This is a genomic window from Allonocardiopsis opalescens (assembly GCF_003002095.1).
In the GTDB taxonomy this organism is placed as follows: domain Bacteria; phylum Actinomycetota; class Actinomycetes; order Streptosporangiales; family Streptosporangiaceae; genus Allonocardiopsis; species Allonocardiopsis opalescens.
Genome location: NZ_PVZC01000008.1, coordinates 228,020 through 284,122 on the forward strand (window position 1 = coordinate 228,020; position 56,103 = coordinate 284,122).

Here is a 56,103-nt window from a genome sequence, read left to right on the forward strand (position 1 = left end):
GGTCAGCCTGCTCTGCCGGCTGGGCGGCACGGCGCCGGTCACCACCAGCTGGCTCAGCCTCTGAGGAACGGACGCTCAGCGGGCGGGCGCTCAGGTGTCCGCCCGCTCGCGGAACACCAGCGCCGCGCCCATCGCCTCGGCCGACGGCACCGTCAGCTCGCCCGCGCCCGTCTCGGTGAAGGGCACGCCCGCCGCGGCCAGGTGGGCGCGGGCGGCCGCGATGTCGCGCACGGCCACGGCGCAGGAGACGAACGCGGGCAGCGCGGCGGGCCGCTCGCCGGGCAGCACCTCGGGTAGGCCGGTGTCGCCGACCACGACCAGCCGCGAGCGGCCCAGGGCGAAGACGCGGGCCGGTCCGGCCGGGCGGGCCGGGCGGGCCGGGCGGCCCAGGTAGCCGGCGTAGCGGCGCTCGGCCTCGGCCAGCTCCGCCGCGGGCACGCACAGCACCGCCTCGACCAGGTCCACGGCGCCGTTGGGGTGGGCGGCGGCGGATTCGGCGGCCGGCCCGCCCGGGTCCTCGGCGATGGCCAGCCGGCCTTCGGGCGTCCGCCCGCCGGCGCCGTCGATCTCCAGGTAGCCGACCGGGACCGTGCCGCCGTCCGCCGCCGGGCGGCGCAGTCGATGCACGCCCGAGTGCGGCACTCCGGCCGCCGTCAGCCGCGCCGCCGCCGCGTCGGCGTCGGCGGTGCGGAAGACCGCGATGTGCAGACCCTCGAAGCGCTCCAGCGCGGCGGCGAGCCGGGCGGAGGTCTCCTTCATCGACGCCGCGAGCCGGGGCAGCGCCTCGGGCGGCGCCTGGAGCGGCACGACGGCGGCGCCCGGTCCGGCCGCGGCGGGGTCGGGGGCGCCGTTCTCGCCGGGGGGCAGCACCGCGGCCAGCTCCACGAAGGCGTGCGCGAAGCGGATCCGGGTGTTGCCCGCGCCGACCGGCTCCGGCGGCGCGCCCTCGCGCGGCGGCAGTGCCGGGAAGGCGGCGGGCGGGACGTGGAAGCCGAGCCGGCGGTAGCGGGCGATCGCTTCGGCCATGTCGCGCACCACCAGTCCGACGTGGTGCAGGCGTCCGATGCCGCCGGGGGCCGCGGGGTTCATGGGCCGCCTCCTCATTTTGAGAGTGTTCTCTTATTTGAGAGCCTACTCCCATAATCGGCATGGGAAGATGTCCGGGTGCGAGCCGTCCACACGTCCATGAGCGTCCCGGGGGCGCGGACATGACCTCCCCCGCCGGACCGGCCGAGCCCGCCGGCCTGCGCGAGCGGAAGAAGGCGCGGACCCGGCGCGAGATCCAGCGCCACGCGCTGCGCCTGTTCCGCGACGAGGGCTACGCCGCCACCACCGTCGAGCGGATCGCGGCCGCGGCCGAGGTGGCGCCGAGCACCGTCTTCCGCTACTTCCCGACCAAGGAGGACCTGGTCGCGCTGGACGACTACCACGGGCTGGGCGAGGCGGTGGCCGCGGGCTTCGCCCGCCAACCGCCGGAACTGAGCGCGCTGGGCGCGCTGCGCGCCGCGCTGCGCGACGCCTTCGCCGCCCTGTCCCCCGCCGACCGCGCCGCCAGGAACGAGCGCGACGTGCTGATCGTCGCGGTGCCGGAGCTGTGGGCGGCCAATCTCGGCATGGTCCAGGACGGCCTGCGGGCGGTGGGCGCGCTGGTGGCCGAGCGGAGCGGCCGCACCGCCGACGACCCCGCCGTGCGGGCGCTGTGCGCGGCGGTGCTCGGGGTGGCGCTGGGCGTGCTGCTGGACGCGGCCCGCGATCCGGGCCTGGACCCGGCCGAGGAACTGGACGCGGCGCTCGGCCGCCTTGAGGAGGGCGTCGCGCTGTGACCGGCGCGGACGGCTTCAGCCCCGCGTGCGGGCCGCGTCCACCTGTGCGAGCAGCGTGTCGATGACGGCCCTGACCCGTTCGGGCTCGGGGGCGGGCAGGCCGGCGATGGCGCTCAGGTAGAGGCCGTCGCCGACGAGCCGGACGGTCTCGGCCAGCACCGGGTCGGGGATCTCGGCGTGCAGCAGTTCGGCCCACCGGGTGAAGATGCGCGCCAGGCCGCCGCCGACCTCGGCGAAGCCGCTGTCGACCGAGCGGAGCGCGGCGATCACCGACCAGTACAGCCGCGCCTCGTCGGAGGAGGGCAGCGAACTCTCCAGGAAGAAGCGGGGGATGCCGCCCTCGGACTCGGCCGCGCGGGCGTACTCGTCCTCGGCCTGCTCGGCGAGCCGGTCCACCAGCCCCTGGACCAGGGCCTCCTTGGAGCGGAAGTGGTAGAGCAGCCCGCCCTTGGAGACCTCGGCCTCGGCGGCCACCGCCTCCAGGGTGATGGCGGTGGCGCCGTGCTCCACCAGGATGCGCTGCAGGGCGTCGAGGATGCGGTCGCGCGTGGTCTGAGCGGTCACGTCTGGTACTATACCGTCTGGACGGTATAGCTGTACCGTCCAGACGGTATAGCGAGCGAGACGACCATGAACCACACCTCCTCCCCCGCACCGCCGCGCGCCGGACGCCGCGAGTGGTGCGCGCTGGGCGTCCTGATGCTGCCCGTGCTGCTGATCGCCGTGGACAGCACGGTGCTCGGCTTCGCGGTGCCGATGATCAGCTCGGCGCTGCGGCCCACCGGCACCCAGCTGCTGTGGATGGTCGACATCTACATGTTCGTGCTGGCCGGGCTGCTGGTCACCATGGGCACCCTCGGTGACCGGATCGGCCGTCGCCGCCTGCTGCTGGTCGGCGCGGCCGGCTTCGGCGCCGCGTCCGTGCTGGCGGGCTACGCCCCGACGGCCGAGGTGCTGATCGTGGCGCGCGCCCTGCTCGGCGTCTTCGGCGCCACTCTGATGCCGTCCACCCTCTCCCTGCTGCGCACGATCTTCCTGGACCGGCGCCAGCGCACCCTCGCCATCGCCATCTGGGCCACCATGTTCTCCGGCGGCGCGGCGCTCGGCCCGGTCGTCGGCGGCTGGCTGCTGGAGCACTTCTGGTGGGGCTCGGTCTTCCTGATCAACCTGCCGGTCATGGCCGCGCTGCTGGTCGGCGGGCGGCTGCTGCTGCCGGAGTACCGCGACCCGGCGCCCGGACCCTTCGACCTGCTCAGCGCGGGGATGTCGCTGGCGACCGTGCTGCCGGTGGTCTACGGGATCAAGCTCGCCGCCTCCGAGGGCCTGGGCGCGGCACCGGTCGCCTCGGTGCTGCTCGGACTGGCCGTCGGCGCCCTCTTCGTCCGCAGGCAGCTGCGCGCCCGGCACCCCATGCTGGACCTGCGCCTGTTCGCCGACCGGGAGTTCAGCACGGCGCTGTCGGCCAACCTGATGTCGGTCTTCGCGCTGACCGGCTGCATGTTCTTCATCACCCAGTACCTCCAGCTGGTGCTCGGGGTCTCGCCGATGCGGGCCGGGCTGTGGCTGCTGCCCGGCATCCTCGCCTCCATCGCGGCCGGGCTGCTGTCGGTGGCGCTGGTGCGCCGGCTGCCGGTGCGGGTGCTGGTCCCGGCCGGGATGTTCGCGGCGACGGCCGGCTTCCTGGTGATGACCCAGCTGCCCGCCACCGGCACCCCGCTGCTGCTGGTGATCGCCTTCGCGCTGGTCGGTGCCGGTGTGGGCCTGGCCGAGACCCTCACCAACGACGTCATCATGGCCTCGGCGCCCCCGGAGCGGGCCGGCGCCGCCTCGGCGATCTCCGAGACCGCCTACGAACTGGGCGGGGCGCTGGGCACCGCCGTGCTGGGCAGCCTGGTCGTCGGCGTCTACCAGAGCGCGCTGGCGCCGGCGCCCGGCCTGCCGCCGGCCGCGCTGGCCGAGGCCCGCGAGACGCTGGGCGGGGCGCACGCCGTCGCCGACGGCCTGGCGCCCGCCGCCGGGGAGGCGCTGCGGCAGGCCGCGGGCACGGCCTTCACCGGCGCGATCCACATCACGGCGCTGGTCGGCGCGGTGGTCGTCGGCTACGCCGCGCTCCAGACGCTGGTGCTGCTGCGCCGGGCCGCACGCGCCGCCGAAGCGCGCCGGGCGGAGCGGCCGCGGGCCGCCGGGGACGCCGAGCCGCGGGCGGGTGCGCCACTATAGGGGCATGGCAAGCCCCCACACCCTGAGCCCGGCGGCCGTGGCCGAGGCGCTGCGGCTCACCGACGCGCACACGGCCCTGCTCGCCGAGCTGGACGCCGTCGGGCCCCGGCCCGCGCCCCTCGCACCGCTGGGCGAGCGGCGCTCCCGCGAACTGCTGCGCGCCTACGGCGCCGGCGAACAGGACGCCGAGGAGGTCGCGGCCACCGAGCCCGACCCGGAGCGCAGCCCCGAGCTGTGGTGGCTGCTCGACCGCTGCGTGCACCGCACCGAACTGGACGTGGGCCGCTTCGACGCCCCGTACCGGGCCTGGCCGCAGCTCCCGGAGACGCTGGGGGCCGCGGGGCGCTGCTTCTACGCCCACGTCTTCACGCACGCCTCCGCCCGGGTCCGCGCCTGGCACCGCGAGCGCGGCGTGACCGAGCGGGAGTCGCTGGCGATCCTGGCCGACCTGGGCCGCCACCTCGGCGTCCACCGCACCGCCTTCGGCACGGTCGGGCTGAACGCGCAGTCGTGGCTCAGCCTGCACCTGGGCGGCATGATCTACGAGTTCGGCCGCCTGCAGTTCAACATGATGACCATCGCGCCCGGCTCCTCGCCCGGCCACTGGTACGACGGCGAGCGGCTGAGCGGGCTGGGCCCCGGCTTCCAGGCCGGCGACGCCGCCCTCGGCGTGCACATCCCGCCGACCGGGCCCCTCACCCCCGAGGCGGTCGAGGACTCCTTCGCGCGGGCCAGGGAGTTCTTCGCCACCCGCTTCCCCGAGCCCACGCGCCGGCTGGCGGTCTGCACCTCCTGGCTGCTGGACGACCAGCTCGCCCGCTACCTGGACGCCGGCTCCAACATCGTCCGCTTCCAGCGCCGCTTCGAAGCGGTGCCCGGCGGCACCGAGGACGAGTCGGACTTCTTCTGGTTCGTCTTCCGCAAGCACGAACCGCACCTGTGCCAACTCCCCCAGGACACCGCCCTGCAGCGCGCCATCGTCGCCCACCTGCGCGAGGGCGGCCGCTGGCGGGTGCGCACCGGCTGGACGCGGCTGTAGCCCGACGCGCGGTCCTCAGCGCGCAGGGCCGGTCCGCCGCTCGAACACGACCCGGTCCCGCCCGGGGCCGTCGTAGTCGGGGACCGGTGCGCTGACCGAGAAGCCGAGCGCGCTGTGGAAGGCGATGGACCGGGCGTTTCCGGGCGAGGTGACGGCCCGGACCACCGTGCGCCCCGCCGCCGCGGCCGCCGCGGTGAAGCGCTCGTACAACTCGGCGGCGATCCCGTTCCCGCGCTCGTCGGGGCGTACGGCGGCGAAGTGCACGTAGGCGGTGTCGGCCGCCGATGGGGAGTGGAAGCCGATCAGGAAGGCGGCGAGCGCGCCGTCGCGCTCGGCCACCAGACTGGTGGCGGCGAAGTGGTCCAGGAAGAGCCGGGGCAGCTTGGCGGCCACCGGCCGCCCCCACCATTCGTCGGCCACGGCGACGATGCGCTCGTGGTCGCCGGGCCGGGCGGCGCGGACGCTGATGTCGGGCGGCATGCCCGCCAGCCTACGGCCCGCCGCTGCGGCGGGCCGGGGCGGGCTCAGGCCAGCAGGTACTGGAAGGTGAGCACCCAGCCGCAGCCCGCCACCACCGCCACGCAGGCGATCACCGCCAGCAGCCGCAGCAGGGCGCGCAGGTCGTCGTGGCGCTCCGAGGGCTGCATCAAGTTGGGCGAGTCGGGCGAGTAGCGGACCTCCACCTGCTCGCCGGGCTCGAAGTCGTACCAGGGGGTGGCCCGGTTGCTGGTGGCCGTGACGCGCTCGCCGTCGTCGGTGCGGAACAGGATGACCGGCCGGTACTCCGGGAAGACCACCCCGGGGTCCTGGGAGGCGTCGTGCACGTTCACCACCACGCCCAGTGCGCGCCGCGCCCGGCGGCGGAAGCGGAGGGTGGCCAGCCGGGGCCAGACCTCCGCGGCCAGCAGGAGGCCCGACCCGAGCATCAGGATCAGGCCAAGAGCGCCTTCGAGCCGCACGTTTCCGTACCTTCCGCTCCGGCCGGCACCTTCTCGACGCGCTCACGTTAGCGCGTCGGCGGGCGGCGCACCGGGCATTTGGCCGACGTGCGGAAGCGCGCCGCCCGGCCGGTCAGGAGCGCCAGATCACCACGGCGGCGCAGTCGTCGTGCTGCCCCTTGCCGAGCTCGGCCACCAGCTGGGCCGCGCCTCTGCGGAAGCCCGCGGCCACCATGCGGTCGGCCGAGCCGAGCAGCCGGTCGATGCCGGCGTCGATGTCCTTTCCCGGCGCCTCGACCAGGCCGTCGGTGTAGAGCATGATCGCGTCGCCGTCGCGCAGCAGGCCGTAGGCGGACACCGGGTTCATCTCCGGCACCACGCCGAGCACGATCCCCTTGGCCTCGGTCATCCGCCAGGTGCCGCTGCCCGCGTCGAAGTGCGCGGCGGGCGGGTGCCCGGCGGAGCGCACGGCGTACTCGCCGGTGGCGAGGTCGATGCTGAGGTGGACGGCGGTCACGAAGCCCTCGCCGACCGCGGTGCGCATCAGGTAGTCGTTGCAGGCGCCGAGGTAGTCGGCGGCCGGGACCGCGCCGAGCAGCCCACCGAAGGCGCCCGACAGCAGCAGGGCCCGGGTGCCGGCGTCGACGCCCTTGCCCGACACGTCGACCAGGGCGACCTCGACCGTGTCGCCGTTTCTGCTGGACACCACGAAGTCGCCGCCGAAGGAGGAGCCGCCCGCCTGTTCGAGCACGGCCTCGGCGCCCCAGCCGCGCGGCAGTTCGGGGAGCCTGCCCTGGTTGCGCAGGCGGTCGCGCAGCTCGATCAGCATCTGCTCGCCGCGCAGCCCGCGCACGCCGATCCGCTCGCGCACGCCCGCGAGCAGGTTGGCCAGCACGGCGGTGACGGCGATGGTGACCAGCAGCCCGGGCCCCACCTGGGTGAAGTCGAGCTGGAAGGCGGTGAAGCCCAGCACCGCGGTGACGACGGCCAGCAGGAAGGCCAGACTCTTGCGCTTGAGCAGCAGCCCGCCGGCCAGCACCGTCAGGATGACGGCGCTCGGCGGGAAGAGCGCCGGGGAGACGTAGACCGCGCCGAGCCCGATCCCCACCGCGAGCATCACGAGCGTGATCAGGACGATGCGGTAGCGGAACAGGAACTTGCGCCTGAATCTCGATACGGCTCGTCCGGCCAGCGCGCGGACACGGTGCGGGAAGGCGGGCGTGCTGCGGGAGTTCATGATGGCCGCAGCGTAGCGGCCGGAGGTGCCCCGGCACAGCCAGCCACGGTCAGGCCCGGCGAAGACGCCCTTTTCGGCGGTGGGCGGCCGCGGCTACCTTCATTGGTGGCGGGCGGCGCTCCGCGCCCAACGGATCGACGGCCCGGCCGCGAGCGAAGGGGGCGTGCCGATGGTCCAGGCCAAGCGCAGGATCACCGCCGAGGCCGCGATGCGGGTCCGCGACGTGTCGCGGCCGCGCGCCGAGTCCCCGGACGGGACGCCGCCCCCGGCGCCCGCGCCCGGCCCGGGCGGCGGTCGGGGGCGCCGGGGGCGCGGCGGGGGTCAGCCGGGCAGCGGCGGGAGCTCGCCGGAGTCCTCGTAGGCGCTGAGCATGCCGATGCGGCGGGTGTGCCGGGCCTCGCCGGAGTACGGGGTCTCCAGGAAGGTCCGTACGAAGGCGACGGCCTGCTCGGGCTCGTGCATCCGGGCGCCGATGGCGACGACGTTGGCGTCGTTGTGCTGCCGGGCCAGCTGGGCGGTCTGCTCGCTCCAGGCCAGCGCGGCCCGGACGCCGGCCACCTTGTTGGCCGCGATTTGCTCGCCGTTGCCCGAGCCGCCGATGACGACGCCCAGGCTGCCGGGGTCGGCCGCCACGGCCGCCGCGGCGCGCAGCACGAAGGGGGGGTAGTCGTCCTCGGGGTCGAAGCGGTCGGGGCCGCAGTCGCGGGGCTCGTGGCCTGCCGAGGCGAGCCAGGCTGCGAGCTTCTCCTTGAGTTCGTATCCGGCGTGGTCGGAGCCGAGGTAAACGCGCACGGCCCTAGTGTGGCAGGTCGCCCGGGCGCCGCGCCGCCCGGCGGCCCGTGTCGGGGCGCGCCTCGTTACGTCGGCGCCCGCCTCGTCACGTCGGCGCCCGCCGCGGCGCGGGCCGCCCGCCGAGGGGGCGGGCGGCCCGGACCGGTCAGCCCCAGTGCGGCGGCCGGTCCTCGGCGTAGCGGTCGTCGTCGCCGCCGGACCGCCACTCGCCCCAGCCCGTGTCGATGTCGTCGCGGGTCTGGTCGGGCAGGATCTCGATGTCGTCGTCGAGGTCGACGACGCGCTCGTCGTCAGGGTTCATCGGTCCTCCCAGCCGGGTGCGTCAGTCGAAGACCGGCTCGCGGTCGCGGCTGCGCTTGAGTTCGTAGAAGCCGTCGGTGCCCGCCACCAGCAGCACGCCGTCGTACAGCCGGCCCGCCGCCTCGCCGCGCGGGATCGGCGTGACCACGGGCCCGAAGAACGCGACGTCGCCGATCGCGATCACGGGGGTGCCGACCTCGTATCCGACCCGGTCCATGCCGTTGCGGTGCGAGGCCCGCAGCGCCTCATCGTAGGCGGTGGACTCGGCGGCGTCAGCGAGTTCGGCGGGCAGCTCGGCCTCGGCCAGCGCCGCCAGGATCGTCTCGCGGTTCTTGGGCATCTTCTCGTGGTGGAAGCGGGTGCCCAGCGCGGTGTACAGGCGGCCGAGCACCTGCGGGCCGAAGCGCTGCTCAGCGGCGATGGCGACGCGCACCGGACCCCAGCCCTCGGCCATCAGCCGCTGGTACTGCTCGGGGAGATCGCGGCCCTCGTTGAGCACCGAGAGGCTCATCACATGCCAGCGCGGCTGCACCGGGCGCACCTCGGTGACCTCCAGCAGCCACCGGGACGCGATCCACGCCCAGGGGCAGAGCGGATCGAACCAGAAGTCGACGGGCGTTGGTTCCGACTCGGTCGCGGTCATGGCCGGCTCTCCTCAACTCGGTTGGCGTCGCGTCGTCGCGGCGCCGCCCCGCCCCGACCCCGGGGTCGGCGGGAGCCGCGCCATCCACGCTAACCGAGGCCCGCGGCTCCCCATTCCGCCGCCGCGCATGGCAGGATTCGCCAGACGGCGCCCGAGGGCTGCCACACTGGCGGGGGCCAGGGCGCCGAAGCGTCCGGCCCGGGTCCCGCGAACCCGGGGCCCGCAGCCCCGGAAGCTGCGAACCTGGACATAACGACGAACGCACACCACATGGAGGGGGTCGACGTGGCGGGAAACCTGACGCGCGAGGAGGCGCGGGAGAGGGCCCGGCTGCTGGAGGTCCGCACCTACCAGATCGAGCTGGACCTCACCCGCAGCGACCAGACCTTCGGCTCGACCACCACGATCCGCTTCGGCTGCTCCCGGCCGGGCGCGTCCTCGTTCGTGGACCTGGTGGCCCCCGCCGTGCGCGCCGTCACCCTCAACGGCGCCGCGCTGGACCCGGCCGAGGTGTTCGACGGCGAGCGGATCGCCCTGCCGGAGCTGGCGGCCGACAACGAGCTCACCGTCGTCGCCGACGCCGCCTTCATGCGCACCGGCGAGGGCCTGCACCGCTTCGTCGACCCCGTCGACGGCGGCACCTACCTGTACAGCCAGTTCGAGACGGCCGACGCGCACCGGATGTTCGCCGGCTTCGACCAGCCCGACCTCAAGGCCACCTTCGAGCTGACCGTGTTCGCGCCCACCGCGTGGGAGGTCGTCTCCAACACCGCGCCCGACGTGGTGCGCGAGCCGGTGGCCGAGCGGGGCGACGGCACCACCCGCTGGCACTTCCCGCCCACCGAGCGGATGTCCACCTACATCACCGCGCTGATCGCCGGGCCGTACCACGTCGTCCGCGACAGCCACGACGGCATCCCGCTCGGCGTGTACTGCCGCAGGTCGCTGGCCGAGCACCTCGACGCCGACGCGATCCTGGACGTCACCAAGAGGGGCTTCGACTTCTACCACCGCCTGTTCGGGCTGCGCTACCCCTTCGGCAAGTACGACCAGCTGTTCGTGCCGGAGTTCAACGCCGGGGCGATGGAGAACGCCGGAGCGGTCACCTTCCTGGAGGACTACGTCTTCCGCTCGCGGGTGACCGACGCCCGCTACGAGCGGCGCGCCGAGACCATCCTGCACGAGATGGCGCACATGTGGTTCGGCGACCTGGTGACCATGCGCTGGTGGGACGACCTGTGGCTGAACGAATCCTTCGCCACCTACGCCAGCGTGTACTGCCAGGCCAACGCCACCCGCTGGACCGGCGCGTGGACCACCTTCGCCAATGTCGAGAAGGCGTGGGCCTACCGGCAGGACCAGCTGCCCTCCACCCACCCCATCGCCGCCGACATCCCCGACATCCGCGCCGTCGAGGTGAACTTCGACGGCATCACCTACGCCAAGGGCGCCTCGGTGCTCAAGCAGCTCGTCGCGTGGGTGGGCGAGGACGCCTTCTTCGAGGGCGTCCGCGCGTACTTCGCCGAGCACGCCTACGGCAACACCACCCTCGCCGACCTGCTGCGCGCCCTGGAGCGCACCTCGGGCCGCGAGCTGGAGTCGTGGTCCAAGGAGTGGCTGGAGACGGCCGGGGTGAACACCCTGCGGCCGGAGTTCACCGTCGGCGCCGACGGCGCCTTCACCTCCTTCACCGTGCTGCAGGAGGCGCCGGCCGACCACCCGACGCTGCGCTCGCACCGCGTCGCCATCGGCCTGTACGACCGCACCGACGACGGCGTGCTGCGGCGGCACCGGGTGGAGCTGGACGTGGTGGGCGCCCGCACCGAGGTGCCGGAACTGCTCGGGCACGGGCAGCCCGACCTGGTGCTGCTCAACGACGACGACCTCACCTACGCCAAGGTGCGCCTGGACGAGCGCTCGCTGCGCACCCTGGTCGAGCAGGTCGGCGCCATCCGGGAGTCGCTGCCGCGCGCGCTCGGCTTCTCGGCCGCCTGGGACATGACCCGCGACGCCGAGCTGCCCGCCCGCGACTACGTCCGGCTGGTGCTGGCCGGCATCCGCGGCGTCACCGACGTGTCCGTCGCGCAGACCCTGCTCCGCCAGGCCACCCAGGCCACCTACCAGTACGCGTCGCCCGCCTGGCGCGACACCGGGCTGCGGCTGCTCGCCGACGGCCTGTACGACCTGCTGCACGCCGCCGAGCCCGGCGGCGACCTCCAGCTGGCCTACACCCACGCCTTCCTCGGCGTCGCGTCCTCCGCCGAGCACCTGCGCTTCATCGCCGGCCTGCTCGACGGCTCCGCGCCGCTGCCCGGTCTGGAGGTCGACACCGACCTGCGGTGGAGCCTGCTGCACGCTCTGGTCTCGGCCGGTGCCGCCGACGACGCCGCCATCGCCGCCGAACTGGAGCGCGATCCCACCGCCGCCGGCGAGCGCGCCGCCGCCACGGCGCGCGCCTCCGTGCCCACCCCGCAGGCCAAGGCCCGCGCCTGGCAGCAGATCGCCGCCGGGGACGAACTCGCCAACGCCGTCTTCCGCGCCACCGTCGGCGGCTTCGTCAACCCCGCCCAGGCCGAACTGCTGGAGCCCTATGCGGAGAAGTTCTTCGCCATCGTCGGCGACGTGTGGTCCCGCTGGACCTCCGACCAGGCGCAGACCTTCGCCATCGCCTGCTACCCCGCCCTCAGCATCGATGAGCGCACCATCCGGATGACCGACGACTACATCGCCGCCAACGACCCGCCCGCCGCCCTGCGCCGCCTCCTCCTGGAAGGCCGCGCCGGCATCCACCGCGCCCTCCACGCCCGCGCCAGGGACGCCCAGGCGGGGGCGGCGGAAGGGGTGTAGTCGAAAACCGGGCACGTTGGGCCCCGCACGGCATCCGTGCGGGGCCCGACGGTTTCCTGCGATTGGACTGTGCGCTCAGGTGAACAGTTCTTCGACGCTTTCCACGGTGGCCACCCGGTGCAACCAGGCGTCCAGCAGTTCTTCGTCCCGGCACGACTCGATGCATGCACGCATCTCGTCGGGGATCATGAACCCACGCGCATCGAGGATCGTGAGAAGCGCCCTGGCCTCTCCCTTGAGTTCTCCCTTTTTCACGTAGCCCTGGATGAACTCGCTCGTGTAATCGACGGTCATCGCATCGGATGATCAGCGGAACAGATCGTCCACGTGCTCCACCGTCGCCACCCGGTCCAACCAGATGTCCAACTGCTCTTCGTCCCGGCACGACTCGATGCGCGCACGCGCCGCATCCGACACCGCCACACCTCGCGACGTAAGCACCCTCAGGACCGATTTGGCCTCACCTTTGAGCTCACCCTTCTCCACATAGCGCCGGGTGAAGTCGCTCATGTACTCGAACTTCTCGGTCTCCAAGACGGCCTCCAGGTACTCCAGGGCGGCTCCGGAGAGCTGCGAAAGTATGTATTGAGTGTAGAGACGCGCACGGTCGCGGTCGACCGCGTCCAGTCCGTCCATGACCGCGTCGAGGACGACGCGGTCATCGTTGCCGTGGGCGAGAGCCGAGAGCAAGGCCAGGCCGGGCGCATTCCTGACCTGCTCCGGGTCGTGGACGACCGGGACGGACTCCGGGCCGACGACGAGCGGGTGCAGCACCCATTCGGGGTGTCCGACCCGGATGGGCTGGGCGCACCACCGTCCTACGGCCGCGTCGGGGCAGACCACGAGGAGCACGGTCGGGCAGCGCAGCCGGGCGTGCAATGTGGTCAGGTAGACCGGCCAGCTGCGGCGCTTGACGCTGTCGCGGCCGCGCTGCACCTCAACGATGACCGCCATGACCGGGGCGTCGTTCCGGAGTGTTATCACGGCGTCGGCACGGAATTCCACCGGATTCACTTCGGGGAGGTCCGTCGATTCCAGGCAGGTCCGGGTGTACTCCGGAATCGGCAGATCGAACACTCCTTTTAGGAGTTTCGGTGCCGTCGCGGGGTCGTCCCGGAACAGATCGATGAGCAATTCATGCTCGCGAGTGGGCATGCGAAAACGCTAGCAGCACTCCGATGCGCATTCGCCATGCCAAATCCACAAACGATCACCGATATTCAAGAATGCCCGGAATGTTGCCGGCGAACTACGCGAATGCGACGAAAATTCGGCGAGAAAACTGTTTCACGTCTGCGGCAGCGAGCCGTCGTCCGGCCACGGGAGGGTGGCGGCAGCCTCGGGGAGGCGGGGCAGGTCCTCCAGGAGGACGGGGCGGCCGTCCGTGGACGACAGCGGGACCCGCCAGTTGGGGTACTCGGTGCTGGTGCCCGGGACGTTCTGGATGCGGCGGTCGCCGACGAGGTCGTTGAGGGCGATGCCGACGAGGCGGCACGGGGTGCGGGCCAGGTAGGCGTGCAGGGCGCGGATGGTGGCGGTGAGGTCGGCGCCGGGTTCGAGCAGGCCGAGGGCGGCGAGTTCGCGGCGCCAGGCGGCGACCTGGGCCTCGGCCTCGGCGAGTTCCTCGGCGGCGGGGCGGGCGAGCAGGCCGAGGCGGGCGCGGAGTTCGACGTGGTCGGAGGTGAGGTAGTCGGCGGCGGGCGGGAGGTCGTGGGTGGCGACGGTGGCCAGGCAGTCGCGGCGCCACTCCCCCGGCGCGGCCGGGGTGCCGTCGGGTTCGCGCTCGAACCACAGCACCGAGGTGCCCAGCACGCCGCGCTCGGCCAGGTGCTCGCGCACCCACGGCTCGACGGTGCCGAGGTCCTCGCCGATGACCAGCGCCTCGTTCTGCTGCGCCACCAGGGCGAGCGTGCCGACCAGGCCCTCGTGGTCGTAGCGCACGTAGGTGCCGTCCTTGGGCGAGGCGCCCTCCGGCGTCCACCAGAGGCGGAACAGGCCCATGACGTGGTCGACCCGGATGCCGCCGGCGTGCCGCAGCGCCTGGCGCAGCTGGAGGGCCAGCGGCGCGTAGCCGGCGGCGGCCAGCCGGCCGGGGTGCCAGGGCGGCTGGCCCCAGTTCTGGCCCTGCTGGTTGAACTCGTCGGGGGGCGCGCCGACGGTGATGCCGCCCGCGATCGCGTCCTGGTACATCCACGCGTCGGCCCCGCCGGGCTGCACGCCGACGGCGAGGTCGTGCACGATCCCCACCGGCATGCCGGCGGCGCGGGCGGCGCCCTGCGCGGATTCGAGCTGCTCGTCCAGCAGCCACTGCACCCAGCGGTGGAAGTCGGCGGCCGGCCAGCGCTCCGCCGCCGTCTCCGGGCGCACGGCGGCGACGTCGCGCAGCTCGGCCGGCCAGGCGCGGTAGTCGGTGCCGTGCTGCTCGGCGATGGCGCACCAGGCGGCGTAGCCGTCGACGCAGGCGCCCTCGCGGCGCAGGTAGGCGCGGTAGCGCGCCTCGCGCTCGGGCGAGCGCGGCACCCGGTACAGCGCCTCCAGGGCGGCGCGCTTGGCCGCCCACACGGCGTCGCGGTCGATCAGCTCGGCGGTGGCCGAGGCGGCGCGCAGCGGCGCCGACAGCCGCGCGATCCGCTCGCGCTCGGCGGAGTCGAGGCCGGCGTACTCGGGCACGTCCTCGATCCGCAGGTACAGCGGGCTGACGTAGCGGCGGCTGACCGGCAGGTAGGGCGAGGGCTCGATCCGGCCGGCGGGCTCGGTGGCGTGCACCGGGTTGATCAGCACGAAGCCGGCGCCGTGCTCGCGGGCGCTCCAGTCGGCCACGGTGGCCAGGTCGCGCAGGTCGCCGAAGGACCACGAGCCGCGGGAGCGCACGGAGTACAGCTGCGCCATCAGCCCCCAGGCCCGCGCCCGGCCCAGCGCGGGCGGCGGGGAGAGCCGGTCGGGCACGACCAGCAGCGGCGCCGACTCCTCGCCCGCCGCGCCGGCACCGGCCCGCTTGGCGTGCAGCCGGTGGAAGCCGAGCGGCAGCGCGCCCAGGTCGGAGAGCTCGGCGCCGTCGGCGTCCACCACAGACAGCGCGGTGCCCTCGGGCACCGGCGGCTCCAGTGGCCGGCCCCGGCGCAGCACCACGGCGGGCGGCAGCAGCCGGCGCTCGCGTTCGGCGCGCAGCCGGGCCAGCGCCTCGGCCGGGCGCGTGGCGTCGACCCCGAGCGCGCCGAGCACGCACCGCAGGGTCTCGGGGGACACGTCGACGGGGCGGCCGCTCCAGTCGTCGTAGCTGACGGCGACGCCGTGCTCGCGGGCGAGCTCGGCCAGTTGGTGATCGGTCACCGCGCCATCATCGCCGCTCGTGCCGCCCGCTGTCCGCACGACGGGCGCGCCGGGCGGCGATTTCGTCGGTTCACGGCCAGCGCCGGGCGGACCTCACCACATCGGGGGCGTGCGGTGCGCCCAGGGCCGGGCCGCCTCCAGCTGCGCCGACAGCGAGATCAGCGTCTTCTCGTCGCCGGTGCGCCCGGCCAGCATCATCCCGATGGGCAGTCCGTCCGCGGTCCACTCGGTGGGCACGCTGACGGCCGGCTGGCCGGTGACGTTGTAGGGCGCCGGGTAGCCGGCGAACCTCTTGATCCGGTCGAACTCCTCGGCGGGGTCGCCGGTCTCGGTGAAGTGGCCGATCGGCGCGGGCGGCTGGGCGATCGTCGGGTTGAGCACCGCGTCGTAGGACTCCAGCAGCGGCAGCGCGGCGCGCACGGCGTTCTGCAGGGCGGCGGTGGCGGCGACGTACTCGGCCGCCGACAGCCGCCGGCCGCGCTCCAGCAGCCAGCGGGTGAGCGGTTCGAGCCGGTCCACCTGGTCGTCGGTGACCGGGTACAGGCTCGGCATCGTCGCCCAGACCTTCTCGAACTGCGGGATCAGGTCGGCCGGGAAGGGGCTGTCGATGTCGGTGACCTCGTGGCCGAGCTCCACCAGCAGCTTGGAGGTCTCCTCGTAGGCGGCCATCACGTCGGGGTGGACCTCGGAGCCGGGCACGGTGGTGGTGGCGAAGCGGGCGATGCGCAGCCGGCCGGGCTCGCGCTCGGCGTAGCCGAGGAAGGTCTCCCCCGGGGGTGGCGGCGGCGCGGTGTAGAGGTCGCCGGGCCGCTGGACCAGCATGGCGTCCAGCAGCCAGGCGGCGTCGCGCACCGTGCGGGCCAGCGGCCCCGCGGTGCCCAGGCCGATCAGGTCGGGGGCGACCGGCGCCTTGCTGATGCGCCCCCGGGTGGGCTTGATGCCGAACAGGCCGCAGGCCGAGCACGGGATGCGCACGGAGCCGCCGCCGTCGCTGCCCTGGGCGATCGGGGCGAGCCCGGCGGCCACGGCGGCGGCCGCGCCGCCGCTGGAGCCGCCGGCCGAGCGGCCGAGGTCCCAGGGCGTGCGGGCGGGCGGGGCGACGCCGTTCTCGGTGTGGCAGCTCAGCCCGAACTCGGGGGTGTTGGTCTTGCCGAGCACCACGATGCCGGCGGCGCGCAGCCGGGCCACCACGGCGTCGTCGACGGGTGCGACGAAGTCGGTGAAGACCTTGCTGCCCCAGGTGAGCCGGACGCCGGCCAGCATGTCGAGGTCCTTGATCGGCACGGGCAGGCCGAGCAGCGGCGGGAGCGCGGCCGGATCGGCGGCCGCGCGCAGCCGGCGCTCGGCCTCGGCGGCCTGCTCGCGGGCCAGGTCGGGGGTGACGGTGACGAAGGCGCCCAGCCGCGCGTCCAGCCGGTCGATGCGCTCCAGGTAGTGCTCGGTGACGTCGACGGGCGACAGCTCGCCGGCGCGCATCGCGGCGCTGAGTTCGATCGCGGTGAGGTCGTGGATCTGCGGCACGAGGGCACGCTACGGCATCGGGCGCGGGGCAGGGAGGGCGGCTTGGCCGACTCCGGCCGCACGAAATACCCCGCGACCCGTTCTCGTCGCATTGACGAAAGCGGATGATCGCGGTGGAATACTTGCGGTGAGTGACGAGGGGGGTAGTGAGGGGGTCCGGCGAGATCACCGGTTCTCCGGAGATCTTCGCCCGAACCGGTGAACGCCGCCGGAGACGGCGGTCGCGGTTCCACAGCAACGTGTGTGTCTCTAGAGAATGGCTAGAATGCTAGCTGTTCCCCGGATTCGTCCGACGCACACGCTACAGGTCATGCCTCGGCGGGGTACAAAAGTGTGGTCCCGCCCCTACTAGGCATCCCTCACACCGGTGGCTACGCTGCGCAATGTGGAACCCGCACCTGGCCGCAGCACCGGTACCTTCGAGCCGTCGGACGACGCGTCCGCCGGAGCGCGCAGCGCTTCCAGCGGATCCGTCCTCATCGACCGCACCGACAAGAGACGCAGCACCCCCACCTACGGCGACCTGCTGAAGGATCCCCAGAAGCGCCTGTGGGCGATCCGGATCGGCATCGCGCTGGCGGCCGGGCTCGTCGGCACCCTCGTGTTCGACTGGCGGCTCGGCCTGTCCCTCGCCCTCATCGCCGGCGTCGCGCACACCGTGTACGTGTCCCAGCAGGAGTCCTCGGTCGACGCCTGGCGCAAGGGCAAGGCCAAGGTCACCGTCGCGCACCGCCGCACCGAGCGGGCGCTGCGCAGACTGGAGCGCGACGGCTACCGCGTGCTGCACGCCCGGACCATCCCCGGGATGTCCGCGAGCGTGGACCACCTGGTCATCGGCCGCAACGGCGTGTTCGTCATCGACTCCGAGGGCTGGGACGAGCGCCTGCCCGTCACCACCAAGCCCGAGAAGCTCTACCACGGCCCCTTCCACAAGATGGACCGCCTCGACGAGGCGAACCGGGAGGCCGTGCGCGCCGGCGAACTGCTGTCCGAAGCGCTCAAGCGCGAGGTCCGCACGCATCCGGGGCTCGCCCTGTACGGCCCCACGCTGCGCTGGGACATCCTGGTCATCCGCGGCGTCGCCGTCTTCACCGGCCGCAAGGTCCGCAAGTTCGTCCGCCGCGGCACCGACGACCTCAGCGACACCGACATCGAGAAGATCACCGAGGCCGCCGAGCGCGTCCTGCCCCCCCGCTACGGCTGACTCCCCCCGGCCACCCACCCCACCGCCGAGCACGGCGGTGGGGTCCTCTTTTGGCGGACGGCCCCGCGGCGACCTAAGCTGGAGTGATTCCCGCGCCCCGGCGTCCACCGCACCACCGTGCCGACGCCGCTCCGCCGGCCGCCGATCCGGCGCCGCGGCGGCGAAAGGCGGGTTCGCCCGCGGACGATCCCGTGAGCAGGGAACACGTTCGATTCTGAGGATTCTCAAGGCTCGATGGGAGCAGACCCATGCCACCGCTTCGGTCGCGTACGGTCACACATGGCAGGAACATGGCCGGCGCCCGCGCGCTGCTGCGCGCCACCGGCGTCGAGCGGGCCGACTTCGGCAAGCCGATCGTCGCGATCGCCAACAGCTTCACCCAGTTCGTCCCCGGCCACGTACACCTCCGCGAGGTGGCCGACGTTGTCGCCGGCGCCGTGCGCGAGGCCGGCGGGATCCCGCGCGAGTTCAACACCATCGCCGTGGACGACGGCATCGCGATGGGCCATGGCGGCATGCTCTACTCCCTGCCCAGCCGGGAGCTGATCGCCGACGCGGTCGAGTACATGGTGAACGCGCACTGCGCCGACGCGCTGGTCTGCGTCTCCAACTGCGACAAGATCACCCCGGGCATGCTGATCGCCGCGATGCGGCTGGACATCCCCACCGTGTTCGTCTCCGGCGGCGTGATGGAGGCCGGGAAGGTCACCGTCGTCGACGGCGAGGCGCGCACCGTGCGCAAGGTCGACCTGATCAGCTCGATGGTGGCCGCCGCCGACCCCAACGTCTCCGAGGCCGCGCTGGGCGAGATGGAGGAGAACGCCTGCCCCACCTGCGGCTCGTGCTCGGGCATGTTCACCGCGAACTCGATGAACTGCCTCACCGAGGCGATCGGCCTGGCGCTGCCCGGCAACGGCACCACCCTGGCCACCCACACCGCCCGCCGGCAGCTCTACGTCGACGCCGGGCGCAAGGTCGTGGAGATCACCAAGCGGTACTACGAGGACGACGACGCGTCCGTGCTGCCGCGCGCCATCGCCAACCGCGACGCCTTCGAGAACGCCATGGCGCTGGACGTGGCGATGGGCGGCTCCACCAACACCGTGCTGCACCTGCTGGCCGCCGCCAACGAGGCGGGCGTCGACTTCGGGCTCAAGGAGATCGACGAGGTCTCGCGCCGGGTGCCGTGCCTGTGCAAGGTGGCGCCGAACACCGAGAAGTACCACGTCGAGGACGTCCACCGCGCCGGGGGCATCCCGGCGATCCTCGGGGAGTTGGGGCGGGCCGGGCTGCTGAACACCTCGCTGCCCACCATCCACGGCCTGACCGTGGCGGAGTTCATCGCCCGCTGGGACATCCGCTCCCCCGAGGTGCTGCCCGAGGCGGTCGAGCTGTTCCACGCCGCGCCGGGCGGGGTGCGCAGCACCCGCGCCTACTCGCAGAGCGTGCGCTGGGAGAGCCTGGACACCGACCGCGCCGCGGGCTGCATCCGCGACGTGGAGCACGCCTACACCGCCGACGGCGGCCTGGCCGTGCTCTCCGGCAACCTCGCCCCCGACGGCGCGATCGTGAAGACCGCGGGCGTCGAGGAGGAGCTGTGGACCTTCGAGGGTCCGGCCAAGGTCTTCGAGAGCCAGGAGGACGCCGTCGACGGCATCCTGGGCGGCGAGGTCGTGCCGGGCGACGTGGTGGTGATCCGCTACGAGGGCCCCAAGGGCGGACCCGGCATGCAGGAGATGCTGTACCCGACCAGCTTCCTGAAGGGCAAGGGGCTGGGCAAGGCGTGCGCGCTGATCACCGACGGCCGCTTCTCGGGCGGCACCTCGGGCCTGTCGATCGGGCACATCTCGCCCGAGGCGGCGGCCGGCGGCGACATCGCGCTGGTCCGGCCGGGCGACCGGGTCCGGATCGACATCCCCAGGCGCGAGCTGACCCTGCTGGTCACCGAGGACGAACTGGCCGCCCGCCGCACCGAGCTGCGCGAGGGCGGCGGCTACCGCCCCAAGGACCGCCAGCGCCCGGTCAGCGCCGCGCTCCAGGCGTACGCGGCGATGGCCACCTCGGCCTCCACCGGCGCGGCCAGGGACATCACCCAGCTGGCACGGTGACGGCGCCGGTCGCGGCCCCGCGGTGACGCCGCGGGGCCGGGACCGGTTGGCACCGCAGCCTGTTGCGGACAGCCGGTCCGGTTCGGCTGGGCACGCGGCGGCGGCTCCGCCAGACTGCGGGCATGGAGTCCGCCCCGGTCCCGCGTCGGCGCCGTTTCGGCCGTTGGGCACGCTGGGCGGTGGTGGCCGCGGCCGCGGTGCTGGTGTCGGCCGCCGGGGCGCGCGTCGCCCTGGCCCCGCCGCCGATACCCCCGGTTTCGCACGCGGCGGTGCGGGGCCTGGAGCCGATCGCCTCCGCGGGCTTCACCGTCGTGCACGCCGGCGCGCCGGCGTCCCGCCCCTCTCACGGATACTCCGTGTACGGCGGGCGGTCGGGCCCGGAGCACGGCCGGCTGCTGCTGGTGTGGCGGGCGGCGGGCTCCGGGAGGGCGTCGGAGGGCGCCTCGGGCCGGACGGGGCGCTACACCTGGGTCGAGACACCGGAGGAGTACCGCGAGGCCGCGCCGTCGGTGCACTACCGGCTCGTCGGCCACGGCCTGCCGGTGGAATCGCTGCTGTGGGCGTCGGACCTGCTGAACACCGGCGACGCTCCGGCCCCGCCCGGACTGCTGGACGCGGGCGCCTCGCTGGGCCTGTGGCCCCTGGGACACGTCGACGCCCCCGAGGGACTGCCCTTCGCACCGCGCTTCCACCTGAGCCTGGTCCGGAGGGTCCCGCACGCACTGCCGGCACAGGAGTCGACCGTCGACGTCTACACCGCCCCGGACGACGACGCCCTGTTCGCCGCGGCGAGCGCCTATGTCGGCGCCATGGCGGGACGGCAGGACGGGACCGAGGCCGACGAGCCGGTGCGCACCCGCCTGTGGCGCCAGGACGGCCAGATCGCCTACGCCGAAGGCCGCGGCCTCACCCCGGCGGAACTGGACACGGTGCTCGCGGGCCTGGACGCCCCCGGCGACGCGCCGTCCGCGCTCCTGGGCACGCTCCCCGTCTCGGCGGACCCCGCGAGCTCCGCGGCGCTCGTGAGCGATGACGTGCTGCTCACGGAGGGCCGGGACGGGCCGGTGGCCTGGAGCGTGCGCGCCCGCTCGGCGGCGGGGGTGTGGGAGCTGACCGCGGTGGTCCAGGGCGGCTCGGGTACGGCGATGGGCGACCTGTCCGGCGGGGACCTGGACGAGCCGTTCACCGCCGTGGCCGCCACGGCGGAGGAGGGCGCACTGGTGGTGGCCCGGGTGCCGGACATGGCCTTCGAGGTGGAGTTGACCGGCACGGGCGGCTGGCGGACGCTGCTGGAGCAGATCCCCGGCACCGGTGGCGGGGAACTCGGCAGCTGGCGTTCGGCCTGGGTGCCCGCCGGGGTGGAGCCCCGGGAACTGCTGGCGCGCGCGGTCGACGGCGAGGTGCTGATGCGCGCCGCCTACGGCGGCTGACCAGGGCGCTCAGCCGCAGCAGCCGCCGCCGCAGCACCCGCCGCCGGAGGCGGGTGCCGGCGGCGCGGCGGCGCCCGAACCGGTGACGGCGACCGTCGACAGCAGCTTGACGGTGTCGGCGTGGCCCTGCGGGCAGTCGGCCGGGGCCGAGGACTCGCTCATCGGGCGGGACAGCTCGAAGGTGTCGCCGCAGGCGCGGCAGCGGTACTCGTAACGGGGCATGCAGGCAGGATAGACGCCCCGCGCGGCGCGCGGCGGCTCACCCGGGCGAGGGCTCCCGGTCTGGGGCGGGCGCGCCCAGCAGCAGCCGCAGGTAGTCGCGCAGCCCGTCGGTGTCGTCGGGCCGGGTGCGCAGCCCGATGTACCCGTCCGGCCTGATCAGGTACAGGGCGGGGCGGCGGGCGCCGTAGGCGTCGTGCAGCTCGCCCGAGGGGTCGAGCAGCACGGCGGTCTCCTCGGCCGGCTCCGCCGGCGCCCGCTCCCCCGCGATGACCAGGTATCCGCGGACCCGCCCGGCCGTGGCGCGCTCGGTGCGGGCGGCGAGCGCGGCCAGCGAGCGCAGCTCGCCGGGGCGCGGCGCGCGCCCGGCGAACAGCAGCAGCCGGGACGCGGTGCCGCGCAGCGCGTCGTAGAGGTCGGCGGGCTCTCCGCCGGCCGCCGGCCGGCAGCGGCCCCGGGGCGCCCGGTCGCCGGGGCGCGGCCCGGGGCCGCGCCGGGTGCCGAGCGACAGGGCGGCGCCCCGGTAGTTCATGGCCAGCTCCGAGGTCTCGGTGGCCAGCCGCCGCTGGACGGCGTCCAGGCTCAGCAGCGGCACCACCACCCGGTCGCGCAGCGCCCTCAGCAGCGGGTTCCCGGTCACGAGCATGCCGGTGGCGCCCTGGTTGCCGCGCCTGACGTACTCGGCGATGGGGCGACGCTCCTCTTCGTAGGTGTCCAGCAGCCGGTCGGGCGCGCCGTCCAGGACCAGCGCGAGCTTCCAGGCCAGGTTGGCGGCGTCCTGGACGCCGATGTTCATGCCCTGGCCGCCGAAGGGGCTGTGGATGTGCGCGGCGTCGCCGGCCAGGAAGACCCGGCCGGCGCGGTAGCGGGCGGCCACCCGGTAGTTCACCGTGAAGGTGGTCATCCAGCCGGGGTCGCTCACGGTGGTCCGGGTGTCGCCGGTGTAGTGGGCCAGCTGGCGCTGGAACTCGGGCACGGTGGCCTGCGGCGCGGCGCTGCCCGGCTCGGGGCGGGCGGTGACGAACAGCCGCCACCTGCCGTCGGGCAGCGGGAAGGCGGCGAGCATGCCGTCGCGGGTTAGCCAGCCGTGGGTGGTCTCCCTGGTGCGGTCCCAGTCGAGCCGCACGTCGGCCAGCAGGAAGGACTCGGGTGCGGTGGCGCCCTCGAAGGGGATGGCGGCCGCCTTGCGCACGGTGCTGCGCGCGCCGTCGCAGCCGACGACCCAGCGCGCCCGGATCCGCGCGGCGGTGCCCCCGCCGCCGGCCCCGGGGCGGGCGAACTCGGCGAGCACGCCGCCGTCCGGTCCCGCCTCGCCGCCCTCGGTACGGAGTTCGCGCAGCTCCAGGCCGCGTTCGACGGCGCCGCCGAGTTCGGCGAGCCGGTCGGCCAGGATCGCCTCGGTGCGCGACTGCGGCAGCACCAGCAGGTAGCGGTAGGGGCTGTCGGACACGTGGCGCAGGCTCATGTGCAGCACGGGCCGGTCGCGGTCGTAGACGGTCAGCCCGCCGGCGCGGGTGCCGGCGGCGAGCATGCGCCCGGTCACGCCGATGTCCTCGAAGACCTCCAGGGAGCGGGCCTGCACGCCCAGGGCGCGGGAGGTGGTGGCGGGGCCGGGGGCGCGGTCGGCGATCCGGCAGCGCACGCCGTGCCTGCGCAGCTCGCAGGCGAGCGCCAGGCCGACGGGTCCGGCGCCGACGACCAGGACGTCGGTGTCTAGAGGGGCGGGTGCCTCAGGCATGGTGGGCCTCCTCCCGCTGCGCGGCCACGGCCGCCAGCCAGGCGCGCAGCGTCTCGGTGTCGGTCAGCCGGACGGAGCCGGGCGCCATGCCGAGCACCCGCTCGACCGCCTCGGAGTAGGCGGCCGTGGTGGCGGCCATCCGGGCGAGTTCGCGCTCGTCGGCGGCGGGGCCGGTGCCGGCCGGGCCGTCGAGCAGGGACCGGGCGAGGGTGTCGGCGTGGGACAGGGAGAGCCCGAGCGCCACTTCGCCCATGTGGGCGGGGTGGGTGGTCGCCATGGTGCCCTCGCGGACGCCCTGCTCGATCACCTCGGCGAGCATCGGGCCGAAGCGGCGCAGTGCGTCGGCCCGCACCTTCTGCCGCAGCAGCGCGTTGCCGTCGGAGTACCAGACGCGCATCACGCCGACGAAGAAGGCCTGTTCGTCGTTCCTGCGGCCGGCCAGGGTGTCCAGGAAGCGGCGCAGCCGCTCGGGGGCGGAGGCGGCGGTGTCGGCGAGGACGGGGGCCAGGTCGGCGGCCAGCCGGTCGTGCATCCGGCCGACCAGCGCTTCGAGCAGGGCGGGCTTGGATCCGAAGTAGTGGTAGAGCGCGCCCTTGGAGCTGCGCAGCTCGTCGAGCACGTCCTGGATGGTCATCGCCTGGTAGCCCTTGGTCCGGACCAGCCGCTGGGCCGCGTCGAGGATCTCGTCGCGGCGGAGTGCGTGCTCGTCGGGTCGGACGGTGCGCGCCATCGCGCCTCCATTAATAGACCGCACGTCGGTTTATTTGCGATATAGGTCTATGCGATGGCGGGCCAGGCGTCAAGCGCGCCGGGCCGACGGCGGGCGCGGCGGCGGTCGGAGCGCGGGCGGGGCCCCGCGCTAGGCAACGGCGAGGTGAACGGGTACTCTCCAAATGCACATCCCAACTGCACGACAGGGGAGCGCCGCAGCGCTGAGAGTGCGGGGAGACCCGCAGACCCTCGAACCTGATCTGGGTAATGCCAGCGCAGGGAGTCGGTACACCAGCCTCGGCGCGTTCGTACGAACGCGCCGTTTCCGTTGCCGGGCCGCTGGTCTGCATACTGTCGACACTCTCAGCCCGACGGTCCCCGCGTGCGCGACGCGAGGAGGGCTCCGATGACGGACCCGCACCCCACCGCCGCCCGGCACCCGGGGCACCGCTGGCGCACCGTCGACATCGTGGTCACCGCCGTGCTCGGCGTCGCCGTCGGCGTCGTCTTCTGGGCCTGGGGGCTGGCCTGGAACATCGTCCAGCCGGCCTTCCTGGCCTTCCCGCCCGGCCAGGGCCTCATGTACGGCGTCTGGCTGCTGCCCGGCGTGCTCGGCGGGCTGGTCGTGCGCAAGCGCGGCGCCGCGGTCTTCACCTCGCTGGTCGCCTCGGCCGTGTCGGCCTGGCTCGGCACCAGCTGGGGCGTGACCGTCATCCTCTACGGCCTGCTCCAGGGCCTGGCACCCGAACTGGTCTTCGCGGCCGGGCGCTACCTGCGCTGGGGCCGCGGCACGGCGCTGCTGGCCGGGGCCGCGGCCGGGCTGGTGGCGGCGGTGCTCGACATCGTCATGTACTACCCCACCTGGCCGGTCGCCTGGATGGCCGTTTACGCCGCCGTGCTGGCGGTCAGCGCCGCCGCCATCGCCGGGATGGGCGGCTGGCTGCTGGTGCGCGCCCTGGGGCGGGCCGGCGCGCTCACCCCGTTCCTGTCGGCGCGCGGCTGACGTGCCGCGCACCCCAACCCTCCCGCGTCCCACCGTCGAGCGGAGCAACCGATGACCGGCAGCGTCTCCTCCCCCTCCCCCGAGGGCGCGTCCGCGCCCGGACCCGCGCCGCGGCTGCGCTGGCGCACCGTGGACATCGTGGTCGCCGCGACCGTGGCGGCGGCCTTCGGAGTGGTGTTCTGGCTCTGGAACGTGACCTTCGCCGCGGTGTCGGGGCTGTTCCTCGTCTTCCCGCCCAGCCAGGGGCTGATGATGGGCGTCTGGCTGATCCCGGCCGTGCTCGGCCCGCTCATCGTGCGCCGGCCCGGCGCCGCGGTCTTCACCGAACTCGTGGCGGCCGCGGTGTCGGTGCTGTTCGGCTCGGCGAGCGGCCTGGCCATCCTGCTGCTCGGCCTGCTGCAGGGCGCGGGCGCCGAGGCCGTCTTCGCCGCCACCCGCTACCGCTCCTGGCGGCCGCTCACCGCGGTGTGCGCGGGCGTGGCCGCCGGGATCACGACCACCACCTACGGCCTCGTGATGAACTACCCGACCTGGCCGATCGCCTGGATGCTCGGCTACTACGCCGTGATCGGCCTCAGCGCCGCCCTCATCGCCGGCCTCGGCAGCTGGTACCTGGTACGCGGCCTCGCCCAGGCCGGCGCCCTGGCCTCGTTCCCATCCGCCCGCACCCACCTGGACCGCCGATGACCGGCTCCACCCCCCGGCCCGGCCACCCCCCATCCCCCTCCCGCCCAGGGGGGCGACCCCACATCCAGTATCCCGCGCCCGGACGGCCCGCCGCGAGGTGCGGCGGCGGGCTGTGGACGAACGGGCCCACGACCGCCCGGCTGTGGACGGCCGGGTTGACGACCGCCCCGTCCACGCTCCCGGCCGCACCGTGCGCGCCCCCGACCGGCCTGAGCGCGCCCGCGGCCGCCCGCCCGGCGGGAGCCGCCGGGCCGGCCACGGCGCCGGCCGCGTCCCCGAGGGATGCGGCGTGACCGCCACGGCGCGCGGCGGCGCGCGGATCGAGTTGTCGGGGTGGGGCTGGCGGCACTCCGGGCGGGCGGAGTGGGCGCTGCGCGGCGTGGACCTGGTGGTCGAGCCGGGCGAGCGGGTGCTGCTGCTCGGCGCGTCCGGCGCCGGCAAGAGCACACTGCTGCACGCGCTGGCCGGCCTCACCGGGCCCGACGCCGCGCTCACCGGTGACGAGGAGGGGCGGCTGCGCGTCGACGGCGAGCCCGCGGCGGCGCGGCGCGGCCGGACCGGGCTGGTCGGCCAGGACCCCGAGACGCAGCTGGTGATGGCGCGGGCCGGCGACGACGTCGCCTTCGGGCTGGAGAACCTGGCGGTGCCCCCCGGCGAGATCTGGCCCCGGGTCGACGCCGCACTCGCCGAGGTCGGCTTCGGCTACGGGCGGCTGCGCTCCACCGCGGCGCTGTCCGGCGGCGAGAAGCAGCGCCTGGTCATCGCGGGCACGCTCGCGCTGCGCCCCCGGCTGCTGCTGCTGGACGAGCCCACCGCCAACCTCGATCCGCCCGGCGCCGCGCTCGTGCGCGAGCTGGTCGCCGAGCTGGCGCGGAGCACCGAGGCCACCCTGGTGCTGGTCGAGCACCGCGTCGCCGACGTGGTCGGGCTGGTCGACCGCGTCGTGGTGCTGGAGCCCGGCGGCGGCGTGCTGGCCGACGGCTCCCCCGGCGCGGTCTTCTCCGCCCACGGCGCCGGCCTCGCCGCACGCGGCGTGTGGGTGCCGGGACGCGAGCCGGCCGCGCCGCCGTCGCCGCCGCGCGCCCCGGGCGGCCCGCTGGTGGCGGCGAGCGGCTGCTGGAAGCGCGGCGCCCCCGATCCCGGCGCGCTGGCCGGCCCGCCCGCCGACGTGCTGCGCGGGGCGGACGCCGTACTGGCCGAGGGCACCGCAACCGCGCTGACCGGCCCCAACGGCGCCGGGAAGTCCACCCTGCTGACCCTGCTCGCCGGCCTGGACCGGCCGACCCGGGGCGAGGTCGCCGCCCGCGGCCGCCTCGCCGAGGCGGCGGGCAAGGCCGGGCGGCGGCCGCTGGCCCGCTGGCCGGCCCGGCTGCTGGCCGCGCACGTCGGCACGGTCTTCCAGCACGCCGAGGACCAGTTCGTCACCAGTACCGTCCGCGACGAACTGCGCTTCGGCCCGCTGCGCGCCGGGCTGGGCGCCGCCGAGACCGAGCGGCGGGTGGACGAGCTGCTGCAGCGGCTGCGGCTCACCGGGGTGGCCGGCGTGCACCCCTTCACCCTGTCGGGCGGTGAGAAGCGGCGGCTGTCGGTGGCCACCGCGCTCAGCTCCGGCGAGCGCTCCCCCGACGTGCTCGTGCTGGACGAGCCCACCTTCGGCCAGGACACCCGCACCTGGGCCGAGCTGGTCGAACTGCTGGCCGGGCTGCGCGCCCAGGGGCGGGCCGTCGCGATGGCCACCCACGACGAGCTGCTGCTGGCCCACTTCGCCGACGTCGAGATCCGGATGGACGGCGGCCGGGTCGTCCGCACCGCCGAACGCACACCGACCGCCACGGAGCCGCCGCGATGAGCACCGCCGCCCCCTCGCGCCCGGCCGGAGCCGGGCCCGCACCCGAAGGCCCGCGCCGCCCCTGGCTGTCGCGGGCCAATCCGGCCGCCAAGCTGATCGCCGCCTTCGTCGCCGCGATCGGGCTGATCGTGGCGATCGACCCGGTCACCAGCGGCGTCGTGCTGGCCGTGGCGCTGGCGCTGGTGCCCTTCGCCCGGCTCGGCCGGCGGGTGCTGCTGCGGCTGGGCGTGCCGCTGCTGCTGATGAGCCTTTCCATCGGCCTGGTCAACGCGGTGGTCGGCGAGGACGGGCCGGTCGCCGCGCTCGGCGTGGCGGTGCGGCTGCTGGCCATCGCGGTGCCCGGGGTGCTGGCCGCCGCCACCACCGACCCCACCGAGATGGCCGACGCGCTCGTGCAGCGCCTGCGGGTGCCCGAGCGGCCCGCGATGGGCGCCCTCGCCGCGCTGCGGCTGCTGCCGCTGCTGGCCGGGCAGTGGCGCACGCTCAGCCTGGCCCGGCGGGCGCGCGGCCTGGACGCGGGCGCGAACCCGGTGCGGGCGGGCGCGCTCTTCGCCGGGAAGACCTTCGCGCTGCTGGTGCGGGCGGTGCGCACCGGCACCCTGCTGGCCACCGCGATGGACGCGCGCGCCTTCGGCACCGGTCCGCGCAGCCACGCCCGCGTCAGCGTCTGGCGGGCCTCCGACACGGCCCTGGTCGCCGGCTCCGTCGCCGTGGTCGCGGCCGGGCACGCCCTGTCCATCGCGCTGGGCACCTGGCAGGTGCTCTTCGGCTGAGCCGGGCGCGGCCCCCGGCGGCGGGTCAGCGGATGCCGCCGGCCGCCTGGAAGGTGCGCCGGTAAACCTGCGGCGACACGCCCACGGTGCGGGCGAAGTGCTCGCGCAGGCTGGCGGCGGTGGCGAAGCCGCAGCGGCGCGAGACCTCCTCGACCGGGTGGTCGGTCGCCTCCAGCAGTTCGCGGGCGCGCCGCAGCCGCTGCTCGGTCAGCCACTGCTGCGGGCTGAGGCCGGTGGCCTCGCGGAAGCGCCGCAGCAGGGTGCGGCTGCTCACGGCGGCGCGGACGGCGAAGTCCGCGACGCTCAGCGGCTGGTCGAGCCGGGCCAGTGCCCACTCCAGCACCGGCAGCAGCCGCTGGTCGCCGCCCGTGGGCACTGGCCGGTCGACGTACTGGGCCTGGCCGCCCTCGCGGTGCGGGGGCAGCACCAGCCGCCGCGCGATGGTGGCCGCCGCCCGGCTGCCCAGATCGCGCCGGACGATGTGCAGGCACAGGTCCAGCGCCGAGCCGGAGCCCGCGGCGGTGAGCACCCGGCCCTCGTCGACGTAGAGCACGGCCGGGTCCACCTCCACCGCCGGGTGGCGGCGGGCCAGCTCGTCGGCGTACATCCAGTGCGTGGTGGCGCGCCGCCCGTCGAGCAGCCCGGCGGCGGCGAGTACGAAGGCGCCGGTGCAGATCGACGCCACCCGCGCGCCGCGCCGGTGGGCGTCGCGCACCGCCGCGAGCAGCCACGGCGGCGGCTCGGCGGCGAGGTCGGGCACGGCCGGGACGATCAGGGTGCCGGCGTCGGCGAGCCCGTCCAGGCCGTGGGTGGCGCGCACCGCGAAGCCGAGGTCGCCGCCGACCAGCCCGGGCACCTCGGCGCACACCCGCAGCTCGTACCAGGGTTCGCCCAGGTAGGCGCTGCGGTCCTGACCGAAGACCTCACACGGGATCAGCAGCTCGAAGGTCTGCACGCCGGGGAAGACGGGGATCGCGACGACGGGTCGTGAGCTCATGTCCGAAATCTAGCGCTTGTTGGCGTATCCGCCACTGTCGGCTGCCGTACCGCACCGGCAGACTCGGCTGCCATGGCCCGAATCTCCGCTGCTCAAGGCACCGCCCTGTACGTCGGCGCCGTGCTCGGCTCCGGTGTGATCACCCTGCCCAGCCTCGCCGCGCAGGTCGCCGGACCGGCCTCGCTGCTGGCCTGGGCGGGGCTCGCGCTGGCCTCGGTGCCGATCGCGGCCGCCTTCGCCGCGCTGGGCGCCCGCTTCCCCGACTCCGGCGGCCTGTCCACCTACGCGCGCCGCGCCTTCGGGCCGCGGGCCGCAGCGGTGGCGGGCTGGCTGTTCTACGCCGCGATGCCGCTCGGCATCCCGCCGCTCGCCCTGATGGGCGCCGGGTACGTGACGAGCGCGGCCGGCGGCGCGGGCGCCGGGGCGACCCTACTGGTGGCGGCCGCGATCCTGGCACCGCCGCTGGCGGCCAACGCGGTGGGCCTGCGCCTGTCCGGCCGGATGCAGCTCGCCGTGACGCTGGTGCTGGCGCTGCTGCTGGTCGCCGCGGTGGTGCTCTCGCTGCCGCACGCCGACCCCGGCAACCTCACCCCCTTCGCCCCGCACGGCCTGCTCGCCGTCGGTTCGGCGGCCGGGCTGCTGCTGTGGGCCTTCCACGGCTGGGAGGCGGTGCCGCAGCTGTCGGCCGAGTTCGCCGATCCGCGGCGCGACATCCCGCGCGCCACCGCCGCCGCGCTGGTGGTCATCTGCGGGCTCTACCTGGCGGTGGCCACCACCTGCGTACTGGTGCTGGGACCGGCCGCGGCCGGCACCCAGGCGCCGCTGGCCCTGCTGCTGGCGCGCGGACTGGACTCCTCGGCGGTGCACATCGCGGCCGCGGTGATCGCCGTTGTGATCATCATCGGCACCGTCAACACCTACCTGGCCAGCGCGGCCAAGCTGGGCGCGGCACTGGGCCGCGACGGCGCGCTGCCGGCCTGGTTCGCACGCGGCGCCGCGCCCGGCGCCGTGCCGCGCCGCAGCCTCGCGGTGGTCGCGGCGCTCAGCTCGCTGGGGCTGGCGGTCGCGGTGCCGGCCGGGGCCGGACTGGACGTGATGATCAGGACGACCATCCCGCTGGTGATGACGGTGGCCGGGATCGGCCTGGCCGCGGGGGTGCGGCTGCTTCCGGCGCGCACGCCCGGCTGGTGGTGCGCGCTGGCCGCCACCGGCTCGGTGGGCCTGCTGCTGGCGATGTCGGGCTGGTACCTGCTGACACCGCCGGCCGTGGCGGCGGCCGCGCTCGGCTACCTGCGGCTGCGCGAGCGGTGGGCGGCCCGCCGGCCCGGCGCTCAGCCGTCGTCGCGCTTGACCGTGTCCGGGGAGAACGCGGGCAGGCAGACCGCGATGTACTCGGCGCCCTCCTCACCCGGCGAGCTGTAGCGGACCCACTCCCCCGCGCGGGTGTGCACGGCCTGCCCGGCGCGCACCTCCATCCGGCCGGTGTCGTGGTGCACGACCAGCGCGCCGCGCAGCACCACGGTGTACTCGTCGAACTCAGGCCGCTGCCCGGGCTCCTGCCAGCCCGAAGGGCTGCGCATATGGGCGATGCTGACGGCGGCATCGTGGGTGTTGACCCGGCCGACGTACTCGTCGATGACCTTGGGGGGCTCGCCCGCCGCCGTGATCCGGCTGGCTTGCGCGATCAGTTTCGGCATGCCGAACAGTGTGGCACTCCGCCGCCCGTGCGCGCGATCGCGGACGGGGCGGCTCAGGCGGCGCGCTCCAGGTACTGCTCCCACTGGGGGTCGCGCTGGGGGTCGACGTTGATCAGCCGCCAGTGCAGGCCGCGCGGTGCGGTGGGGGTGGCGCGCAGCCGCCAGCCCAGCTCCTCGAGGAGCTTGTCGGCCTTGCGGTGGTTGCACGGCCGGCAGGACGCGACGCAGTTCTCCCAGGTGTGGGCGCCGCCGCGGCTGCGCGGGACGACGTGGTCGATGGTCTCGGCGTACTGGCCGCAGTAGGCGCAGCGGTAGTGGTCGCGGCGCATCAGCGCGACGCGGGTGAGCGGGATGCGGCGGTGGTAGGGCACCCGGATGTAGCGGCGCAGCCGGATCACCGAGGGCACCGAGATCCGGACGGAGGCCGAGCGCAGCGCGGCGCCCGCGGTGTCGCCGTGGACGACCTCGGCCTTCTCCCTGAGTACCAGGAGCACCGCTCGGCGCAGCGGAAGAGTGGTGAGGGGTTCATAACTGGCGTTGAGCAGCAGGACCTGGCGCGAGACGCGCCGCTTCCCGGGCTCCACCAGCCGGCCCGTCACCGGTTTCCATGGTGAATCGTCTCCCACATGGACCTCCCGTGGGTCTCCCCAGCCGTCCACTGACAAGTGTGCTGTGTCGACCGGCGCGCCGCCACTGTATTGCGGTGCACATTCCGTGAAAGCTCGGCGGCAGCGGCGGCCCCCGCGCGACACGCCGTCCGCTTGCGGCCGGTCCCCGGTCCGGGCCCGCCGGCCGGATCCGGCGGGGCGACCCGGGTGCGGCGCCCGGCGCGTCCCGCTGCCTAGGATCGGCTGATATGAGCGACGCCCCCCGCCCCCGAGCCCGCCGCGACGACCTCGTCGAGCAGATCCACGGCCGGGCGGTCCCCGACCCCTACCGCTGGCTGGAGGACCCCGACTCCGCCGAGACCAAGGAGTGGCTGACCGCCCAGGACGCCCTGTTCGCGGCCGAGCTGTCCGGCGCCGCCGCCGAGCGGGAGCACTTCGCGGCCCGGATCCGCGAACTGCTGGGCGCCGGCTCCGTGGGCGCCCCGGTGTGGCGCGGTGAGCGCCGCTTCTTCACCCGGCGCACCGCCGAGCAGGAGCACGGGGTGCTGTACACCGTCGACCCGGACACCGGCGCCGAGCGGGTGCTGCTGGACCCGGTCGCGCTCGACCCCGAGGGCACCACCACGATCGACGCCTGGCAGCCCGACCGCGAGGGCCGGCTGCTCGCCTACCAGCTCTCCGAGGGCGGCGACGAGGAGTCGCTGCTGCGGGTGATGGACGTCGCCACCGGCGCGCTCGTCGAGGGCCCGATCGACCGCTGCCGCTACTCCCCGGTCAGCTGGCTGCCGGGCGGCGAGGCCTACTACTACGTGCGCCGCCTCGCCCCCGAGCTGGTGCCCGACGGCGAGGAGCAGTACCACCGCCGCGTCTACCTGCACCGGGTCGGCACCCCGCCCGAGGACGACGTGCTGATCTTCGGCGAGGGCCGCGACAAGACCGAGTACTTCGGCCCCTCGGTCAGCCGCGACGGCCGCTGGCTGACCGTCTGGGCCAGCAAGGGCACCTCGCCGCGCAACGACGTCTGGCTGGCCGACCTGCACGCCTCCTCGCCCGAGCGGCCGCGGCTGGTGCCCGTCCAGGAGGGGGTGGACGCCGACACCCACCTGCACGTCGGGCGGGACGGCCGGCTGTACGTGTTCACCGACCGCGAGGCCCCGCGCGGCCGCCTGTGCGTCGCCGATCCCGAGCGGCCCGCCGCCGAGCACTGGCGCGAGCTGCTCCCCGAGGACCCCGAGGCGGTGCTCACCGACTTCGCCATCCTGGACGGCCCCGAGCTCGGCGAGCGCCCGGTGCTGCTGGCCGCGTGGCGCCGCCACGCCATCAGCGAGATCACCGTGCACGACCTGGCCGACGGGCGGCGCACCGGCACGGTCGCGCTGCCCGGGCTCGGCTCGATCGGCGGCATCCAGGAGCGCCCCGAGGGCGGCCACGACGCCTGGTTCGGCTACACCGACCACACCACCCCGCTGGGAGTGTGGCACTACGACGCGCGCACCGGCGAGACCTCGCCGTACGCGGCCGCCCCGGGGCGGGTGGAGGTGCCCGAGGTGCGCACCCGGCTGGTCGACTACCCCTCGGCCGACGGCACCACGGTGCGGATGCTGGTGATCTCCCCGGCCGGCGCCGACCCCGGGCCCAGGCCCGCCATCCTGTACGGCTACGGCGGCTTCTCCGTCTCGCTCACCCCCGGCTACTCCGCCACGATCCTCGCCTGGGTCGCGGCCGGCGGCGTCTACGCCGTCGCGAACCTGCGCGGCGGGCTGGAGGAGGGCGAGGAGTGGCACCGCGCCGGCATGCTCGACCGCAAGCAGAACGTCTTCGACGACTTCCACGCCGCCGCCGAGCGCCTGATCGCCGACGGCACCACCACCGCCGACCGGCTGGCCGCCTTCGGCGGCAGCAACGGCGGCCTGCTGGTGGGCGCCGCCATCACCCAGCGGCCCGAGCTGTTCCAGGCCGCCGTCTGCTCGGCGCCGCTGCTGGACATGGTCCGCTACGAGCGCTTCGGCCTGGGCGCCACCTGGAACGTGGAGTACGGCAGCGCCGAGGACCCCGAGCAGTTCGGCTGGCTGATCGGCTACTCCCCCTACCACCGGGTCCGCGAGGGCGTCGACTACCCGGCCACCCTGTTCACCGTCTTCGACCGCGACACCCGGGTGGATCCGCTGCACGCCCGCAAGATGTGCGCCGCGCTGCAGCACGCCACCTCGGGCTCCCGGCCGATCCTGCTGCGGCGCGAGGCCGAGGTGGGGCACAGCGCCCGCTCGGTGAGCCGCACCGTGGGCCTCAACGCCGACCAGCTGGCCTTCCTCGCCGCCCGGACCGGGCTCAGGACGGATCCGCGCTAGCGGCGGCGGTGCCGACGGGGGGCGGCGGCACCGTCTCCAGCCCCCAGGCGGCGCGGAAGGCGCTCACCGTCAGCCAGGCCAGCCGGGCGTTGACGGCGAAGAGCTGGCGCACCGAGGCGAGGGTGTCGAAGGAGGCGTCCGGGCGGGCCTCGCCGGCGGTGCCGGACGCGGTCCGGCCCAGCTCCAGCCGCTGCTCGGTGAGGCCGTCGCCGAAGACCTCCAGCAGGGTGGCGCAGTAGTACAGGTAGCCCAGCGCCTCCAGCCGCAGCCGTTCCAGCACGGCGTGCTCCTCGGCGCGGGCGTCGTCGCCCGGGCGCGCCGGCCCCTCCGGCGGAGCGGCCGCGGCCGCCAGCAGCGTCCGGTGGTCGGGGCGGGCGTGCGCGTCCAGGTGGCGCATGAGCTCGCTGGCGAAGGGCTCGACCGTGGCGTTGCGGGCGATGACGGTGCGCATCGCGCCCACCTTGGCGCGCAGGTCGCGGCCGACCAGCTCCCGGCAGACCCCGCCCAGGCTCCGCTCGGTGGACACGACCACGGAGCGCGCCACCCGGACCAGCTCCCTGGGCAAGCCGCCGGCCATGCAGTGGCACAGGCAGACGAAGGGCTCGCCCAGGCCGATGACGCGGCCGCGCAGCAGCTCGCGGGCCTCGGCCAGGCCCAGGTACTCCACTGGGAAGACCGCGTCGAAGGCGCTGTCGAAGGCGTCCCTGACCGGCAGGCCGCGCCGCTCGAAGGCGGCCAGCGCGTCCTCGGAGACCGAGACCAAAAACAGGCAGCCGGGGACGTCGATGCTGAACAGCGCCTTGATCTCGTTGACGAACTCCTGCGCCTGCTCGGGGACGAGGATCTTGTCCAGTTCGTCCAGCACGATCGCGACCGGGGTCTCGGCGACGCTGGGGACCCCGCCCAGCACCCGCACCGCGGCCTCCAGGGTCTCGCGCAGGTCGTACACCACCTCGGGGTAGGTCATCACCTGGCGGGCGTACTCCACCGAACCGGTGCGGCCCAGTTCGGTGCCGAAGGGCAGGGCGAGCTTGCCCGACCAGCCCGAGGTGTAGCGCTGCTGGAAGCGGATGGCCTCCTGCTTCTCCTCGGCGAGCCGGCGCAGCCCGGCGAGGTCGCGGACGTCGCGGGCGCGCACGGCGCCGGGTGCCGGCGGGCGCCGCCGCGTCAGGACGGCCAGTGCGACCAGCGCCGCCAGGAGCAGCCCGAGCTGCCATCCGGCCGTTCCGAGCAGCGCGCCGAGATTGCTGGGCGGCGCGGCTACCAAGGCGGCGGACAGCCAGGCGGTGGCGGCCAGCGCGACCGCGCCCAGCAGTGTCGCCGTCAGCGTCCTCGACAGCCGGACCGCCGCCCCGGCGGGGCCGCCGCCCCGCTCGGGATGGCGGTCGGCGAAGTCGAGGACGGCGCGGCAGACGCCGGCGTACAGGTGCAGGGCGAACTCACGGGCGTCGTAGCGGACCGGGACGCTCTCGAACAGCGCCAGATGCTCCTTGCCCGCGTCGAGCAGCGATCCCTCGCGGTAGGCCTCCAGCAGGGTGGACTTGCCCGCTCCGCGCGGCCCCGCCACCCCGACGGCGCCGCCGCCGATCTGCCCGAGCAGCCGGCGGAACTCCGCGAACACCGAGGTGGTGACCAGGTACTCCTTGGCACGCATCTGCCGCAGGCCCGGCGCGTTCAGTTCGCCCAGCTCGACGGAGAACGGCGGGTCGAGCAGTTCGTTCAGGCGGCGGAGCAGCAGGGGCCGGACCGCCTTCTCTCTGACCGCGCGCCGCCACTCCGCCAGGGCGGTGCGCGCCTGCCGGTCCAGGCGCCGCCGCTCGGCCTGCCAGGCCTCTCCCCGGCCGGCGTGGGCCGATTCCGGATTCCGCCTCGTCGACTGCGAGGTCCACCACATGATCACGGCAGGTATCACACCGGCCGCCATGGCGAGCGCCGCCCCCGCGGCGATCGGGACGGCCGTCGCGTCGGCCAGCGGCTGCTCGGGGACGGGCTGCGTACCGGTCTGGCCGGTCAGCCCGAAGTACACGCTGATACCGCACAGCGTGCCCAGTCCGATCTGGGCGACGGCGATGGCGGCGATGCCCAGGCGCTCGTTCTCGGGCCCCCCTACGGCGTCCAGCATGGTCTCGGCCCCGGTGGTGACGAAGCCGACCGCGATGACAAGGGCGAGGCCGCCCCCGACGATCCAGACCAGCACGTCCGGCGCGACCGGCAGGTAGGGGGCGAGTCCGGGCGGCCAGCCGGTCAGGTTCCGCCCCAGGTCATCGGCGAGGCGCCACAGCGCCAGCAGGTAGCCGCAGGCGAGTGCGATGCCGAGCACCACGGTGACACCGCCGCGGGCGAACTCGCCGCTCCGCCGGCCGCTCATGAGCCGCCCGAGCGTCCTGAACAGCAGGTAGGCCAGCACGACGACCAGCAGTCCCGCGATGCCCAGCACGAGCAGGGTGTCGGACCACTCCCCCGTCGCGTCCAGCCAGATCCAGGATCGCCACATCAGTACGGGGACCGCCGGCCCCAGCCACAGCGCGAGTCCCAGGCCGGCGAAGCCGACGGCGGCCAGAACCTCGCCGATCAGACTGACCGGTTCGGGTCGTGCCTGGCCCGTTTCGTCCCGCACCTGCTCGTGCGCCGCCAGTTCCGCGCGGGCGGCGCGGATCGCGGTGATCTCCGGATTGGTCAGCCGCAGCAGGCCGTCGACGTCGTCCACCGCGGTGCGGGTGAGCAGCGCGGGGTCGATCCGGTCGCGACGCAACGCGTCGCGGATGGAGCCCTCGGCCGCCTCCTGTCTGATCAGTTCGGGCAGCTCCGCGGTGAGTTCGGCGACGAGCAGGTCGGACGCGTCCTCCCCGTCCGGGGGGTCGTCGGCCGTGTCGCCCTCGGTGGCACGGCGGAGTGTGTCGGGGACGGGCACGTCGCCGTCCGCCGGACCGTCGATCGCGCCGTCGCCTGAGGAGAAGCCGGTCGCGTCGCCGTCCGGCGCGAGTCGGGCCATGGAAGCTCCCTGCCGGTGGGGGATCTCCATCGTCGCCGTCGCGCCCGTGCAGGGGAAGGCTTCGCGCCGTTCTGAGTGCGCGGGCGGGCCGCCCCGGGGGAGTGCGGCCCGCCCGCGCTATTCGGCCGCCCGTGCCGGCGGCCTGGGGGATGGTCCAGGGGGCCGTGGGCGCAGGCGCTTCTCGCCCTCGACCACGGTCAGTTCGCCCACTCGGCGCCGCGCCGTCTCGCGCCAGCCCGATGCCAGGTAGAGGCGGAGCGCGGCGGACTGGACGAGGGTGGTGTCGCCGCGCAAAGTGCGGTAGCCGAGTTCGGCGGCGCGCCGCTCGACCGCGCGGAGCATCCGCCGCCCCAGGCCGCGCCGCTGCCAGGCGGGGTGCACCCGCAGCCGCACCACCTCGGCGGTGTCGGCGTCGACGCGGCGCAGCCCGACCATCGCGACGATCCGGCCCTGGCACTCGCCCACCAGGAACTCGCCGTCGGCGCGCAGGTAGACGGCGTCGACCCCGCCGCCGACCAGGTCGTGGTCGTAGTACACCCCGTCGCCGGGGCGCAGCCCGACGGCGCGCAGCGCGGTGCGGTGCAGGTCGAGCACTGCGGCGGCGTCACCGGGTCGGTAGCGGCGGATGGTCATCGTCTGGGGGTCGTCCACGGCCCTACCGCGCGGGCAGCATCATCGCGTCGGTGAACGCGCGCACCGAGGGGTGGTCGGGGTGCTCGGCCAGCGCGGTGGCGCCGAGCTGGCGGGCGCGGCTGAGCACGATGTCGGTGCGGTGCTCGGCGGGCAGCGCGGTGACCGCCTGCCGGCCCATCCGCAGCGACTCCTCGACCTCCCCCTCGGCCAGCCGCAGCAGCGCCTGGTCGAAGCGGATGAGGGTCCGGTCGAGCAGTTCGGTGACCGGGTACCGGCTGAGCGCGTCGTCGAGCAGCCGCTCGGCGTCGGCCACCACGCCGAGCCCGGCCAGCGCGCCGCCGTGGTGGAAGACCAGCTGCCGTTCGGTGTAGCCGAACACGGTGTCGGAGGTCGCGCCGCCCGCCAGGGAGTCGAAGCTCTCCCGGGAGGCGGCGGTGAGCCGCTTGGCCTGCTCCACGGCGTGGGAGTCGGCGGCCAGGCCGGCCGTCATGGCCAGCCCGCGCGCCTCGATCATCGGCGCGAGCACGGTCGCCGCGCACGGCGCGCGCCCGGCCAGGTCGCGGCTGCGCCGCGCCAGCTGCATGGCCTCGCGCGGGTCGCCGTAGTAGAACGGCACCAGCGCCTCGCGGGCCACCACCCAGGCTCGCAGCGCCCGGTCGCCGGTCTCGTCGGCGGCGGTGCGGGCGGTGCGGAAGTAGGCGCGCGCCATCCGCTGGTCGCCGAGGTCGATGAGCAGGATGCCGGCGATCCCGGCCAGCTGCGCGGCGAGCCGGCACAGCCGCTCCTGGAGTTCGACCGGCTGGCGCTGCTCGCTGGTGCGGCGCACCTCGCTGAAGTCCAGCAGCACGTCGCACAGCAGCCGCAGCGGTGGGGTGCTCATGTACTGGCGGCCGTAGCCGAAGGTCGCCTCCTCCCAGGCGTCGAGCATTCCGGCCGAGACGGTGGCGTGCACCAGGGTGCGGTCCATCTGGCGGCGGACGCCGTCGATGGCGGCCAGCAGCTGGCCGTCCATGGCCACATTGGCTCCGACCAGCAGTCTCATCATGGTCTGTCGCAACACGTTGTCGTCCTCCTCCCCGCAGCGGACACCGCGGAGATCCGGCGGCGTCGCCGGAGGTGAGATGGAGTCCGGCGGGGGTTCCCCGGTCCAGTCGGACGCCGGAGTGTCGCCGCCGGGGAACGGCGCGGCCCGCGGGTCCAAGTGGCTCTGCCCGCAGACGCAGGGGCCGGCGTAGCCCAGGTCGTCGGGGTCGGCCCGGTACGCCAGCGACAGGTAGTGCAGGTACTCCGCGCCGGGACGCTTCGCACCGCTCTCGTAGGCCGACAGCTGGGTCTCGCCCAGTTTCGGCCGCGCCCGCCCGGCCACCTCGAAGAGGGCCCGGACCTGCTCGACCACGTCGGCCAGCGCGATACCGCGCGCTAATCGGTGCGCCTTAATGCGGGTGGTCTGGAAAGCCGGTCCGCATTCGTCGTGAATCCGGGCGGCGATCGCGTTGATTGTCAGGCCGGATGCCAGTCCTCGCGCACGGATCCTGCGTGCGACTTCCGCCTCCCTGGCAACTCCGGCGTCTCTGCCACCACATGGCGACTCCTCTTCGGACATCTCGCCCACCTCCCCCCTAACGGACAACATGTGGAGAATCGGAAAAACACCGCTTCTCCCCGCGATCCGTCGTTACCATGGCCCGTAGGCCGAACCTCACCGGTCCGCGTCCGGCGGGCATCGCACGCCTCGGACCTCCGGGACCCTCCCCTACCGACCAGCCGCGGCTCCCGTAGACCGCGGCGGTCACCCCACCCACTGTCGACGCAGCGTAATGCGCCAATAGCAAGGTGCCAACCGAAATGAAAAAATAAAAGGGATTCAGCCGAAAAAGGGGTCGCTCGGCACCGAGTGGGTGAAGAATCCTTATCCTCGGGTGCGGGATTCACCTCCCGGTAAGGGGCGCGCCTTATCCTGCGGGGCACGCTTCCCCGCACACCCGACTTGACCGCCCATCGCCCGACTTGCCATTCTTCGGTCCATCGCCGCCTGGTCGGCGATGGGGAGGGTGACACGGGTGCCGCCGCTCGCGGCGCGCGTTCATCGAACAGCAGGATCGGCCCGAATCCAGCCGCCGGGCCGGTCCGATGCCGTCGGCCGGTCGCCGGGAGGAGAGACCGGAGCGTCCTTCGCGGGCTCGGTGCGGACGAAGCCCGCGGATTCCGTTCCGGTGGGAGCGGCGCACCGGCCGGCGGCCTGCCCTGGGTCGGGTGGATCACACCGCCCGGTCCCCCCTCGGCCCGCGCGGGCTCGGTAGCGTGGCCAGCGCCGCCGATGAGATGGGGACGGGCCGTGACCGAGACCACCCGCACGCGCGAGCGCACCGCAGGGCCGTCCGGGGCCGCCGGGCGCAGGCACGTGTACGAGTTCCAGGTGCGCTTCGCCGACCTGGATCCGTTCAACCACGTCAACAACGTGCGCTTCCTGACCCATCTGGAGGACGCGCGGATCGCGCTGCTGCACTGGGACCGGCTGGCCGCGGGCCAGGAGCGCTTCGGTCCGCTGGTGGTCGCCCGGCACGAGGTCGACTACAAGCGGCCGCTGACGCTGCGGCCCGAGCCGGTGCGGATCGAGACCTGGGTCGGCGAGCTGCGCCGCACCTCGTTCACGCTCCGCTACGAGGTGCGCGACGACGCCGCCCTGTATCTGGAGGCGCGCTCCGTCATGGTCGGCTACGACCCCGAGGGCCTGCGCCCGCGCCGCCTCAGCGCGGCCGAGCACGCCTACCTGAGCGGCTACCTGGCCGGCTGAGCGCCGCCGGCCGCACGCTCCGGCGAGGGTGCCACGGGCACCCGTCCGCTCACATTCCGGACATCTAGTATCGATACATGGACGATCGTGCGCGGCGCCGCTGGTTGATGCTGCTGGTCGGGATGCTCGGCCAGATCACCAGCGTGGTGTTCCTGTTCGGCACCCCCTTCGTGCTCCCGCAGCTGCGCGCGGACTACGGCCTGACACTGACGCAGGCCGGCGCGGTGGTCGGCGCCCCCGGCCTCGGCGCGCTCGCCACGATGATCCTGTGGGGCGCGGTGGCCGACCGCTACGGCGAGCGGTGGACCATCACGGTGAGCCTGGTGCTGTCGGGGATCGCGCTGGGGCTGCTGCCGTTCGCGCCCGGGCCGGTCGGCGTGGCCGTCCTGCTGGCGCTGGCGGCCGCCTGCGGCGGCTCGGTGAACGCCACCAGCGGCCGGATCGTGCTCGGCTGGTTCGACGCGCGGCGCCGCGGGCTGGCGATGGGGCTGCGCCAGATGTCGCAGCCGCTCGGGCTGGCGGTGGCCGCGGCCGTGCTGCCGCAACTGGCCGACCGGTACGGCTTCACGGCCGCCATGCTGCTGCCCGCCGGGCTGTGCGTGCTGGTGGCGGTGCTGGTCGCCGTGGTCGTGGTGGACCCGCCGCGGCAGGCCGGCACCGGCTCGGCGGCGGAGGGCGGCTCACCGTACCGCCGCGCCGCCATCTGGCGGGTGCACGGCGCCAGCGCGCTGCTCGTCGTCCCGCAGTTCACCGTGTCGGTCTTCGCCCTCACCTACCTGGTCGAGGGGCGCGGCTGGGCGGCCACCACCGCCGGGCTGCTGCTGTCGGCCGCCCAGCTGCCCGGGGCGCTGACCCGGCTGGCCGCCGGGGCCTGGTCGGACCGGGTCGGGGCGCGGCTCGGTCCGATGCGGGTGCTGGCCGGGCTGATCGCCGCCGTCTCGCTGGCACTGGGCGCGGCGGCCGCGACCGGCTCTGAGGCGGTCGTGGCGGTGCTGGTGGTCAGCGCGATCGTCACGGTCAGCCCGAACGGGCTCGCCTTCACCGCCGTGGCCGAACTGGCCGGCCTGCGCTGGGCGGGGCGTGCGCTGGCCGCCCAGAACACCGTGCAGAGCATGGTCTCCATGGTCGTCCCGGCCGCGGTCGGCGCGCTGATCACCGCCTACGGCTTCCCGATCGCCTTCGCCATGCCCGCGCTCTTCGCCCTGGCGGCCTGCGCCGTCATCCCGGTGGCCATCGAGCGCCGGGCCGCCGGGGGCGGCGAGGCGGCGGACCGCGGCGAGCCGGCCCGCAAGGCCGGGCGCGGCGGCGATCCGGCCTGAAATCTCACCGCCGCCAGGTTTAGCCGCGTGCGAGCCTGGCAACAAACTTGAGCGCAAGCGCATCACATCATGTCCATTCAGGAGGTGAACTGCGGTGTTGATGCGTACCGATCCGTTCCGCGAGTTCGACCGGCTCACCCAGAACCTGCTGGGGCAGGCGGCCCGGCCCGTCACGATGCCGATCGACGCCTTCCGGGACGATCACGAGTTCGTGGTCAGCTTCGACCTGCCCGGCGTGGACGCGGACTCCATCGACCTGGAGGTCGAGCGCAACGTCCTCACCGTCCGCGCGTCCAGGCCGCCGCTGCAGAACGCCGAGGGCCGCGAGATCGTCCTCAACGAGCGCCCGGCCGGCGCCTTCTCGCGGCAGCTCTTCCTCGGCGACACCCTGGACGCCGACAGGATCGACGCCGCCTACGCCGACGGCGTGCTGACCCTGCGCATCCCCATCGCCGAACAGGCCAAGCCGCGCAAGATCAGCATCCACGCCACCGACCGGCAGCAGGCGATCTCCCGCTGACCCCGGCCGCACCAGGGGACGCCCGATCCGCCGCCGTCCCGCCGGATGACCGTCCCGCGCCACCACGGCACACCGCACCCCAAGGGCCCGTCCACCGCGGCGGGCCCTTCCCGTGGCCCCCGGACGAGAGCGGCGGCCACGTCCGTCCCCGTCCGAGCGGCTGCCTCCACCCGGAGCAGCCGACATGCGCCTCATGCGGTGGTCGCATGAGAGGTGATCGCACAAAACGGGAGGCGTCACCTTCCTCTCTCCCAGACTCCCGCGGCACCACAGGACGGACGAAGGCACCAAGGGCAACAAGCGTGCACCCCTCCGAGGCGTTCCCCCGCCCCGACCCCCTCGCGCCGCCAGGCCCCACCCCATCCCCCTCCCGCCCAGGGGGGCGGCCCCTACACTCATTTTTTCGTGACCGGGCCGCCTCCCGGGAGGGTTACCGGTGGGTTCTGGATAACCTCGCCTGAGGCCGGCGCACTGTGGACGACCGATGGAGCTTGCCTTGACTGGAGTAGCCGAAGGGCCGGGACGGGCCGCCCCGCGGCAGGTGGGTGCGGAGGCCGGGACGGACGCCGCGCCCGCACCCGCCGCGTCCGGCGGCCGCGCGGAGCGGGCGTGGTGGCGCGACGCGGTCGCCTACCAGATCTATCCGCGCAGCTTCGCCGACTCCGACGGTGACGGGGTGGGCGACCTCACCGGGATCCGGCGGCGGCTCGGCCACGTCGCCGGGCTGGGCGTGGACGCGATCTGGCTGACCCCGTTCTACCGCTCGCCGATGGCCGACCACGGCTACGACGTGGCCGACTACCGCGACGTCGACCCGGTGTTCGGCACCCTGGCGGACGTGGACGGGCTGATCGCCGACGCGCACCGGCTCGGGCTGCGGGTCATCGTCGACATCGTGCCGAACCACACCTCCAGCGAGCATCCGTGGTTCCGCGCCGCGCTGGCCGCCGGACCGCAATCCCCGGAGCGGGAGCGCTACCTGTTCCGGCGCGGACGCGGCGACGGCTCACCGCCGAACAACTGGCAGTCGCGCTTCGGCGGGCCGGCATGGACGCGGGTCGAGGACGACTGGTGGTACCTGCACCTGTTCGCACCCGAGCAGCCCGACCTCAACTGGCGGCACCCCGAAGTGGCCGAGGAGTTCCGCTCCGTGCTGCGCTTCTGGCTGGACCGGGGCGTGGACGGCTTCCGCATCGACGTCGCCCACGGGCTGTTCAAGTCCGAGGACCTGCGCGACGTGGGTCCGGGCGAGGGGCACCACATGTCCAACGGCCCCATCTGGAGCCGCCCCGAGGTGCACGCGGTCTACCGGGACTGGCGCCGGCTGCTGGACGGCTACTCCGGTGAGCGGATGGCCGTGGGCGAGGTCTGGGTGGACGATCCCGTCGACCTGGCCCGCTACATCCGCCCCGACGAACTGCACCAGGCGTTCAACTTCGCCTGGCTGACCGCCCCCTGGTCGGCGGAGTCCTTCCACCGGGTCATCACCGAGTCGCTGGCCGCGACGGCGCCCGTGGGCGCCACCACCACCTGGGTGCTGTCCAACCACGACGTGGTGCGGCACGTCACCCGCTACGGCGGCGGCGAGACGGGTGTGCGCCGCGCCCGCGCCGCCCTGCTGGCCATGCTGGCGCTGCCCGGTGCCGTCTACCTCTACCAGGGCGAGGAGCTGGGCCTGCCCGAAGTGCTCGACCTGCCCGACGAGGTGCTGCAGGACCCCAAGTGGGAGCGGAGCGGCCGCACCCAGCGCGGCCGGGACGGCTGCCGGGTGCCGATCCCGTGGACCGGCGAGCGGCCGCCCTTCGGCTTCACCCGAGCGGAGGCGACGCCGTGGCTGCCGCCGCCCGCGGACTGGAGCGGCCTGACCGTGGCGGCCCAGGACGCCGACCCCGCGTCGACGCTCAACCTGTACCGGCGCGCGCTGCGGATCCGCAAGGCCGAGCCGTCCCTCGGCGACGGGAGTCTGAGCTGGGTGGACCTGGGCCCCGGCGTACTGGCCTTCGCCCGCGAGCCCGGCCTGCTCGCGGTGCTCAACTGCGGGACCGAACCGGTGGCGCTGCCGCCGCACCGCGAGGTGGTGCTGTCGAGCGCGGAGCCGGACGCCGCGGCGCCGGGGAGGCTGCCGCCCGACACCGCGGTGTGGCTGCGGCGCTGAGCCTCAGACCCTCGGTGAGTTGACCATGCTGTGCGCCGCGTAGACCAGGTACTCCCAGAGCGTCTGCTCCAGCTCGGGGGCGAGGTCGAGTTCGTCCACGGCGGCCCGCATGTGCGCCAGCCAGGCGTCGCGGGCCTCGGTGGTGACCTCGAAGGGCGAGTGGCGCATGCGCAGCCGGGGGTGGCCGCGCTGGTCGCTGTAGGTGCGGGGGCCGCCCCAGTACTGGACCAGGAACATCCGCAGCCGCTCCTCAGCCCCCTCGAAGTCGTCGTCGGGGTACATCGGCCGCAGCAGCGGGTCGCCGGCCACGCCCTGGTAGAAGCGGTGCACCAGCCGCCGGAAGGTCTCCTCGCCCCCCACCGCCTGGTAGAAGGTGACCGTCGTCTCGCCGGTGCCGTCGCCGTCCTGTGTGCTCATATCGATCCCAAGCTACTCAATGGGCGCCGGCCGCCGTACCCCGCCCAGAGGTACGGCGGCCGGCGGCCGCGAGCCGGACCGACCCGGGTCAGTCGCGGGTCAGCTTCCGGTAGGTGACGCTGTGCGGGCGGGCGGCCTCCGGCCCGAGACGCTCGATCTTGTTCTTCTCGTAGGCCTCGAAGTTCCCTTCGAACCAGAACCAGTTCGACTCGCCCTCCCAGGCCAGGATGTGGGTGGCGATGCGGTCCAGGAACCAGCGGTCGTGGGAGGTGATCACGGCGCAGCCGGGGAACTCCAGTAGCGCGTTCTCCAGGGACGACAGGGTCTCGACGTCGAGGTCGTTGGTGGGCTCGTCCAGCAGCAGCAGGTTGCCGCCCTGCTTCAGGGTGAGCGCGAGGTTCACCCGGTTTCGCTCGCCGCCCGACAGCACGCCCGCGGGCTTCTGCTGGTCGGAACCCTTGAAGCCGAAGGCGGCCGCGTAGGCGCGGCTGGGGATCTCGACATCGCCGACCCGGATGAAGCTCTCGCCGTCGGAGATGGCCTCCCAGACGTTCTTGTTGGCGGCGATCTTCTCGCGGGACTGGTCGACGTAGGAGATCTGGACGGTCTCGCCGATGTTGATCGAGCCCGAGCTGGGCTTCTCCTCACCGACGATCATCTTGAACAGGGTGGTCTTGCCGACGCCGTTCGGGCCGATCACGCCGACCAGGCCGTTGCGCGGCAGCGAGAAGCTGAGGTCGTGCATCAGCACGCGGTCGCCGAAGCCCTTGTTCAGCTTGGAGACCTCGACCACGGTGTTGCCCAGCCGCGGGCCGGGCGGGATCTGGATCTCCTCGAAGTCGAGCTTGCGGGTCTTGGCCGCCTCGGCGGCCATCTCCTCGTAGCGCTCCAGCCGGGCCTTGCTCTTGGTCTGCCGGGCCTTGGGGTTGGAGCGCACCCACTCCAGCTCGTCCTCGAGGCGCTTCTTGCGCTTGGCGTCCTTCTGCCCCTCGACCCGCAGCCGGGTGGCCTTCGTCTGCAGGTAGGTGGAGTAGTTGCCCTCGTAGGGGTAGAGCTTGCCGCGGTCGATCTCGACGATCCAGTTGGCGACGTTGTCCAGGAAGTAGCGGTCGTGGGTGATCGCGATGATGGTGCCCGGATACTTGTCGAGGTGCTGCTCCAGCCACTGCACGCTCTCGGCGTCGAGGTGGTTGGTGGGCTCGTCCAGCAGCAGCAGGTCGGGCTGCTCCAGCAGCAGCTTGCACAGCGCCACGCGGCGCCGCTCGCCGCCGGACAGCACGGTGACGTCGGCGTCGGGCGGCGGGCAGCGCAGGGCGTCCATGGCCTGGGCCAGCTGGCTGTCGAGATCCCAGGCGTTGCGGTGGTCGAGCTGCTCCTGGAGCTTGCCCATCTCCTCGAGCAGCTCGTCGGAGTAGTCGGTCGCCATCTTCTCGGCGATCTCGTTGAAGCGGTCGAGCAGGGCCTTGGTCTCGGCCACGCCCTCCTGGACGTTGCCCAGGACGTCCTTGTCCGGGTTGAGCTGCGGCTCCTGGGCGAGCAGGCCGACGGTGAACCCGGGCATCAGCCGGGCCTCGCCGTTGGAGGGGCGGTCGATGCCCGCCATCACCTTCAGCATGGTGGACTTGCCGGCGCCGTTCGGCCCGACGACGCCGATCTTGGCTCCGGGAAGGAACGACCCCGAGACGTCGTCAAGGATGACCTTGTCCCCGACAGCCTTACGGACATTGCGCATCGTGTAGATGTACTCCGGCATGGCTCCAGCCTAGGGTGTCCAGGCCCCCGCTCCGGCCAGCCCGGCCGAGACGGGGCGGGCGGGGCAGGCGGTCAGCTGGCGGGCGGGGACTCGCCGTAGTCGCGGGCGAGGTCGGCGGGGGATATCGCCGGCCAGCCCGACGGCGGCATGTCGGCCATCACCACGGCCATCAGCAGCCGGGCCATGGAGTAGCCGGGGTCGGCCGACAGCGCCCGCTCCAGGGCGACGGAGGCGAGGACGGTGTCGCCCGACTGCCAGGCGCAGAAGGCCAGCAGCGCGGCCGGGGCGGCCCGGTAGGGCTCGGTGACGTGGCGCAGGACGTGGACCCACAGCACGGCGTCGGCGTCGGCGGTGCCCGGGGTGGTGCGCACCCAGGCGTCGTCGCGCACCCGCAGGCAGCACAGCGCGACGCCCAGCCACGCGGTTTCGTCGGGGTTCAGCGGCGGGCCGCCGCGGCGGTGGCGGTCGAGCGCCGAGCGGACCAGCGGCAGGCCCTCCGCGGCGATGCCGCGGCGCAGCGCGGTGGGACCTGCCGAGCCGCGATCGAGCCGCAGCAGCCGCTGCTCGGCGCGGTCGGTGGCCGCGCCCATGGCCGCGCCGGCCTCGCCGCCGACCGGTTCGAGGGAGCGGGCGAGGTCGTCCCGCGACGGCCACGGCGCCAGGCCCGCGACCACCGCCTGGGCGGACACCGGCGAGCTGTCGGCGTCGAACGGCACGCCGCCGGCCGGGCAGCAGCGGGCGTTGGCGGTTATGCGCGCAACGACCGTGTTCGGGTTTGATGGTGTCGCTGATCGGGCCTGTGTGGATAGTGGTGTGGAGTGGTCGGCATGTACCGGCCTTTGTCTCGAATCCAATCCGCTGCTGGTGTGCCGGGAGTCACAGGTCTTGATTGGGTGTCTTGTTCTGGGCTGCACGGTGGGCGTCACGTCGGGCTTGGCGGGCGCCGCGCAGGGCCTGCCGTTGGGCAGGCTGTACGTAGATCTCGAAGACGGCGTCGCGGATCAGTTCGGCGACGTCTGCAACCTCGTCCGGGGCGAACTCCACGGCGTCGTGCAGGCTCCAGTTGCCGAGAAACCGAGCCTCGTGAAACTGGTCGACGACGTCGTCGGGGACGCCTTTGGACTTCAGGGCGTCGATCTTTTTCTCGAGGGAGCCGTTGCCGGCGCCGCGCTCGCGGCAGATCTCCTCAAGGGCAGCCCGGTACATCGCGGCTGCCGCCCGCAGCGCGCCAGCGTACTCGGCCACAGCTCCCTCGGTGAACAAGCCGCGGATCGTCGCTGGCACTTCCGCAGCGAGTTCGCGCGGGCTGCGCTGGGGCCATGCCAGCAGATTCCGTCTGGCGTCCTTCTTCACCTCTTCCAGCACAACGGCGGTCCGGGTACACGCTGGACAGCGCCAGACCTGGAGGTAAACGCCTTCCCCGTGTCCTTCGAAAGGGTCAACGGGCGAGAATCGCGGCCAGACCTGCTGCGGTGATCCTTGGTGATCGAACTGAACGGTGAGGTTGCAGTCGGAGTGCGGGCAGCGGCCTACGCCGTACTTGTTCGGCAGCCCGTCGACGGGGATGGGGGTGGTCATAGGTTTGGGATACCTCACTGGGCGGACAAACTGTGCGATCGGACAATAGTACAGGTGGAGAAATCCGGTCGTATAGCCTCGGGACTGGGCGTAACGTCTCCTTGTATGGATGATCAGGAGCAGCGCGACCTCCAGCAATTGATGCCGTTACTGGATCGGGCGGAGCAGTGGCGAGCGATGACGGGCGAGAACCGGGGGGAGTGGCGAGTGCAGGAGCGCAGCTCTCTGGCCGGGGACGACGCCAAGTCCGACCCGTACCAGGTCTCCCACGCCGCCTGGCACGCGCTCACCGTCGCCGTCGACCACCTTTCCTGCCTGCGGTCGTCGCTGAGCCAGCAGATGAGCAGGGAGAACACCGAGCTCTCCATTACCGTCCACATCTACGCGCCTTCCACCCTGCTGCGCGGGGCGTTCGAGAACGCCGCCCGCGCGGTGTGGCTTCTGGGCCCCGGCAGCCGAGCAGAGAGGATTCGGCGTCGGCTGGCGATGCAGGCCGGCGAGGTCCGCAACTCCGCACGGCTGTGGGCGCTGATGGGCCGCCAGCCTCCACGCTCCAAGGAAGATCGCATCAAACAACTCGCCGAGTTGCTCGCAGCCGCCGATGCGCGGCTGAGTGCCGAGGAGGCAGGCAAGGCAGTCAGAAAGGTGCCGGACTACGCAGAGATCGTCCGAGACGCTGGGGCTCGCACCTCGGTGGGCGCCGACCTGGCCGAGGTGATCTGGAAGGGGTGCAGCGCCCTCGCGCATGGAGACATGTACGGCACGCTCAGCATGCTTGCTCTGGAGACCATCGAGCGTCGCCAGAACACCGTCCTCACTCAGGTCACCGCGTCCATCAGCGGTCTGTACTCCACGACCATGGCCACCACCACCCTGATCGAGCGCGGCTTCGAGCTCTATAAGCAGCGCGGCACCCGCTATCTCTGAACGATGATTCCGCGTTGACCACCATTGGCCCGTGGGGCTCATTCCTCCGTTTTCGTGCCGTTCCTGCGTGCTGAGGCGTCCGTCTTGTGCGAGGGCCGAGGGGGAAGGGCGCCGACGTTGCCGCGGGTGGCCAGCGCGCGGCGTAGCTGGGTGATCTCGTCGTGTTGGGCGGCCAGCCGTGATATCGCGCTGGTGCGCAACTCCATCAGTTCGGCGAGTCGCTGTTCGCAGGCGTGTAGGCGATCTCGGAGCCGTGTGTTCTCGTCTTTGAGCCGGCGGATCTGGGCGGAGCGCGGGTCGGGTAGGTCGCCGTCCTCATGCATCTGGTTCAGTCGGCGGGTGAATTCGTCCTTGAGGTGTCCGTAGCTGCGGTAGAGGGCAGCACGGGAGACGTCGGCTTCGCGGGCCAGGGTGGTGATGTCACAGGCGCCGCCGGGTGGGATGTGGCCGCGCAGAAGCCGATCCATGGCGGCGCGTATGGCCTCCTCGGTTCGCCGTCGCTTCGCCGGGCTGATCGTCACTGGGGTTCCCGGGTTGTGGCGTGGTCGATGGCGGCGATGACCTGGCGGGCGCGGTCGTGTTCGGCAGTCAGGCGCTGTTTCTCGCCGACGGGAATGCGCGGGTTGCCGAGGAAGGTCTCGGTGGTCTTGGCCGCCCCGGCCCAGATTTCGCGGTGTTCGGCGTTGAAGGTGGCCTGGGGACAGCGGGCCGCGTCGCAGAGCCCGGCCAGTGGCTGGTCTGCGGTGGGGGTGCCGGCGAGTTTGAGGCAGAGCGCCTTGGCCGGGTCGGTGAACCAGCAGTAGTTCGCCGGCTGGATGTGCAGGGCCGCGGCCCGCTTCTTCAGCAGCAGCTCGACGTGGCGGTCGGTGGCCACCACCGTGGCGGGTGTGGCGTCGAGTTTGGCCAGTTCGTCGTCGACGTGCTCGAACGCCGCGATCAGCCCCCGCGCGCCGGGGCCGACCGGGAACCGGCCATCCCGGTAGGCCCGGTAGGCAGCCTTGGTGAGTTCGAGTTTGTGGGTGTGTTCCTCGCGTTTCATCTCGGCATGCAGACGGCCCTGCGCTCCGCCGGGTCGGGCGGCGTATCCCTCCGTTGTGGACACGCTGACCTGCTTGAGGTGGACTTTCGCGGCCCAGAGCCCGTGCGGGCGGTGCGCCATCTCCAAAGACAGTGAGCGGCGCGTCATCCGAGCGGTGATGTCGCCGTCCGGAATGGGCTCCAGTCCCAGCCGGGCTCCGTTCGGGCTGTTGACCCACCGCCGGAACGCGCGGAACCGCTCGGTCAAGTTGAAGCGGCCGAACACTGACTCCCTCGGCCGCGGGGCGGCCAGGTAGGTCTTCGCCCCTGCGAGGCGGATGGCCAGCTCGACGGCCCGGTAGGCGGGCTCGATGACCACCCACTCGTCTGAGACCCCACCCCACTGCTGTCCCTTGATCAGGGTGCTGGCCAGCCGGAAGCGCATCAACCCCGCCGTGACCTCCTCCGGCGGCAGTAGGGACTCCCCGTTCAGTTCCATCAGCTCACCGGACCGCATCCCGGTGATCGTGGACGTCACGAACAGCGCGGCGTTGAACACGATCAGCGTGAGGTCATCGACCTGAGCAGTCGTCAGCGGTCTGCTCCAGGGAACCCGGTCGCCGCTGTCCGCCCGACAGACGAGGGCGGCGTCGCGGGCCCACTGCGGGCTCACCCCGACTTGCGCGGCCGCCGACTCGGTCACCTCCCGGAACCGGCGGAGTTCGGGAGCGTGGAACCGGCGAGTGCGCAGATCGCGGGCGAGTTCTGCGAAGGTGACCCGCAGCAGAGGATCATCCGAGTTCCATCCGGCTGCCATTCGCTCCCGGACGTGGTGTTCGTCCAGTTCAGGCAGCGGCTCACCCCGGGCGATGTAGTCGGCCAGTAGTTCGGTGTACTCGTCGTGTCGCGGCCGGCGGTCGGAAATCGGGATACTTCGGCGGGCAGCGAGGTGTTCGGCCAGCGCCGCGGCGTGAGGTCCGACGGTTTCGACGAGGTAGAGCCCAGCGCGCAGCGCCGGACCCAGCACGGCGTCGGTGATCGGCGGCGTCGTGTTCTCACCGCCCCGTTTGAATCCAGCGACCTGCGAAGCGGTCGTACCGGACCAGGGCATGAATCCGGTTGGGTAGCGGTCGGCAGTGAACATCTCGGTGTAGCGGGCGAGATCCTTGACCACCACGATGTCGCAGAGCAGGCTCGTGGACCTCAATCCGTCGGCCCGCCGCTGATGCAGCCACCGGTCGCAATGCTGCTGCGTCAACTCCCCGAGGTGACCGACCCCCTCCTCGGCCAGCCAGCGCAGCCACGCGACAGCTTTGATGCGCCGCTGGGCGCAGGTGCTCAAGGACAGCTGGTCGCGAAGAGCCCAGGGCAACTGGGCGATCACTGCGTGGCGAGGGGCGCGCAACGCGACCAGGAACTCGCGGACCAAAAGTTGCCAGTGCGGTTGCGTGATCTCGCTGAAATCCCAGACGAGATAGAGGGGATGGAACTGGATCGGCGTGTCGCGAACCCCGCGCAGGTCCCATCGGTGGTCGTCGAACCGAGGGCGGGGGCCAGCGGGCTCCATGTCGAGATCCAGCAGTTCGTGCACGTACTGGCCCGAGAACGGCGACTGGGCGAGCGTCTCGTGGTGGATGGGGTGGGTGGTCATTGGGTGGTTTCCTCGGGGCGCAGGGGCAGTTCGTCGTCACGGTCGCCGACCTCTGTCGCTGCGGCCGCGAGCACGGCGGGAGCGAACTTCGGCAGGATGTCGCTGTCCAGCCGGTGGGCGTAGGGGCCGAACACCGCCGAGAACTGCGGCATGGTCATCTGCCGGAACTGGCGGGCGAAGAACGCCTTCAAGCGCAGCAGGTTCGGCGCGTGCCGTGGAGCGAACACCGCCAGCGGACACAGCAAGCACACCCACGGCCTGGCCGGACACGGCCGGCCTTTCGGGCCGTGCAACCCGGCCAGTTGGTCGGCGCATGCCGCGGTGAACACATCCCGCCGCCCACCCGCCAACTCCTGGATCACCTCGTCGGTGAGCGCCAGGTGCTGGATCTGGTCGGGAAACTGCCGGGCTGCGTCGGCCGCGTTCTCGGTGGACAGCACCATCGGGGTATGGGCCTTGCGCACCAGGTCGGCTTGGGCCTCTTCGATCACCGTGGCCAGCGCGTCGATCTGCGCCCGACTGGTCGGCGCCAGGTAGTGATCGCCTTCCACCTTCGCACTGTGGTTCGGATCGATCGTGGCCCGCCCGGTCCAGGCGCTCTTGTCCCGCCGCTGCTCGAACGTCGTGCGGAAGCGATGCCGATGCAGGGAGAACGGCCGCCCGTCGTCACCGGTCAACGCCTGCGCCCGAACCCAGGAGTGCATGGCCGATCTATTGAGGCTCGGGACCGCCACTCGCTCGCTCCCTTGAGTGAAGTGAACGAGCCAGAGAGCTGAACGAACCGGTGCGGCAGCGAACGGACGCACCAGGGCCGAGTAGTCCAGCCAGTGGCGCAGCACCCGAACCGCCTCGGCGGGCAGGTTCAGGCCTTCCCGCCGAGTCCGGCCCTTGACGTATTCCAGCAGCACCCTTGCGTCCCCGGCCCAGTCGACGTCCTCCAGCCTAAGATCTTGGAGACCGTCGGGGACGATACCGCTGGTCATTCCCAACAGCACCCGAAACGCCACCACGACTCGCATCGTCGGGAACAACCGCCGGGCAGCCTGGTGGGGCGAGCCCTCGCGCACCGACTTGCGCGAAACACTGAGATGGGCCGCGATCTCGGTGTAGTTCATCGGACCATGCCGGCGTAGTAACCACAGCCGGTTCGCCATCGGCCGCCAGCCCCCGACCCGCGGGTCCTGACCGGTCTCTGCCGCTGCGAGTGCAGCCCGCTGATCGGCCATGGCCTCGGCGATGATCTCCTCACAGCAACAGCGCAGGCGGTCCCACTCGGTCGGGCTGTAGGGCCGCAACGGCCGCGGCGTGGGCCTGCGACGCAACGGCGGCCCGCTCAAGTAGTGGCTCACCTCTGGCCGAAGCAGGCCGGGCCGGTGCGCATCGAGACTGCGCAGCACCTGTCGGCTCACTTGTTCGACTTGGGGACGGTGCGCCAGCCAGAATTCGATCAACCGTGCCTTGGTCAGCTCCCCGGCGCTGCCGGTGAACCCGGCTTCGTCCAAGGTCCGGCTCAGCTGACCAATTGCCATCCGGTACTTCACCGCAGTCTGCCGGGCGTCGACCCTGCCGTGCGGGTGGGTCATCGCCGCCAGGCCACCCGCGAGATCCCGTACTAGCCTCGGACAAGGCAGGTGGTGCAGGTCGAGGGTGTAGCGAGTGCCGTTGCTAAACACGAACGCCACCGCCAGCGGCTCCTCGATCACACGGGCGCTCACCAAGCCCCCACCGGCTCGCCGGAGAACTCGGCCAGCACCTCAGCCGCTAGCCCCGCCCGCCGGCCCACGTCCTGATAGACCTCCCGGAACACCCGGTCGAGGTCAATCCGGGACAGGTAAACCTGCGTGGTGAGCACCGAAGAGTGCCCCAAAAGATCCCGCAGCACCTGGATCGGATCGGCCCTGGTCAAATACAACGCCAGCGCCGCGTTGCCGTCGGTGTCGGCGACCAGCTTCGCAGCCTTGGCGTAGTAGCCGGCGACTAGGCCCTCCAAGGTCGCGAGCGCCATCGTGTGCCGCAGCCGGTGCGGGTGGACGTGCGGAAACCGCGGCTCGAACCGTTCACGGATCCGCTCCGAGGCCCGGCGGAACACCGTGGCCCAGTCCACGAACGGCGACCCGTCCCGCCGCACCGCCACCAGCAAAGACCCGCCTCGCTCATCGACCAAGCGCAGCCGCTCCGCCGGGCTCAGCCGCGACCAGGCCTGCCGCCGTCCGTTGATCAGCCCGCCGCGCCAGTCCGCCTGCGTCACGATCAACGGCTCACCCACGCCTGGGTCCGGCCGCCACGGCGAACCAACGGTGGCCAGCGGCCGCTCCAGTTCCAGGTAGCGGTGCATCGCGGCGAGCGCCTCGTAGGAGACCCAGGTGGTGCGCTGCTTACCGCCCTTGGTGATCGTCCCCGCTACTGGCAGCAAGATCGGCAGCACGGTGGGCTCCGAAGGCAGGGGCGGCACCTCCGGCGCCAGCAGATAGGTGAACTCCTGCTTGCGTAGCCCGCTGGCCAGCACGAACCGTGCCATCGCCGCGTTCCGGCCAGGATCGTGACCACGGAACTCCGGATCGGGCGCCCCGTCGGGCAGCAGGCCCTCCAGCGCCCGCACGAACAGCTCGGCGAAGTCCGACTCCAGATACTTGACCGTGGTGTGCGGCTTCGGCCCCTTCAGCATGGCCAGGTTGCGCCGCACCGTCCTAACCTCGCCCTGCATGAACCGCTTGGCCCAGGCGTAGCTGAACGGCACCGCCTCGGCGTGGCCCTCCTCCACCGCCCACTCATAAAACCGGGCCAGCGCTGTCACGTGCAGGTTCCACGACGACTCGGCCAACCGCACCGCCAACGGACCACCCAAGCGGTACTCCGCATACACGCTCAACACCGCACGCAGCCGCTGCCGGGAATCCAACGCCGCCACGCCCCGCTCACCGAGGAACGTCAGCCAGTCCCGCAGCGCCCGCGCGTACGCCTGCCACGTGTTCGGCGACGGCGCCCCGCTGACCGGCAACTCCCGCAGCCACCGATTCACCACAACGGTCGCCCGCGGACCCGCGTCGTCCTCGAACCGAAGGTCGTCCTCGATCAGCACCGGAACACCCGACCGGATCAGCGGCTCGCGCCCGACGTCCCAACCCTGCCACCCAATGGACGAGAAGAAGATCAAATACACCCGGCGAAAGCTAGACGCCCGACACAATCAACCGCAACACATAGATCAAGGCCCACAGACTCGGCCTGACGCTGTCCGAGACACACCGAAAGTGCTCACCTAACCTCGCAGACATAGGACCAGTAGCGGCCGTTCTCGACGCGCAGCGCCTCCCGCAGCCGCACGCCTTCCAGGGTGAGGGTCTGGTTCACCAGGCGGACGGCGGGGTCGGCCCGCTCGGCGGGGCCGTAGCCGACGACCACCGCCTGGTCGCAGCCGTCGACCCGGAAGGGCGCGACGAAGCGCTCGGCCAGCTCGTAGCGGCCGAGGGCGTCGTCGGGCGCGGGGAGGTCGGCGCGGCCGGCGAAGCGGCTGCGCGACCGCGCACCGGCCAGGCCCAGGACGACGACGCTGTGCTCGGGCCGGAACCCGAGAACGTAGGGCACGGCCGCCAGGACGTCCGTGGGCTTGGAGAGGTGGAGGAGGGTGGCCGCGCGCTCGGCGGCAGGGCTGGTGCTCATGCCCGCAAGCCTGGCCGCCCGCCTTCCGGCCCGCCAGGCCGATCCGCCCGCCTGTGGACAACTCCCGGCCCACCGCCCCCGTTATCCACAGATCCCGCCGCCCGCCGCTTCTCCACCCCGTTCACCTGGGAGGATGGAAATCGGGGGGTTCCCCGATCCGACGGCCCCGCCGTTGACGGACGGGCGGGTCGCGTACGAGCGCGGGCACGGACGCGCGAGGCACGGACGGGCGATCCGCCGGACGGGTGGTGTCCGCACGGTGGTGTCCGCACGGGCGAGGAACGTACGGGCGAGGCGCGGACCGGCGATCCTCCGGACGGGCGGAGTGCCGCGGCCTGGACGCCGGTACCTGGGCGCCGATGGGCGGATGTGTCGATGGTGTACCGCCCGGGTGGCCGCCGCGCGGCGGCCACCCGGGCGGGCGGTCAGTCGAGGCTGTCGAGGCGGAGCGGGTGGGCGCGCTCGGTGTCGGGCAGCGGCTCGCCCCTGGGCGGGATCTGCTCGGCGCGGTCGGGGTCGATCCGGCGCAGCGAGCCGTCGGCCGCGGACTGGGTGACGGCCAGCATGGCGGCGTAGGCGGAGCGGATCTGCGCCTGCTCGTGCTCGGCGCCCATGTCGCTCAGCT

Annotated in this window: 50 protein-coding genes and 1 riboswitch (2 of these 51 only partly in view); of the genes, 19 read left to right on the top strand and 31 right to left on the bottom strand. The window is 73.5% G+C overall.

Annotation, left to right across the window (positions count from 1 at the left end):
• Nucleotides 1-64 carry the 3' end of a hypothetical protein gene (locus tag CLV72_RS24780; RefSeq protein WP_106250914.1) on the top strand. 365 nt of this gene lie to the left of the window's left edge, so only the last 64 of its 429 coding nucleotides appear in the window; its start codon lies beyond the left edge, outside the window; it ends in the stop codon at nucleotides 62-64.
• 26 nt (nucleotides 65-90) lie between these two features.
• Here CLV72_RS24780 and CLV72_RS24785 read toward each other — a convergent pair whose 3' ends face one another.
• Nucleotides 91-1,089 (bottom strand): VOC family protein, encoded by a 999-nt coding sequence (locus tag CLV72_RS24785; RefSeq protein ID WP_106250916.1) that lies wholly within the window; start codon nucleotides 1,087-1,089, stop codon nucleotides 91-93.
• Between the two features lie 119 nt (nucleotides 1,090-1,208).
• Here CLV72_RS24785 and CLV72_RS24790 point away from each other — a divergent pair, with 119 nt between their 5' ends.
• Complete coding sequence (locus tag CLV72_RS24790; protein WP_106250918.1) at nucleotides 1,209-1,823, top strand: TetR/AcrR family transcriptional regulator; 615 nt, start codon at nucleotides 1,209-1,211, stop codon at nucleotides 1,821-1,823.
• A 15-nt stretch (nucleotides 1,824-1,838) separates the two neighbouring features.
• On the opposite strand, the gene CLV72_RS24795 is transcribed toward CLV72_RS24790, so the two are convergent.
• Nucleotides 1,839-2,387, bottom strand: a complete 549-nt coding sequence (locus CLV72_RS24795) for a TetR/AcrR family transcriptional regulator (protein ID WP_106250921.1) — start codon at nucleotides 2,385-2,387, stop codon at nucleotides 1,839-1,841.
• Nucleotides 2,388-2,453: 66 nt separating this feature from the next.
• On the opposite strand from CLV72_RS24795, the gene CLV72_RS24800 reads away from it, so the two are divergent.
• Entirely contained in the window at nucleotides 2,454-4,043 is a 1,590-nt protein-coding gene (locus CLV72_RS24800) for an MFS transporter (RefSeq protein ID WP_106250923.1), read from the top strand.
• 4 nt (nucleotides 4,044-4,047) lie between these two features.
• The gene (locus CLV72_RS24805; RefSeq protein WP_146159551.1) at nucleotides 4,048-5,082 is read left to right on the top strand and encodes an acyltransferase domain-containing protein; all 1,035 of its coding nucleotides are present in this window, start codon (nucleotides 4,048-4,050) and stop codon (nucleotides 5,080-5,082) included.
• Between the two features lie 15 nt (nucleotides 5,083-5,097).
• Here the strand turns inward: CLV72_RS24805 and CLV72_RS24810 are convergent, their stop codons facing one another.
• The 6 genes from CLV72_RS24810 to CLV72_RS24835 form a co-directional block, all read right to left on the bottom strand.
• A complete protein-coding gene (locus CLV72_RS24810) occupies nucleotides 5,098-5,562 on the bottom strand; it encodes a GNAT family N-acetyltransferase (RefSeq protein WP_106250928.1) in 465 nt (154 codons plus the stop codon).
• Nucleotides 5,563-5,606: 44 nt separating this feature from the next.
• Complete coding sequence (locus CLV72_RS24815) at nucleotides 5,607-6,041, bottom strand: DUF3592 domain-containing protein (RefSeq protein ID WP_106250931.1); 435 nt, start codon at nucleotides 6,039-6,041, stop codon at nucleotides 5,607-5,609.
• A gap of 112 nt (nucleotides 6,042-6,153) precedes the next feature.
• A complete protein-coding gene (locus tag CLV72_RS24820) occupies nucleotides 6,154-7,257 on the bottom strand; it encodes a PP2C family protein-serine/threonine phosphatase (protein WP_106250933.1) in 1,104 nt (367 codons plus the stop codon).
• Nucleotides 7,258-7,578: 321 nt separating this feature from the next.
• Nucleotides 7,579-8,049 (bottom strand): ribose-5-phosphate isomerase, encoded by a 471-nt coding sequence (locus CLV72_RS24830; protein ID WP_106250938.1) that lies wholly within the window; start codon nucleotides 8,047-8,049, stop codon nucleotides 7,579-7,581.
• A 145-nt stretch (nucleotides 8,050-8,194) separates the two neighbouring features.
• Nucleotides 8,195-8,350, bottom strand: coding sequence for a hypothetical protein (locus CLV72_RS32390; protein ID WP_170141100.1), 156 nt, complete (start codon nucleotides 8,348-8,350; stop codon nucleotides 8,195-8,197).
• Nucleotides 8,351-8,371: 21 nt separating this feature from the next.
• Nucleotides 8,372-8,992 (bottom strand): DsbA family protein, encoded by a 621-nt coding sequence (locus CLV72_RS24835; RefSeq protein ID WP_106250941.1) that lies wholly within the window; start codon nucleotides 8,990-8,992, stop codon nucleotides 8,372-8,374.
• 285 nt (nucleotides 8,993-9,277) lie between these two features.
• Here CLV72_RS24835 and pepN point away from each other — a divergent pair, with 285 nt between their 5' ends.
• Nucleotides 9,278-11,839 (top strand): aminopeptidase N, encoded by a 2,562-nt coding sequence (pepN, locus tag CLV72_RS24840; protein ID WP_106251348.1) that lies wholly within the window; start codon nucleotides 9,278-9,280, stop codon nucleotides 11,837-11,839.
• 75 nt (nucleotides 11,840-11,914) lie between these two features.
• Here pepN and CLV72_RS24845 read toward each other — a convergent pair whose 3' ends face one another.
• The 4 genes from CLV72_RS24845 to CLV72_RS24860 all read right to left on the bottom strand — a co-directional run bounded on the left by CLV72_RS24845 (nucleotide 11,915) and on the right by CLV72_RS24860 (nucleotide 16,690).
• On the bottom strand, nucleotides 11,915-12,133 hold the full coding sequence (locus CLV72_RS24845) for a hypothetical protein (protein WP_106250943.1): 219 nt from the start codon (nucleotides 12,131-12,133) through the stop codon (nucleotides 11,915-11,917).
• A gap of 12 nt (nucleotides 12,134-12,145) precedes the next feature.
• Nucleotides 12,146-12,994, bottom strand: coding sequence for a hypothetical protein (locus CLV72_RS24850; RefSeq protein WP_106250946.1), 849 nt, complete (start codon nucleotides 12,992-12,994; stop codon nucleotides 12,146-12,148).
• 132 nt (nucleotides 12,995-13,126) lie between these two features.
• Nucleotides 13,127-15,169 carry a 4-alpha-glucanotransferase gene (malQ, locus tag CLV72_RS24855; protein WP_106250948.1) on the bottom strand — a complete coding sequence of 681 codons (2,043 nt, stop codon included), beginning with the start codon at nucleotides 15,167-15,169 and terminating at the stop codon, nucleotides 13,127-13,129.
• A 93-nt stretch (nucleotides 15,170-15,262) separates the two neighbouring features.
• Nucleotides 15,263-16,690, bottom strand: a complete 1,428-nt coding sequence (locus tag CLV72_RS24860; RefSeq protein WP_106250950.1) for an amidase — start codon at nucleotides 16,688-16,690, stop codon at nucleotides 15,263-15,265.
• Nucleotides 16,691-17,075: 385 nt separating this feature from the next.
• Here CLV72_RS24860 and CLV72_RS24865 point away from each other — a divergent pair, with 385 nt between their 5' ends.
• The 3 genes from CLV72_RS24865 (at nucleotide 17,076) to CLV72_RS24875 (ending at nucleotide 21,432) form a co-directional block, all read left to right on the top strand.
• Nucleotides 17,076-17,894: a nuclease-related domain-containing protein gene (locus CLV72_RS24865; RefSeq protein WP_245930421.1), complete on the top strand. Its 819-nt coding sequence runs from the start codon at nucleotides 17,076-17,078 to the stop codon at nucleotides 17,892-17,894.
• Nucleotides 17,895-18,142: 248 nt separating this feature from the next.
• Complete coding sequence (gene ilvD, locus CLV72_RS24870) at nucleotides 18,143-20,002, top strand: dihydroxy-acid dehydratase (protein WP_106250952.1); 1,860 nt, start codon at nucleotides 18,143-18,145, stop codon at nucleotides 20,000-20,002.
• Between the two features lie 122 nt (nucleotides 20,003-20,124).
• Complete coding sequence (locus CLV72_RS24875; protein ID WP_146159552.1) at nucleotides 20,125-21,432, top strand: hypothetical protein; 1,308 nt, start codon at nucleotides 20,125-20,127, stop codon at nucleotides 21,430-21,432.
• Between the two features lie 9 nt (nucleotides 21,433-21,441).
• Here the strand turns inward: CLV72_RS24875 and CLV72_RS24880 are convergent, their stop codons facing one another.
• The 3 genes from CLV72_RS24880 to CLV72_RS24890 are packed head-to-tail and all read right to left on the bottom strand — an operon-like array spanning nucleotide 21,442 to nucleotide 24,119.
• Nucleotides 21,442-21,654 carry an FmdB family zinc ribbon protein gene (locus CLV72_RS24880; RefSeq protein WP_106250957.1) on the bottom strand — a complete coding sequence of 71 codons (213 nt, stop codon included), beginning with the start codon at nucleotides 21,652-21,654 and terminating at the stop codon, nucleotides 21,442-21,444.
• Nucleotides 21,655-21,691: 37 nt separating this feature from the next.
• The gene (locus CLV72_RS24885) at nucleotides 21,692-23,389 is read right to left on the bottom strand and encodes an FAD-dependent monooxygenase (protein ID WP_106250959.1); all 1,698 of its coding nucleotides are present in this window, start codon (nucleotides 23,387-23,389) and stop codon (nucleotides 21,692-21,694) included.
• Nucleotides 23,382-24,119 (bottom strand): TetR/AcrR family transcriptional regulator, encoded by a 738-nt coding sequence (locus CLV72_RS24890; protein ID WP_106250963.1) that lies wholly within the window; start codon nucleotides 24,117-24,119, stop codon nucleotides 23,382-23,384. Before CLV72_RS24890 ends, CLV72_RS24885 begins: the two co-directional genes overlap by 8 nt.
• 175 nt (nucleotides 24,120-24,294) lie before the next feature.
• Nucleotides 24,295-24,399: riboswitch (TPP riboswitch) on the top strand.
• Nucleotides 24,400-24,506: 107 nt separating this feature from the next.
• On the opposite strand from CLV72_RS24890, the gene CLV72_RS24895 reads away from it, so the two are divergent.
• The 4 genes from CLV72_RS24895 (at nucleotide 24,507) to CLV72_RS24910 (ending at nucleotide 28,412) form a co-directional block, all read left to right on the top strand.
• Nucleotides 24,507-25,103, top strand: a complete 597-nt coding sequence (locus tag CLV72_RS24895) for an ECF transporter S component (protein WP_106250966.1) — start codon at nucleotides 24,507-24,509, stop codon at nucleotides 25,101-25,103.
• Between the two features lie 51 nt (nucleotides 25,104-25,154).
• Nucleotides 25,155-25,790, top strand: a complete 636-nt coding sequence (locus CLV72_RS24900; protein WP_106250969.1) for an ECF transporter S component — start codon at nucleotides 25,155-25,157, stop codon at nucleotides 25,788-25,790.
• Nucleotides 25,791-26,079: 289 nt separating this feature from the next.
• Complete coding sequence (locus CLV72_RS24905; RefSeq protein WP_245930422.1) at nucleotides 26,080-27,639, top strand: ABC transporter ATP-binding protein; 1,560 nt, start codon at nucleotides 26,080-26,082, stop codon at nucleotides 27,637-27,639.
• Nucleotides 27,636-28,412 carry an energy-coupling factor transporter transmembrane component T family protein gene (locus CLV72_RS24910; protein WP_106250971.1) on the top strand — a complete coding sequence of 259 codons (777 nt, stop codon included), beginning with the start codon at nucleotides 27,636-27,638 and terminating at the stop codon, nucleotides 28,410-28,412. Before CLV72_RS24905 ends, CLV72_RS24910 begins: the two co-directional genes overlap by 4 nt.
• 25 nt (nucleotides 28,413-28,437) lie before the next feature.
• On the opposite strand, the gene CLV72_RS24915 is transcribed toward CLV72_RS24910, so the two are convergent.
• The gene (locus CLV72_RS24915) at nucleotides 28,438-29,409 is read right to left on the bottom strand and encodes a GlxA family transcriptional regulator (protein ID WP_106250974.1); all 972 of its coding nucleotides are present in this window, start codon (nucleotides 29,407-29,409) and stop codon (nucleotides 28,438-28,440) included.
• Nucleotides 29,410-29,481: 72 nt separating this feature from the next.
• Between CLV72_RS24915 and CLV72_RS24920 the strand changes: the two genes are divergently transcribed.
• A complete protein-coding gene (locus CLV72_RS24920; RefSeq protein WP_106250976.1) occupies nucleotides 29,482-30,831 on the top strand; it encodes an APC family permease in 1,350 nt (449 codons plus the stop codon).
• Here the strand turns inward: CLV72_RS24920 and CLV72_RS24925 are convergent.
• Both CLV72_RS24925 and CLV72_RS24930 read right to left on the bottom strand, forming a co-directional pair.
• Nucleotides 30,741-31,106, bottom strand: a complete 366-nt coding sequence (locus CLV72_RS24925; protein ID WP_106250978.1) for a cupin domain-containing protein — start codon at nucleotides 31,104-31,106, stop codon at nucleotides 30,741-30,743. The two genes, CLV72_RS24920 and CLV72_RS24925, sit on opposite strands and share 91 nt — an antisense overlap.
• A 53-nt stretch (nucleotides 31,107-31,159) precedes the next feature.
• On the bottom strand, nucleotides 31,160-31,705 hold the full coding sequence (locus CLV72_RS24930; protein WP_245930423.1) for an HNH endonuclease: 546 nt from the start codon (nucleotides 31,703-31,705) through the stop codon (nucleotides 31,160-31,162).
• Between the two features lie 257 nt (nucleotides 31,706-31,962).
• Between CLV72_RS24930 and CLV72_RS24935 the strand changes: the two genes are divergently transcribed.
• Entirely contained in the window at nucleotides 31,963-34,062 is a 2,100-nt protein-coding gene (locus tag CLV72_RS24935; protein WP_106250980.1) for a prolyl oligopeptidase family serine peptidase, read from the top strand.
• Here the strand turns inward: CLV72_RS24935 and CLV72_RS24940 are convergent.
• The 3 genes from CLV72_RS24940 to CLV72_RS24950 form a co-directional block, all read right to left on the bottom strand.
• Entirely contained in the window at nucleotides 34,043-37,054 is a 3,012-nt protein-coding gene (locus CLV72_RS24940) for a transcriptional regulator (protein WP_106250982.1), read from the bottom strand. The two genes, CLV72_RS24935 and CLV72_RS24940, sit on opposite strands and share 20 nt — an antisense overlap.
• Before the next feature lie 117 nt (nucleotides 37,055-37,171).
• Nucleotides 37,172-37,705, bottom strand: a complete 534-nt coding sequence (locus CLV72_RS24945; RefSeq protein WP_245930424.1) for a GNAT family N-acetyltransferase — start codon at nucleotides 37,703-37,705, stop codon at nucleotides 37,172-37,174.
• A 4-nt stretch (nucleotides 37,706-37,709) separates the two neighbouring features.
• Complete coding sequence (locus CLV72_RS24950; RefSeq protein WP_106250984.1) at nucleotides 37,710-39,290, bottom strand: NsdA family TPR-like regulatory protein; 1,581 nt, start codon at nucleotides 39,288-39,290, stop codon at nucleotides 37,710-37,712.
• 714 nt (nucleotides 39,291-40,004) lie between these two features.
• On the opposite strand from CLV72_RS24950, the gene CLV72_RS24955 reads away from it, so the two are divergent.
• From CLV72_RS24955 to CLV72_RS24970, 4 genes are all read left to right on the top strand, one after another.
• On the top strand, nucleotides 40,005-40,481 hold the full coding sequence (locus CLV72_RS24955) for an acyl-CoA thioesterase (RefSeq protein ID WP_106250988.1): 477 nt from the start codon (nucleotides 40,005-40,007) through the stop codon (nucleotides 40,479-40,481).
• A 77-nt stretch (nucleotides 40,482-40,558) separates the two neighbouring features.
• Nucleotides 40,559-41,800: an MFS transporter gene (locus CLV72_RS24960; RefSeq protein ID WP_106250990.1), complete on the top strand. Its 1,242-nt coding sequence runs from the start codon at nucleotides 40,559-40,561 to the stop codon at nucleotides 41,798-41,800.
• 100 nt (nucleotides 41,801-41,900) lie between these two features.
• On the top strand, nucleotides 41,901-42,320 hold the full coding sequence (locus CLV72_RS24965) for an Hsp20/alpha crystallin family protein (protein ID WP_281262436.1): 420 nt from the start codon (nucleotides 41,901-41,903) through the stop codon (nucleotides 42,318-42,320).
• Nucleotides 42,321-42,861: 541 nt separating this feature from the next.
• On the top strand, nucleotides 42,862-44,475 hold the full coding sequence (locus tag CLV72_RS24970) for a glycoside hydrolase family 13 protein (RefSeq protein WP_425428123.1): 1,614 nt from the start codon (nucleotides 42,862-42,864) through the stop codon (nucleotides 44,473-44,475).
• Between the two features lie 3 nt (nucleotides 44,476-44,478).
• On the opposite strand, the gene CLV72_RS24975 is transcribed toward CLV72_RS24970, so the two are convergent.
• From CLV72_RS24975 to CLV72_RS24990, 4 genes are all read right to left on the bottom strand, one after another.
• Nucleotides 44,479-44,892 (bottom strand): globin, encoded by a 414-nt coding sequence (locus CLV72_RS24975; protein WP_106250998.1) that lies wholly within the window; start codon nucleotides 44,890-44,892, stop codon nucleotides 44,479-44,481.
• Nucleotides 44,893-44,980: 88 nt separating this feature from the next.
• A complete protein-coding gene (ettA, locus tag CLV72_RS24980) occupies nucleotides 44,981-46,645 on the bottom strand; it encodes an energy-dependent translational throttle protein EttA (protein WP_106251001.1) in 1,665 nt (554 codons plus the stop codon).
• 71 nt (nucleotides 46,646-46,716) lie between these two features.
• Nucleotides 46,717-47,571 (bottom strand): DUF4192 domain-containing protein, encoded by an 855-nt coding sequence (locus CLV72_RS24985; protein WP_342755690.1) that lies wholly within the window; start codon nucleotides 47,569-47,571, stop codon nucleotides 46,717-46,719.
• Nucleotides 47,522-48,223 (bottom strand): DUF4145 domain-containing protein, encoded by a 702-nt coding sequence (locus tag CLV72_RS24990; RefSeq protein ID WP_106251006.1) that lies wholly within the window; start codon nucleotides 48,221-48,223, stop codon nucleotides 47,522-47,524. The genes CLV72_RS24985 and CLV72_RS24990 overlap by 50 nt, the downstream gene beginning before the upstream one ends.
• A gap of 105 nt (nucleotides 48,224-48,328) precedes the next feature.
• On the opposite strand from CLV72_RS24990, the gene CLV72_RS24995 reads away from it, so the two are divergent.
• Complete coding sequence (locus tag CLV72_RS24995; RefSeq protein ID WP_106251008.1) at nucleotides 48,329-49,150, top strand: hypothetical protein; 822 nt, start codon at nucleotides 48,329-48,331, stop codon at nucleotides 49,148-49,150.
• Nucleotides 49,151-49,188: 38 nt separating this feature from the next.
• Here the strand turns inward: CLV72_RS24995 and CLV72_RS25000 are convergent, their stop codons facing one another.
• The 6 genes from CLV72_RS25000 to CLV72_RS25025 all read right to left on the bottom strand — a co-directional run.
• Complete coding sequence (locus tag CLV72_RS25000) at nucleotides 49,189-49,671, bottom strand: hypothetical protein (protein ID WP_211303106.1); 483 nt, start codon at nucleotides 49,669-49,671, stop codon at nucleotides 49,189-49,191.
• Nucleotides 49,668-51,818, bottom strand: a complete 2,151-nt coding sequence (locus tag CLV72_RS25005) for a hypothetical protein (protein ID WP_106251010.1) — start codon at nucleotides 51,816-51,818, stop codon at nucleotides 49,668-49,670. The genes CLV72_RS25000 and CLV72_RS25005 overlap by 4 nt, the downstream gene beginning before the upstream one ends.
• The gene (locus CLV72_RS25010) at nucleotides 51,815-53,521 is read right to left on the bottom strand and encodes a hypothetical protein (protein ID WP_106251012.1); all 1,707 of its coding nucleotides are present in this window, start codon (nucleotides 53,519-53,521) and stop codon (nucleotides 51,815-51,817) included. Before CLV72_RS25010 ends, CLV72_RS25005 begins: the two co-directional genes overlap by 4 nt.
• 8 nt (nucleotides 53,522-53,529) lie before the next feature.
• Entirely contained in the window at nucleotides 53,530-54,978 is a 1,449-nt protein-coding gene (locus CLV72_RS25015) for a tyrosine-type recombinase/integrase (protein ID WP_106251014.1), read from the bottom strand.
• A 95-nt stretch (nucleotides 54,979-55,073) separates the two neighbouring features.
• Nucleotides 55,074-55,478: a DUF4192 domain-containing protein gene (locus CLV72_RS25020; protein WP_106251017.1), complete on the bottom strand. Its 405-nt coding sequence runs from the start codon at nucleotides 55,476-55,478 to the stop codon at nucleotides 55,074-55,076.
• Nucleotides 55,479-55,903: 425 nt separating this feature from the next.
• Nucleotides 55,904-56,103, bottom strand: the 3' end of a protein-coding gene (locus CLV72_RS25025) for a M14 family zinc carboxypeptidase (RefSeq protein WP_106251019.1). The gene runs 880 nt beyond the window's last position; 200 of the gene's 1,080 nt are visible here — the last part of the coding sequence; its start codon lies off the right edge, out of view — the gene reads right to left on this strand; its stop codon occupies nucleotides 55,904-55,906.

Excerpts from the sequence above, each read along its gene's own strand:
- CLV72_RS24785 (WP_106250916.1), bottom strand. The coding sequence starts at position 1,089 with ATGAACCCCGCGGCCCCCGGCGGCATCGGACGCCTGCACCACGTCGGA.
- CLV72_RS24790 (WP_106250918.1), top strand. The coding sequence starts at position 1,209 with ATGACCTCCCCCGCCGGACCGGCCGAGCCCGCCGGCCTGCGCGAGCGG.
- CLV72_RS24800 (WP_106250923.1), top strand. The coding sequence starts at position 2,454 with ATGAACCACACCTCCTCCCCCGCACCGCCGCGCGCCGGACGCCGCGAG.
- CLV72_RS24805 (WP_146159551.1), top strand. The coding sequence starts at position 4,048 with ATGGCAAGCCCCCACACCCTGAGCCCGGCGGCCGTGGCCGAGGCGCTG.
- CLV72_RS24810 (WP_106250928.1), bottom strand. The coding sequence starts at position 5,562 with ATGCCGCCCGACATCAGCGTCCGCGCCGCCCGGCCCGGCGACCACGAG.
- CLV72_RS24820 (WP_106250933.1), bottom strand. The coding sequence starts at position 7,257 with ATGAACTCCCGCAGCACGCCCGCCTTCCCGCACCGTGTCCGCGCGCTG.
- CLV72_RS32390 (WP_170141100.1), bottom strand. The coding sequence starts at position 8,350 with ATGAACCCTGACGACGAGCGCGTCGTCGACCTCGACGACGACATCGAG.
- CLV72_RS24835 (WP_106250941.1), bottom strand. The coding sequence starts at position 8,992 with ATGACCGCGACCGAGTCGGAACCAACGCCCGTCGACTTCTGGTTCGAT.
- CLV72_RS24845 (WP_106250943.1), bottom strand. The coding sequence starts at position 12,133 with ATGACCGTCGATTACACGAGCGAGTTCATCCAGGGCTACGTGAAAAAG.
- CLV72_RS24850 (WP_106250946.1), bottom strand. The coding sequence starts at position 12,994 with ATGCCCACTCGCGAGCATGAATTGCTCATCGATCTGTTCCGGGACGAC.
- ilvD (WP_106250952.1), top strand. The coding sequence starts at position 18,143 with ATGCCACCGCTTCGGTCGCGTACGGTCACACATGGCAGGAACATGGCC.
- CLV72_RS24875 (WP_146159552.1), top strand. The coding sequence starts at position 20,125 with ATGGAGTCCGCCCCGGTCCCGCGTCGGCGCCGTTTCGGCCGTTGGGCA.
- CLV72_RS24880 (WP_106250957.1), bottom strand. The coding sequence starts at position 21,654 with ATGCCCCGTTACGAGTACCGCTGCCGCGCCTGCGGCGACACCTTCGAG.
- CLV72_RS24885 (WP_106250959.1), bottom strand. The coding sequence starts at position 23,389 with ATGCCTGAGGCACCCGCCCCTCTAGACACCGACGTCCTGGTCGTCGGC.
- CLV72_RS24890 (WP_106250963.1), bottom strand. The coding sequence starts at position 24,119 with ATGGCGCGCACCGTCCGACCCGACGAGCACGCACTCCGCCGCGACGAG.
- CLV72_RS24895 (WP_106250966.1), top strand. The coding sequence starts at position 24,507 with ATGACGGACCCGCACCCCACCGCCGCCCGGCACCCGGGGCACCGCTGG.
- CLV72_RS24900 (WP_106250969.1), top strand. The coding sequence starts at position 25,155 with ATGACCGGCAGCGTCTCCTCCCCCTCCCCCGAGGGCGCGTCCGCGCCC.
- CLV72_RS24910 (WP_106250971.1), top strand. The coding sequence starts at position 27,636 with ATGAGCACCGCCGCCCCCTCGCGCCCGGCCGGAGCCGGGCCCGCACCC.
- CLV72_RS24915 (WP_106250974.1), bottom strand. The coding sequence starts at position 29,409 with ATGAGCTCACGACCCGTCGTCGCGATCCCCGTCTTCCCCGGCGTGCAG.
- CLV72_RS24920 (WP_106250976.1), top strand. The coding sequence starts at position 29,482 with ATGGCCCGAATCTCCGCTGCTCAAGGCACCGCCCTGTACGTCGGCGCC.
- CLV72_RS24925 (WP_106250978.1), bottom strand. The coding sequence starts at position 31,106 with ATGCCGAAACTGATCGCGCAAGCCAGCCGGATCACGGCGGCGGGCGAG.
- CLV72_RS24935 (WP_106250980.1), top strand. The coding sequence starts at position 31,963 with ATGAGCGACGCCCCCCGCCCCCGAGCCCGCCGCGACGACCTCGTCGAG.
- CLV72_RS24940 (WP_106250982.1), bottom strand. The coding sequence starts at position 37,054 with ATGGCCCGACTCGCGCCGGACGGCGACGCGACCGGCTTCTCCTCAGGC.
- CLV72_RS24950 (WP_106250984.1), bottom strand. The coding sequence starts at position 39,290 with ATGTCCGAAGAGGAGTCGCCATGTGGTGGCAGAGACGCCGGAGTTGCC.
- CLV72_RS24955 (WP_106250988.1), top strand. The coding sequence starts at position 40,005 with ATGAGATGGGGACGGGCCGTGACCGAGACCACCCGCACGCGCGAGCGC.
- CLV72_RS24960 (WP_106250990.1), top strand. The coding sequence starts at position 40,559 with ATGGACGATCGTGCGCGGCGCCGCTGGTTGATGCTGCTGGTCGGGATG.
- CLV72_RS24965 (WP_281262436.1), top strand. The coding sequence starts at position 41,901 with ATGCGTACCGATCCGTTCCGCGAGTTCGACCGGCTCACCCAGAACCTG.
- CLV72_RS24975 (WP_106250998.1), bottom strand. The coding sequence starts at position 44,892 with ATGAGCACACAGGACGGCGACGGCACCGGCGAGACGACGGTCACCTTC.
- ettA (WP_106251001.1), bottom strand. The coding sequence starts at position 46,645 with ATGCCGGAGTACATCTACACGATGCGCAATGTCCGTAAGGCTGTCGGG.
- CLV72_RS24990 (WP_106251006.1), bottom strand. The coding sequence starts at position 48,223 with ATGACCACCCCCATCCCCGTCGACGGGCTGCCGAACAAGTACGGCGTA.
- CLV72_RS24995 (WP_106251008.1), top strand. The coding sequence starts at position 48,329 with ATGGATGATCAGGAGCAGCGCGACCTCCAGCAATTGATGCCGTTACTG.
- CLV72_RS25005 (WP_106251010.1), bottom strand. The coding sequence starts at position 51,818 with ATGACCACCCACCCCATCCACCACGAGACGCTCGCCCAGTCGCCGTTC.
- CLV72_RS25020 (WP_106251017.1), bottom strand. The coding sequence starts at position 55,478 with ATGAGCACCAGCCCTGCCGCCGAGCGCGCGGCCACCCTCCTCCACCTC.